At 46.7% G+C, this 57,671-nt stretch carries 54 protein-coding genes and 1 pseudogene (2 of these 55 cut by a window edge); 21 read left to right on the forward strand and 34 right to left on the reverse strand.

The window, feature by feature from the left end; translation table 11 throughout:
• The 4 genes in view from P253_RS05045 to P253_RS05060 are tightly spaced (at most 44 nt apart) and all read right to left on the reverse strand, a layout consistent with a single transcriptional unit that may run on beyond the window.
• Positions 1-17 carry the 5' portion of a septum formation initiator family protein gene (locus P253_RS05045; protein WP_075167982.1) on the reverse strand. 385 nt of this gene lie to the left of the window's left edge, so only the first 17 of its 402 coding nucleotides appear in the window; it begins with the start codon at positions 15-17; its stop codon lies off the left edge, out of view.
• Between the two features lie 7 nt (positions 18-24).
• On the reverse strand, positions 25-1,314 hold the full coding sequence (gene eno / locus P253_RS05050) for a phosphopyruvate hydratase (RefSeq protein ID WP_016659026.1): 1,290 nt from the start codon (positions 1,312-1,314) through the stop codon (positions 25-27).
• A 44-nt stretch (positions 1,315-1,358) separates the two neighbouring features.
• On the reverse strand, positions 1,359-2,216 hold the full coding sequence (gene kdsA / locus P253_RS05055; RefSeq protein WP_005178509.1) for a 3-deoxy-8-phosphooctulonate synthase: 858 nt from the start codon (positions 2,214-2,216) through the stop codon (positions 1,359-1,361).
• A gap of 30 nt (positions 2,217-2,246) precedes the next feature.
• On the reverse strand, positions 2,247-3,884 hold the full coding sequence (locus P253_RS05060) for a CTP synthase (RefSeq protein WP_005178510.1): 1,638 nt from the start codon (positions 3,882-3,884) through the stop codon (positions 2,247-2,249).
• Between the two features lie 225 nt (positions 3,885-4,109).
• Here P253_RS05060 and P253_RS05065 point away from each other — a divergent pair, with 225 nt between their 5' ends.
• The gene (locus P253_RS05065) at positions 4,110-4,526 is read left to right on the forward strand and encodes a hypothetical protein (protein ID WP_005178512.1); all 417 of its coding nucleotides are present in this window, start codon (positions 4,110-4,112) and stop codon (positions 4,524-4,526) included.
• Positions 4,527-4,609: 83 nt separating this feature from the next.
• Here P253_RS05065 and P253_RS05070 read toward each other — a convergent pair whose 3' ends face one another.
• The 3 genes from P253_RS05070 to P253_RS05080 all read right to left on the reverse strand — a co-directional run bounded on the left by P253_RS05070 (position 4,610) and on the right by P253_RS05080 (position 8,510).
• Positions 4,610-5,722, reverse strand: a complete 1,113-nt coding sequence (locus P253_RS05070) for a YheT family hydrolase (protein ID WP_016659027.1) — start codon at positions 5,720-5,722, stop codon at positions 4,610-4,612.
• A gap of 82 nt (positions 5,723-5,804) precedes the next feature.
• Positions 5,805-6,212 (reverse strand): nuclear transport factor 2 family protein, encoded by a 408-nt coding sequence (locus P253_RS05075; RefSeq protein ID WP_016659028.1) that lies wholly within the window; start codon positions 6,210-6,212, stop codon positions 5,805-5,807.
• A gap of 273 nt (positions 6,213-6,485) precedes the next feature.
• Positions 6,486-8,510, reverse strand: a complete 2,025-nt coding sequence (locus P253_RS05080) for an NADPH-dependent 2,4-dienoyl-CoA reductase (protein ID WP_005178520.1) — start codon at positions 8,508-8,510, stop codon at positions 6,486-6,488.
• A 134-nt stretch (positions 8,511-8,644) separates the two neighbouring features.
• Between P253_RS05080 and P253_RS05085 the strand changes: the two genes are divergently transcribed.
• The gene (locus P253_RS05085; RefSeq protein WP_016659029.1) at positions 8,645-9,190 is read left to right on the forward strand and encodes a PadR family transcriptional regulator; all 546 of its coding nucleotides are present in this window, start codon (positions 8,645-8,647) and stop codon (positions 9,188-9,190) included.
• Between the two features lie 21 nt (positions 9,191-9,211).
• A complete protein-coding gene (locus tag P253_RS05090; RefSeq protein WP_016659030.1) occupies positions 9,212-10,120 on the forward strand; it encodes an alpha/beta fold hydrolase in 909 nt (302 codons plus the stop codon).
• Between the two features lie 93 nt (positions 10,121-10,213).
• Here P253_RS05090 and P253_RS05095 read toward each other — a convergent pair.
• Positions 10,214-10,555: pseudogene (locus P253_RS05095) on the reverse strand (CoA transferase); the annotation flags it as partial.
• A complete protein-coding gene (locus P253_RS05100) occupies positions 10,521-11,744 on the reverse strand; it encodes an acyl-CoA dehydrogenase (RefSeq protein WP_016659032.1) in 1,224 nt (407 codons plus the stop codon). The gene P253_RS05100 and the pseudogene P253_RS05095, both read right to left, overlap by 35 nt.
• Before the next feature lie 247 nt (positions 11,745-11,991).
• On the opposite strand from P253_RS05100, the gene P253_RS05105 reads away from it, so the two are divergent.
• Both P253_RS05105 and P253_RS05110 read left to right on the forward strand, forming a co-directional pair.
• On the forward strand, positions 11,992-12,951 hold the full coding sequence (locus P253_RS05105) for a LysR substrate-binding domain-containing protein (protein ID WP_016659033.1): 960 nt from the start codon (positions 11,992-11,994) through the stop codon (positions 12,949-12,951).
• A complete protein-coding gene (locus tag P253_RS05110; protein WP_016659034.1) occupies positions 12,944-13,648 on the forward strand; it encodes an SIR2 family NAD-dependent protein deacylase in 705 nt (234 codons plus the stop codon). The genes P253_RS05105 and P253_RS05110 overlap by 8 nt, the downstream gene beginning before the upstream one ends.
• Positions 13,649-13,737: 89 nt before the next feature.
• Here P253_RS05110 and aspA read toward each other — a convergent pair whose 3' ends face one another.
• A complete protein-coding gene (gene aspA, locus P253_RS05115; protein WP_016659035.1) occupies positions 13,738-15,186 on the reverse strand; it encodes an aspartate ammonia-lyase in 1,449 nt (482 codons plus the stop codon).
• A gap of 424 nt (positions 15,187-15,610) precedes the next feature.
• Between aspA and putP the strand changes: the two genes are divergently transcribed.
• Complete coding sequence (gene putP / locus P253_RS05120) at positions 15,611-17,119, forward strand: sodium/proline symporter PutP (protein WP_016659036.1); 1,509 nt, start codon at positions 15,611-15,613, stop codon at positions 17,117-17,119.
• A gap of 93 nt (positions 17,120-17,212) precedes the next feature.
• On the opposite strand, the gene P253_RS05125 is transcribed toward putP, so the two are convergent.
• Positions 17,213-17,695 (reverse strand): Lrp/AsnC ligand binding domain-containing protein, encoded by a 483-nt coding sequence (locus P253_RS05125; protein ID WP_005178547.1) that lies wholly within the window; start codon positions 17,693-17,695, stop codon positions 17,213-17,215.
• 129 nt (positions 17,696-17,824) lie between these two features.
• Between P253_RS05125 and putA the strand changes: the two genes are divergently transcribed.
• The 3 genes from putA to P253_RS05140 all read left to right on the forward strand — a co-directional run bounded on the left by putA (position 17,825) and on the right by P253_RS05140 (position 23,380).
• Positions 17,825-21,577 carry a trifunctional transcriptional regulator/proline dehydrogenase/L-glutamate gamma-semialdehyde dehydrogenase gene (gene putA / locus P253_RS05130; RefSeq protein ID WP_016659037.1) on the forward strand — a complete coding sequence of 1,251 codons (3,753 nt, stop codon included), beginning with the start codon at positions 17,825-17,827 and terminating at the stop codon, positions 21,575-21,577.
• A gap of 252 nt (positions 21,578-21,829) precedes the next feature.
• On the forward strand, positions 21,830-22,912 hold the full coding sequence (gene trmA / locus P253_RS05135; protein ID WP_023274414.1) for a tRNA (uridine(54)-C5)-methyltransferase TrmA: 1,083 nt from the start codon (positions 21,830-21,832) through the stop codon (positions 22,910-22,912).
• Positions 22,913-23,155: 243 nt separating this feature from the next.
• On the forward strand, positions 23,156-23,380 hold the full coding sequence (locus tag P253_RS05140) for a hypothetical protein (protein ID WP_005178553.1): 225 nt from the start codon (positions 23,156-23,158) through the stop codon (positions 23,378-23,380).
• Positions 23,381-23,719: 339 nt separating this feature from the next.
• Here the strand turns inward: P253_RS05140 and P253_RS05145 are convergent, their stop codons facing one another.
• Positions 23,720-24,877: an RNA-guided endonuclease InsQ/TnpB family protein gene (locus tag P253_RS05145; RefSeq protein ID WP_016659040.1), complete on the reverse strand. Its 1,158-nt coding sequence runs from the start codon at positions 24,875-24,877 to the stop codon at positions 23,720-23,722.
• Entirely contained in the window at positions 24,874-25,488 is a 615-nt protein-coding gene (locus tag P253_RS05150) for an IS607 family transposase (RefSeq protein ID WP_016658675.1), read from the reverse strand. The genes P253_RS05145 and P253_RS05150 overlap by 4 nt, the downstream gene beginning before the upstream one ends.
• Before the next feature lie 90 nt (positions 25,489-25,578).
• Between P253_RS05150 and P253_RS05155 the strand changes: the two genes are divergently transcribed.
• Positions 25,579-25,764 (forward strand): hypothetical protein, encoded by a 186-nt coding sequence (locus P253_RS05155; RefSeq protein WP_016659041.1) that lies wholly within the window; start codon positions 25,579-25,581, stop codon positions 25,762-25,764.
• Here the strand turns inward: P253_RS05155 and P253_RS05160 are convergent.
• Positions 25,751-26,599 carry a phosphodiester glycosidase family protein gene (locus P253_RS05160; RefSeq protein WP_016659042.1) on the reverse strand — a complete coding sequence of 283 codons (849 nt, stop codon included), beginning with the start codon at positions 26,597-26,599 and terminating at the stop codon, positions 25,751-25,753. The genes P253_RS05155 and P253_RS05160 overlap by 14 nt on opposite strands.
• Positions 26,600-26,683: 84 nt before the next feature.
• On the opposite strand from P253_RS05160, the gene P253_RS05165 reads away from it, so the two are divergent.
• Positions 26,684-27,214 (forward strand): lecithin retinol acyltransferase family protein, encoded by a 531-nt coding sequence (locus P253_RS05165; protein WP_016659043.1) that lies wholly within the window; start codon positions 26,684-26,686, stop codon positions 27,212-27,214.
• A 73-nt stretch (positions 27,215-27,287) separates the two neighbouring features.
• Here P253_RS05165 and tnpC read toward each other — a convergent pair whose 3' ends face one another.
• The 4 genes from tnpC to P253_RS05185 form a co-directional block, all read right to left on the reverse strand.
• The gene (tnpC, locus tag P253_RS05170) at positions 27,288-28,913 is read right to left on the reverse strand and encodes an IS66 family transposase (RefSeq protein WP_016659044.1); all 1,626 of its coding nucleotides are present in this window, start codon (positions 28,911-28,913) and stop codon (positions 27,288-27,290) included.
• 74 nt (positions 28,914-28,987) lie between these two features.
• The gene (gene tnpB / locus P253_RS05175; protein ID WP_016659045.1) at positions 28,988-29,323 is read right to left on the reverse strand and encodes an IS66 family insertion sequence element accessory protein TnpB; all 336 of its coding nucleotides are present in this window, start codon (positions 29,321-29,323) and stop codon (positions 28,988-28,990) included.
• Positions 29,320-29,703 carry an IS66-like element accessory protein TnpA gene (gene tnpA / locus P253_RS05180; protein ID WP_016659046.1) on the reverse strand — a complete coding sequence of 128 codons (384 nt, stop codon included), beginning with the start codon at positions 29,701-29,703 and terminating at the stop codon, positions 29,320-29,322. Before tnpA ends, tnpB begins: the two co-directional genes overlap by 4 nt.
• A gap of 192 nt (positions 29,704-29,895) precedes the next feature.
• Positions 29,896-31,620 (reverse strand): glutamine--tRNA ligase/YqeY domain fusion protein, encoded by a 1,725-nt coding sequence (locus tag P253_RS05185; protein ID WP_016659047.1) that lies wholly within the window; start codon positions 31,618-31,620, stop codon positions 29,896-29,898.
• Between the two features lie 166 nt (positions 31,621-31,786).
• Here P253_RS05185 and P253_RS05190 point away from each other — a divergent pair, with 166 nt between their 5' ends.
• Both P253_RS05190 and P253_RS05195 read left to right on the forward strand, forming a co-directional pair.
• A complete protein-coding gene (locus P253_RS05190) occupies positions 31,787-32,296 on the forward strand; it encodes a peptidylprolyl isomerase (RefSeq protein WP_005178561.1) in 510 nt (169 codons plus the stop codon).
• Between the two features lie 57 nt (positions 32,297-32,353).
• Positions 32,354-33,073, forward strand: coding sequence for a UDP-2,3-diacylglucosamine diphosphatase (locus P253_RS05195; protein WP_016659048.1), 720 nt, complete (start codon positions 32,354-32,356; stop codon positions 33,071-33,073).
• A gap of 63 nt (positions 33,074-33,136) precedes the next feature.
• Here the strand turns inward: P253_RS05195 and hpaI are convergent, their stop codons facing one another.
• Positions 33,137-33,931, reverse strand: coding sequence for a 4-hydroxy-2-oxoheptanedioate aldolase (gene hpaI / locus P253_RS05200; RefSeq protein WP_016659049.1), 795 nt, complete (start codon positions 33,929-33,931; stop codon positions 33,137-33,139).
• Between the two features lie 248 nt (positions 33,932-34,179).
• On the opposite strand from hpaI, the gene nfsB reads away from it, so the two are divergent.
• Together nfsB and P253_RS05210 are read left to right on the forward strand one after the other, a co-directional pair.
• Complete coding sequence (nfsB, locus tag P253_RS05205) at positions 34,180-34,833, forward strand: oxygen-insensitive NAD(P)H nitroreductase (RefSeq protein WP_016659050.1); 654 nt, start codon at positions 34,180-34,182, stop codon at positions 34,831-34,833.
• 97 nt (positions 34,834-34,930) lie between these two features.
• Positions 34,931-35,164, forward strand: coding sequence for a hypothetical protein (locus P253_RS05210; protein WP_005178570.1), 234 nt, complete (start codon positions 34,931-34,933; stop codon positions 35,162-35,164).
• On the opposite strand, the gene P253_RS05215 is transcribed toward P253_RS05210, so the two are convergent.
• The 4 genes from P253_RS05215 to P253_RS05230 all read right to left on the reverse strand — a co-directional run bounded on the left by P253_RS05215 (position 35,127) and on the right by P253_RS05230 (position 38,864).
• Positions 35,127-35,981: a DMT family transporter gene (locus P253_RS05215; protein ID WP_016659051.1), complete on the reverse strand. Its 855-nt coding sequence runs from the start codon at positions 35,979-35,981 to the stop codon at positions 35,127-35,129. The two genes, P253_RS05210 and P253_RS05215, sit on opposite strands and share 38 nt — an antisense overlap.
• A 112-nt stretch (positions 35,982-36,093) precedes the next feature.
• Positions 36,094-37,131, reverse strand: coding sequence for a class II fructose-bisphosphate aldolase (gene fba / locus P253_RS05220; protein ID WP_005178575.1), 1,038 nt, complete (start codon positions 37,129-37,131; stop codon positions 36,094-36,096).
• A gap of 137 nt (positions 37,132-37,268) precedes the next feature.
• Complete coding sequence (locus P253_RS05225) at positions 37,269-37,544, reverse strand: hypothetical protein (RefSeq protein WP_005178577.1); 276 nt, start codon at positions 37,542-37,544, stop codon at positions 37,269-37,271.
• A gap of 132 nt (positions 37,545-37,676) precedes the next feature.
• A complete protein-coding gene (locus P253_RS05230; RefSeq protein ID WP_005178578.1) occupies positions 37,677-38,864 on the reverse strand; it encodes a phosphoglycerate kinase in 1,188 nt (395 codons plus the stop codon).
• A gap of 143 nt (positions 38,865-39,007) precedes the next feature.
• Between P253_RS05230 and P253_RS05235 the strand changes: the two genes are divergently transcribed.
• From P253_RS05235 to P253_RS05245, 3 genes are all read left to right on the forward strand, one after another.
• Positions 39,008-39,391, forward strand: a complete 384-nt coding sequence (locus P253_RS05235; RefSeq protein WP_034597805.1) for a DUF2237 family protein — start codon at positions 39,008-39,010, stop codon at positions 39,389-39,391.
• A complete protein-coding gene (locus tag P253_RS05240; RefSeq protein ID WP_016659052.1) occupies positions 39,391-39,981 on the forward strand; it encodes a Maf family protein in 591 nt (196 codons plus the stop codon). The genes P253_RS05235 and P253_RS05240 overlap by 1 nt, the downstream gene beginning before the upstream one ends.
• A gap of 169 nt (positions 39,982-40,150) precedes the next feature.
• Positions 40,151-41,338, forward strand: coding sequence for a ribosomal protein uL16 3-hydroxylase (locus P253_RS05245; protein WP_016659053.1), 1,188 nt, complete (start codon positions 40,151-40,153; stop codon positions 41,336-41,338).
• Between the two features lie 2 nt (positions 41,339-41,340).
• On the opposite strand, the gene P253_RS05250 is transcribed toward P253_RS05245, so the two are convergent.
• Positions 41,341-43,224 (reverse strand): sensor histidine kinase, encoded by a 1,884-nt coding sequence (locus P253_RS05250; RefSeq protein ID WP_042119355.1) that lies wholly within the window; start codon positions 43,222-43,224, stop codon positions 41,341-41,343.
• On the reverse strand, positions 43,221-43,907 hold the full coding sequence (locus P253_RS05255) for a response regulator (protein ID WP_016659055.1): 687 nt from the start codon (positions 43,905-43,907) through the stop codon (positions 43,221-43,223). Before P253_RS05255 ends, P253_RS05250 begins: the two co-directional genes overlap by 4 nt.
• 262 nt (positions 43,908-44,169) lie before the next feature.
• Here P253_RS05255 and P253_RS05260 point away from each other — a divergent pair, with 262 nt between their 5' ends.
• Entirely contained in the window at positions 44,170-45,840 is a 1,671-nt protein-coding gene (locus P253_RS05260) for an FMN-binding glutamate synthase family protein (RefSeq protein ID WP_005178590.1), read from the forward strand.
• A gap of 41 nt (positions 45,841-45,881) precedes the next feature.
• On the opposite strand, the gene P253_RS05265 is transcribed toward P253_RS05260, so the two are convergent.
• From P253_RS05265 to P253_RS05280, 4 genes are read right to left on the reverse strand one after another with little or no spacing between them, the layout of a single operon-like run.
• The gene (locus P253_RS05265) at positions 45,882-46,925 is read right to left on the reverse strand and encodes an alpha/beta hydrolase (RefSeq protein ID WP_005178596.1); all 1,044 of its coding nucleotides are present in this window, start codon (positions 46,923-46,925) and stop codon (positions 45,882-45,884) included.
• Complete coding sequence (locus P253_RS05270) at positions 46,925-48,052, reverse strand: YdcF family protein (protein ID WP_016659056.1); 1,128 nt, start codon at positions 48,050-48,052, stop codon at positions 46,925-46,927. Before P253_RS05270 ends, P253_RS05265 begins: the two co-directional genes overlap by 1 nt.
• A gap of 15 nt (positions 48,053-48,067) precedes the next feature.
• A complete protein-coding gene (gene murB / locus P253_RS05275; RefSeq protein ID WP_016659057.1) occupies positions 48,068-49,105 on the reverse strand; it encodes a UDP-N-acetylmuramate dehydrogenase in 1,038 nt (345 codons plus the stop codon).
• A gap of 15 nt (positions 49,106-49,120) precedes the next feature.
• Entirely contained in the window at positions 49,121-49,627 is a 507-nt protein-coding gene (locus tag P253_RS05280; protein WP_016659058.1) for a low molecular weight protein-tyrosine-phosphatase, read from the reverse strand.
• Positions 49,628-49,745: 118 nt separating this feature from the next.
• On the opposite strand from P253_RS05280, the gene P253_RS05285 reads away from it, so the two are divergent.
• Positions 49,746-50,906, forward strand: coding sequence for an iron-containing alcohol dehydrogenase (locus P253_RS05285; RefSeq protein ID WP_016659059.1), 1,161 nt, complete (start codon positions 49,746-49,748; stop codon positions 50,904-50,906).
• Positions 50,907-50,978: 72 nt separating this feature from the next.
• Positions 50,979-51,416, forward strand: coding sequence for an acyl-CoA thioesterase (locus tag P253_RS05290; protein ID WP_016659060.1), 438 nt, complete (start codon positions 50,979-50,981; stop codon positions 51,414-51,416).
• A 24-nt stretch (positions 51,417-51,440) separates the two neighbouring features.
• Here P253_RS05290 and dnaX read toward each other — a convergent pair whose 3' ends face one another.
• The 5 genes from dnaX to P253_RS05315 form a co-directional block, all read right to left on the reverse strand.
• Positions 51,441-53,552, reverse strand: coding sequence for a DNA polymerase III subunit gamma/tau (gene dnaX / locus P253_RS05295; protein WP_016659061.1), 2,112 nt, complete (start codon positions 53,550-53,552; stop codon positions 51,441-51,443).
• A 146-nt stretch (positions 53,553-53,698) separates the two neighbouring features.
• Positions 53,699-54,142: a copper resistance protein NlpE N-terminal domain-containing protein gene (locus P253_RS05300; protein ID WP_016659062.1), complete on the reverse strand. Its 444-nt coding sequence runs from the start codon at positions 54,140-54,142 to the stop codon at positions 53,699-53,701.
• Between the two features lie 71 nt (positions 54,143-54,213).
• A complete protein-coding gene (locus P253_RS05305; RefSeq protein WP_016659063.1) occupies positions 54,214-55,479 on the reverse strand; it encodes a serine hydrolase domain-containing protein in 1,266 nt (421 codons plus the stop codon).
• A 69-nt stretch (positions 55,480-55,548) separates the two neighbouring features.
• Positions 55,549-56,403, reverse strand: coding sequence for a MaoC family dehydratase (locus P253_RS05310; protein WP_005178615.1), 855 nt, complete (start codon positions 56,401-56,403; stop codon positions 55,549-55,551).
• 165 nt (positions 56,404-56,568) lie between these two features.
• Positions 56,569-57,671, reverse strand: partial view of a 3-oxoacyl-ACP reductase gene (locus P253_RS05315; protein ID WP_016659064.1) — the 3' portion only. The gene runs 289 nt beyond the window's last position; 1,103 of the gene's 1,392 nt are visible here — the last part of the coding sequence; the start codon falls outside the window, past its right edge; it ends in the stop codon at positions 56,569-56,571.

Consider the following 57,671-nt stretch of genomic DNA (forward strand, 5'->3'; position numbering starts at 1 on the left):
ACACTTAACATTGACATCTGTCGCTTAGTTTAAACCTTTAAACTCAGCTTTACCGCGATATGCAGCATTCGTCAATTCTTCAATACGAAGTAATTGGTTATATTTCGCTACACGGTCAGAACGGCATAGAGAACCAGTCTTGATTTGACCTGCTGCTGTACCTACTGCAAGATCGGCAATGGTCGAGTCTTCAGTTTCACCTGAACGGTGAGAAATAACAGTCGAGTAACCATTGGCTTTTGCAAGGTAGATGGCATCTAAAGTTTCAGTCAAGGTACCAATCTGGTTGTATTTAATCAGAATCGAGTTACCCACTTTTTCGTTGATACCGCGTTGCAGGATTTTAGGGTTAGTCACGAACAGGTCATCACCGACCAACTGGATCTTGTCGCCAAGAATTGACGTCAGGTAAGACCAGCCTTCCCAGTCAGATTCATCTAAACCATCTTCAATTGAGATAATTGGATATTGGTTTACCAAGCCAGCTAAATAGTCAGCAAACTGGTTGCTGGTGAATGCTTTGTTGCCTTCGCCTTCCAGTACGTATTGACCATTCTTGTAGAATTCAGAAGATGCACAGTCAAGCGCAAGCATCATGTCAGAACCTGCCTTGTAGCCAGTCTGTTCAATTGCTTCAAGAATTACGGTAATTGCTTCTTCGTTTGAACGTAAGTTCGGCGCGAAACCACCTTCATCACCTACAGCTGTGTTCAAACCTTTTTTCTTTAATACTGATTTTAACGCATGGAATACTTCAGCGCCTGAACGTAATGCTTCAGCGAATGAAGTGAAGCCTACTGGCTCAATCATGAACTCTTGGATGTCAACAGTGTTGTCTGCGTGCGCACCACCGTTCAGGATGTTCATCATTGGCACAGGCATAGTCAAAATGGTTTGACCACGTAAATCTGCGATGTATTGGAAAAGAGGAATTTTCTTTTCATCAGCAGCAGCGCGTGCAGCAGCCAAAGATACGGCTAGCGTTGCGTTTGCACCTAATTTTTCTTTGTTTTCAGTACCATCTAAAGCAATCATCGTATTGTCGATGTCTTTTTGCTCAAATACTGATTTACCCACCAGCGCATCACGGATTAGCGTGTTAACGTTGTTTACGGCAGTTTTCACACCTTTACCTAAGTAACGTGCTTTATCGCCATCACGAAGTTCTAAAGCTTCACGAGAACCAGTTGAAGCACCAGATGGTGCACATGCACGGCCAACTACGCCAGATGCTAAGATTACGTCTGCTTCGATGGTTGGGTTACCACGAGAGTCCAAAATTTCACGTGCACGAATGTCAACGATTTGGCTCATGAACAATTCCTCAGTTGATTGAATAATAGATGCTGTTGCGGGCATCAATGAGTATCTAACTTTTTGAATCCTTTAACTAAAGTATCCAATTCTTTTAATTGCGCCAAGAATGGCTCTAGCTGTGACAGACGCAGCGCACACGGGCCATCACATTTGGCCACATCCGGATCTGGATGCGCTTCCAGGAATAAACCTGCAAGCCCGGTCGCCATACCGGCACGCGCCAGTGTGGTGATTTGCGCACGGCGACCACCTGCTGAATCGGCACGGCCACCCGGCGTTTGCAGCGCATGGGTCACATCGAAGAATACCGGCACATTCATCTCTTTCATGATGTCAAAGCCCAGCATGTCAACAACCAGATTGTTGTAACCAAAGGCTGAGCCCCGTTCACAAAGAATCAGTTTGTCATTACCAGCTTCCAGACATTTATGCAGGATATGACGCATTTCATGCGGCGCAAGGAATTGGGCTTTTTTAATGTTGATGATGGCCTGTGTTTTGGCCATAGCTTCAACTAAATCGGTCTGACGGCTTAAAAAGGCAGGAAGCTGAATAATGTCAGCAACTTCAGCCACCGGCGCAGCCTGATACGGCTCATGCACGTCGGTGATAATCGGAACATTGAAGTGTTTTTTGATGTCTGCCAGCCACTCAATCCCTTTTTCCAGGCCTGGGCCCCGGAATGAGTTCAGGCTTGAACGGTTGGCTTTATCAAAGCTGGCCTTAAAAACGTAAGGAATATTCAAACGTGTGCAGATATCAATATAGGTTTCTGCAATTTCAAAGGCCAAATCTTTGGACTCAAGTACGTTCATGCCGCCGAATAGTACAAATGGCAAGTGGTTTGCCATTTGTATATCGCCTAAACGTACAACTTCTTGTGCTTTTAATTGTGACATTTAAACTTCCTGGTTTATTCCTTTTACCGCTTAGTGCTTGTTTTGGTACTGCTTTTTGGCAGCATCAATAAAGCTTGCAAACAGCGGATGTCCATCACGTGGCGAGCTGGTAAATTCTGGGTGGAATTGTACCGCAATAAACCAAGGATGTTGAGGGATTTCAACTGTTTCCACCAAGTGCTGTACTGGTGAATAACCTGAGATTTTCATGCCTTTTTCTTCAAGAACAGGAATATAACGGTTATTCATTTCATAGCGGTGGCGGTGACGTTCAATAATTTCTGCTGAACCGTACACTTCACAGGTTTTGGTGCCTTCAACCAGTTCTGATTTTTGTGCACCTAAACGCATGGTACCGCCGAGGTCAGAATCAACTGAACGCTGCTGTACTTCACCACGCTCATCTAACCATTCGGTAATCAGACCAATTAATGGAGATTTGGTTGAACGGTTAAATTCAGTTGAAGTCGCATCTGCAATACCGGCAACGTTACGTGCGTATTCGATCACGGCAAGCTGCATACCTAAACAGATGCCCAGGAATGGTACACCGTTTTCACGTGCATAACGGATGGCCGCCATTTTGCCTTCAGTACCGCGCTCACCAAAGCCACCTGGTACCAGAATTGCGTCAGCATCTTTCAGTACGGCTGCAACGTCCTGGCTTTCCAGGTCTTCTGCATTGACATAGTCAATCTGTACTTTGACACGGTTTTGAATACCAGCATGCAATAACGCTTCGTTCACCGATTTATAGGCATCTGGCAGTTCAACGTATTTACCAACCATCGCTACACGTACGGTGTATTCCGGATTCAGTAAGGCTTCAACCACGTTATCCCAGTCAGACAGGTCTGCTTCTGGCACATCAAAACCAAAACGTTCACAGATCAGATCATCAACATCCTGCTCATAGAAGGTACGTGGAATTTGATAAATGGTTTTGGCATCTTTGCACACCACAACTGCACGCGCTTCAACGTTGGTGAACAGTGCAATTTTGCGGGTAGTATCTGCGTCTACATCATGCTCAGTACGGCAGATCAGGATATCTGGCTGAATACCGATTGACAGTAATTCTTTAACCGAGTGCTGGGTTGGCTTGGTTTTTAACTCTGCTGCAGACTTGATGTATGGCAACAGGGTTAAATGCATCAGCATGGTACGTTTATGACCGAGCTCAACCATGAGCTGACGGACCGATTCCATGAATGGGAGAGATTCAATGTCACCGACCGTGCCGCCAATCTCAACAATGGCAACGTCATAACCTTCACCTGCGCGAAGGACACGCTCTTTAATATTATCTGTGATGTGTGGAATCACCTGAACGGTACCGCCCAGATAATCACCACGACGCTCTTTATTTAAGACGTCTTGGTACACGCGACCTGATGTGAAGTTGTTTAACTTCGTCATCTTCGCACGACGCAAGAAACGTTCGTAATAACCCAAGTCTAAGTCAGTTTCAGCACCATCCTCTGTGACAAAAACTTCACCATGTTGGAAAGGACTCATCGTCCCTGGATCGACATTGATGTATGGATCCATTTTGACCATGGTTACTTTCAAACCACGGGCTTCTAAAAGTGCAGCAACTGAAGCAGCTGAAATACCTTTACCTAGTGATGAAACAACACCACCAGTCACGAAAATAAAATGGGTCATTGGGTTTCTCGTACAATCGAGCCTAAACTGGCCTGCAATGTTGCGCAATTTTACTTTACTCTGCACCTATAAAGCAAAGTCATTCCGCATCAATTCATAGAACAATAAACAATTGGCTATTCTATCAGCATTTCCGATAAAAAATTAGATTTTATTCATAGGATTTTCATCTGATTTTTTGCTGTTATAATACGCGCATCTCGTTGAACCCTCCTTTTTTAGATTATGAACAAAAAATTTTTGATTTGTGGTGCAATTGCAACCAGTTTATTCCTGAGTGCCTGTGTTAAAAAAGAAGCACCTCAGGAAGAAGAACAGGTTGAAGTTGAGGTTCAGCAAACTGAGCAGATCACTGAGCCAGCCCAGTTCGAGCCACTTGAAGCAGAAACGCCAGAAGTGTCTGAAACTGAAGCGCCAGTGGAATACGAAGTTGAACGTACTGAAACTGAAAACACCACAACCGAAATTCGTCGTGAAGTGACGCCACGTGAACCTGCGCCAGCCCCTCAGCCAGCTCAGGCCGCTCCTGCTGAAGACAAACCGGTAGAAGCCCGTCCAGCCAACCCGGACCCAGACAGCCAGTCACAAGATGACGCTGTTGCCGCAGCCATTGCCGCAGCAACCCCAGCGCTTGAAAACTGATTTCAGCCTTCAAGCACTGTTGCATAAAAAAACCCAGTCCATGTACTGGGTTTTTTATTGGCCTTTTTATGAAGCTGTTCCATTCAGGAATAAGAACGTTCACCCTGTTGATGCTGGTTCTTTAAATAATCAGCCATTAAACGTGTGGCCCAGGACTGTGGCGCACCTAAACCTTCATAAAAACCGCAATGACTGCCCTTTTTGGTGGTCACCACCATAATATTCGGCATTTTCTGAATACTTTCTTTATACGGTTCCAGATTTTTAATATGACAAACCGGATCATCTTCGGCGTTTAAAATCATCAGGGGAATTTTGACATTCTGAAACACATAAATCGGGTTAATGGCTTTGCTATAACTTTCATAATCATGATAGCCGGCCATCTCAAAATAGGCCTGTTCAAATTCGGCCAGGTTTTGCGCGGTAATGACTTTGGCCAGCGATTTGGTTTTCTGCCAGCTACTCCGATAAGGATCAATAAAGGCCTGAATCACCTTTTTGGTCATGACCTTACTATAAAACGGATGAACATGGTTAAAGCCGATTTCGGTGTCATACCCCGGGCACAGTGCAAAAGCAGCTTTTAGCGGCGTTTTGTCGCCTTCTTCACCTAAATAACGCACCAGCAAACCGGTACCGGCCGATGAACCTACCCCATATAGGGCAGAAACCGGGAATTTTTTCTGAATAAACTGGATCTGTTCCCGTAAATCTTCGGTGGAACCAAACAGGCAGATTTTCGGAACCGGCATAGGCAAGTTGGCATGACCACGGCGTAAACATAAGGCAATACGCCAGCCGGTCTGCTGATGTAAATCCCGCACCAGCTCGCTCATGCTCTCGGCAGTTCCGACAATGGTGTGCATTACAATAATGGTTGGGGTGCGTGGTGGCAGATGCAGACCGTACCAGGCAATAGCCGTTACGCCACCATCGGACATGTTCAGCTGCTCAATGGCATCGTAATGCAGGCGGATGGTTTTTTTCTTGATTAAGTCAAAATAAAGCAGATGCGCATGGGTATTGGACAGCCACGGGGTTGGCCGGTATTTCTGTTTCAGTTGCGGTAAAACATCTATACAGCGCCGGATTTGACCTTCGGGATTAAAATATAAGGTCGGTTCTGCGGCGCCGGTCCATTCATCAATCAAGCGCTGGGTGAGCTGGGCCATTTTCTGGATCACAAATTTCATGTTTTGTTCCCCCCTTTTATGGTTTGGCTTATATCATGCTAGTTCTCTCATGTTATGAAGTCAGTTGAGTTCAGGGCTTAGATCAGGTGGGCATAAATTGTGTCATCCGTTGTCCCATCTCGGCAGCCAAAGCTTCGAGGCCGCTTTTAGGACGAATCATCACTTCAAAATCAATGATCTGACCTTGATCATTGAAGCGGATCATATCAATACCCTTGAGTTTTTTATCTCCCACCTGGGCAGAAAACTCAAGCACAACATTGTTACCGTCTGCAGCATAAAATTCACGGTGATAGCTAAAGTTCTCAAAGGCCTGAATTACATTGGTCAGAATAAAAAACACCACCTGCTTGCCGGCATAAGGCTGATAGGCCACCGGAGAACGAAACACCACATCATCGGCCAGCAGTTCATTCAGGATGGCCATATCACGCTGTTCAAGCATCTGGTGCCAACGGGCAATCGCGGTTTTGGTGATGTGTAAGGTCATTTTGGGGTCCTTTTTTGTTTTGATATTTCATTGCTATATAAACTCCCCCTGAGCAAGTTTTAAAGCATTGCTTTACAACGAAGTGCAAGAAAGGGGGATTTAGGGGAATTTTTCTACAAAAATCCCTCCCCCCCTTTTTCAAAGGAAGGAGTTGATTCTATTCAGCGAATTCCCTCTGCGTCCAGAAGATGAGCAACCCTGCTGCACAGGGCAGAGGCGGTTATTCACCCTCTCCCCAGCGCTCTTCCATAGGGAGAGGGTGAAGGAATTGCATTAAATTTTCGCCGCCAACTCTGCGCCCTGACGGATTGCGCGTTTGGCATCTAACTCACCGGCTTCCTTGGCACCGCCAATCAGATGCACATTTTTACCCGCAGCTTGCAGCTGATCGTACATAGCAGTATAAGATTCTTGTCCGGCACAGATCACCACGTTTTCAACTTCCAGCAGCATCGGCTGGTCATTGACCGTAATATGCAGCCCCTGATCATCAATTTTCTGGTAGCTTACGCCGGCCATCATTTTAACATCGCGGTTTTTTAAGCCGGTACGATGAATCCAGCCGGTGGTTTTGCCCAGGCCTGCTCCCACCGAAGATGCTTTACGCTGCAATAAATAGATTTCATGATTGGAGGCTTCTACCTGTGCCGGTTTCAGGCCACCGACATGCTCATATTCGGTATCAATCCCCCATTCATCATAGAATTTTTCCGGATTCAGACTGCCACTTTCACCGGCATGACTTAAGTATTCTGCGGTATCAAAACCAATTCCACCAGCACCAATAATCGCAACCCGTTTCGCCACCGGTCGACGCTCTTTCAGCACATCCAGATAGCTCAGAACTTTAGGATGATCAATTCCTTCAATCTCCAGCTGACGTGGAGTCACCCCGGTTGCCACCACAATTTCGTCAAAACTGCTTTTGCTCAGCTCATCAAAGCTGGCCGTATGGTTCAGTTTTAGCTGAATGCGTGGCTGCAACTCAATTTGACGTTTGAAATAACGCAAGGTTTCATAAAACTCTTCTTTGCCCGGAATGGTCTTGGCAATATTAAACTGCCCGCCAATCTGGTTAGAGGCTTCAAAAATCGTCACTTCATGACCACGGTCTGCCGCATAAATTGCAAAGCTTAAACCGGCTGGACCCGCTCCAATCACCGCAATGTTTTTCGGCTGGCTGGCTTCTTTAAAGATCAGTTCGGTTTCATGACAGGCACGCGGATTGACCAGACAGGAGGCAATTTTCATGGAGAAAATATGGTCCAGACAGGCCTGGTTACAGGCAATACAGGTATTAATTTCATCGCTACGGCCCTGCTCGGCTTTTACTACAAAATCGGCATCTGCCAAAAATGGACGCGCCATCGACACCATATCGGCCTGACCGGTCGCCAGTACATGCTCTGCCATTTCTGGGGTGTTAATCCGGTTGGAGGTGATTAAAGGAATTTTGACTTCACTTTTGAGCTTTTCTGTGACCCAGCTAAAAGCCGCACGCGGCACTTTGGTGGCAATGGTCGGAATACGTGCTTCATGCCAGCCAATACCGGTATTAATAATGGTCGCACCCGCTTTTTCAATTTCTTTGGCCAGCTGCACCACTTCTTCAAAACTTGATCCGCCTTCGACCAGATCCAGCATTGACAGACGATAGATAATAATAAAGTTTTCACCCACTTCAGCACGGGTACGTTTCACGATTTCAATCGGAAAGCGAATCCGGTTTTCATAGCTGCCGCCCCATTCATCATCACGATGATTGGTACGCTTGGCAATAAACTCGTTAATCAAGTAGCCTTCCGAACCCATAATTTCAACACCGTCATAACCGGCATATTTGGCCAGCTTGGCACAGTTGGCAAAATCGGCAATGGTCTGCTGTACTTCGGCCGAGGTGAGTGCATGCGGTTTAGACGGGTTAATAGGCGCCTGAATCGCGGATGGCGCCACAATATCCGGCTGATAGGAATAACGTCCAGTATGCAAAATCTGCAAGGCGATTTTACCGCCCGCTTCATGTACAGCTTGGGTGACCACTTTATGTTTTTCAGCTTCGGCCAAGGTGTCAAGTTTATTGCCACCTGCAAAGGTTAAGCCGGCATCATTTGGAGAAATCCCGCCGGTCACAATCAGGCCCACGCCGCCTTTGGCACGCTCTGCATAGAATGCTGCCATCCGTGCATAACCATTTGGTGCTTCTTCAAGACCCACGTGCATAGAACCCATAAGTACGCGGTTTTTTAAGGTGGTAAAGCCTAAATCAAGCGGGGCTAACAGATGCGGATAATTCGACATATTCTCTCCTTGGCTGGCCAAAAGCGGGCTATTTTTATGTTAATGCAACTTGTTGCATAAATTTATATGCGAATTTTGACTTTTATGCAACATGTTGCATAATATTTTAGATTCATACTTGCATGATCTCGTCTATGTCTTTAGCCCATGTGTTACTCACCAGCCTGATTGAAAAACCCAGCACAGGCATTGAACTGGCCCGGCGCTTTGATCGCTCGATGGGCTTTTTCTGGAATGCCACCCATCAGCAGATTTATCGTGAATTAAACAGCATGCTCAGCAAAGGCTGGATTTCCACTTTGGCTGAAGAAGATGCCCAAGGCCGTAAAAAAACCTATCAGGTTGAGGGCGCAGGCCGGGTCGAACTGGCCGACTGGATAGTCAAGCAAAGTCCTCCGGCGCAGCTCCGTGAAGAACTGATGGTGCGTTTACGGGCCGAAGCACAACTCGGCGGTAATGAGGTTTTGCCCGAGCTAGAGCGGCATTTACAGTTGCATCAGGAAAAATTGCAGCTGTATCAGGCGATTTATGCCAAAGACTTTGCCCAGCAGACCGACGAAAATCGTACCTTATATATTCATAAAATGATTTTACAGCTGGGTATCGAGCAGGAAATCGGCTGGATTCGCTGGCTGGACGCGGTGATTCCTGCGCTAAAAGCTTTTGATCAACAACAATAAAATTTCAAGGAATGAAATCTCATGCCGTATTATGTCATGCCCGATGGCGAAGGTTTATTTGTACGTGAATTTGGTCAGGGCCAACCGGTGCTGGTGCTGTCCGGTTTGGGCATGCACAGCTGGCAATGGCTGCCGTTTTTGTGGCCGCTACGCAAACAGTTCCGTTTTATTATTCCCGACTGGCGCGGCTTTGGCGGTTCGAAACAGTGCCGGATTCCGGAGCTGGATGCCATTTCCAGCCACTGGCAGGATGTGCAATCCTTAATTCAGCAAATGCAGCTGCAACAGTTTATAATCATTGCCTATTCGATGGGCGCGACCACCGCCATGCATGGCATGCAATATGGACAGCTGGCAACGCAGTTAAAAGCCTATCTGCATATTGATCAGACCCCAAAAATCCTGGTAGATGAACACTGGGCTTATGGCCTGTTTGGTCAGCAGCACAGCCACTTTAAACAGATTTTATCTGAACTGTCCGCGCTATTTACGGAACACGCACATCTTCAGTGGATTCACGATTTAAATAACACAGCCAAAGATCAACTGTTTGCTTTATGGATGCAGTTTATTGAGCTGCAAAATAACAACCCTCGCCAGCGAGCCATCTTTTGTAAAATCCTGCAACAGCCACGTTTGCAACATCTGCTGTTACCCTCATCTCGACTGGACTATATGACTTGGTATATCCGCAACTATTTAGAACATGCCGAAGATTATCGTGAAGCCTTAAGCCAGCTGAACTGTCCTACGGTGTTTTTTAGCGGGGTGCAATCGGTGCTCTATCCGGTACAGGGACAAACCCTGATTGCCCAAAGTGTGGCACAGGCACAGCAGGTGTTGTTTGAAAAATCAGGGCATACTCCGCTACTGACTGAGCCGCTGAAATTTACCCGCGAACTTAAACGCTTTTTATTGCAGCATCAGTAAATATCTACATCAATATTTATAGCTGAATAAAAAAAGCCGAACGGTGTAAGGTTCGGCAAAAAGCAAGTGAAGACTAACAATCAAGGCAAAGCACTAGGCAATTTTCCCATCAATAATGCCCTGCTGTTTTAAAGCCTGCAGTTCTTCAGCAGATTTAAAGCGGGACAGAATATAGGCCGTATGTTCACCCAGTTGCGGTGGTGCCTGCCGGTATTCGACCGGTGTATCTGACAGCTTGATCGGTGATGCAATCATTTTAAATTGCGCATTTAAACTGTGCGGCAAATTTACCAGCATCTGCCGATGCTGAATTTGCGGCTCAGCCAAGGCATCTTCAATCGAGTTAATTACACCGACCGGTACTTTGACCGCATGAATCCGGCGTACCCATTCCTCTACATTAATTACAAAATGCAGCAATTCCGGTCTGTGCTCGGCCCAGAATTAAGGCATGTACGTCATGCGTGCCTTCATAGGTATTCACCACTTCCAGATTCACCAGATGACGCGCTACACCAAACTCATCCGAAATGCCGTTACCACCCATCATGTCACGAGCCAAACGGGCAATATCCAGTGCCTTGCCACAGTTATTGCGCTTGATTAAAGATGTTCCTTCAATCGAGGCAATACCTTCATCTTTCATGCGGCCAAAACGTAATGCGGCCTGTAAACCTAAGGCAATTTCAGTTTGCATATCGGCCAGTTTTTTCTGGATTAACTGATTGGCAGCCAAAGGACGACCAAACTGTTTACGGTCCATGGTGTACTGATGTGCGGTATGCCAGCAGAACTCCGCCGCACCCATCGCACCCCAGGCAATGCCGTAACGGGCACTGTTCAGACAGGTAAATGGACCTTTTAAGCCACGAACTTCCGGGAAAGCATTTTCTTCTGGGACAAATACGTTATCCATCACAATTTCACCGGTGATGGAAGCACGTAAACCGACCTTACCGTGAATCGCCGGGGCAGACAGCCCTTCCCAGCCTTTTTCCAGAATAAAGCCGCGAATGTCACCGACATTGCCTTCAGGTGAAACCTCTTTGGCCCAAACCACAAAGACATCGGCAATTGGACTGTTGGTAATCCACATTTTTGCGCCTGTTAAACGATAACCGCCATCGACTTTTTTGGCACGGGTAATCATGCTGCCCGGGTCAGAACCATGATCCGGTTCGGTCAGACCAAAGCAGCCAATATATTCACCCGTAGCTAATTTTGGTAAATACTTCTGTTTTTGTTCTTCCGAGCCAAATTCATTAATCGGTACCATCACCAGCGAACTTTGTACACTGGCCATAGAACGGTAACCTGAATCGACGCGTTCGACTTCACGGGCAATCAGACCATAGCTGACATAATTTAAACCGGCACCGCCGTATTGCTCAGGAATGGTCGGGCCCAGCAAACCGAGCTCGCCCATTTCACGGAAAATGGTCGGATCGGTTTTTTCATGACGGAACTGTTCTAATACACGTGGCATCAGCTTGTCTTGACAATAGGCCGCAGCAGTATCACGGATCATGCGTTCTTCTGCAGTCAGCTGCTGCTCCAGCAGGAATGGGTCTTGCCAGTCAAAATGTACTTTACGGCCTGAATGTGAATTTACCATTTGATTCATAGCTTCCTCTGCCTGAATGATGTTCTCGTTGTTTGTGTTGATACTATGTGTGAAAAATAATATTTTCAAACGAGATTTTTTAATGCAGATATGCATTCTCCGCATATCTTAAATAAGCGTATTTATACTGGAGCGGCGCATCATGCTAAAACCCGTGAAGAAACAATAAAAAATAACCAAATTGGCGATCATAGCGCCTTCATCTATGCTATTTTCAAATACCTGTGCAGATAAAGGATGATCTGAAATGCGGCGTAATATTCCCTCTTTACAGGCCTTTCTCTGCTTTGAGTCGGCAGCCAAACATTGCAGTTATACCCATGCCTCGCAAGAGCTGTTTATTACCCAGAGTGCGGTTTCCCGGCAAATCCAGCAGCTGGAAGAATTTCTTAGCTTAAGCCTGTTTATCCGGACCCGGCATGGGGTCGAGCTGACGCCTGCAGGACAGCATTATTATAAAAGTATCAAACCCTATTTACTGGGGCTGGAGCAAAGCACGCTCGATGTGATGTCGCATAAAGGATTAGGCGGCACCTTAAAGCTGGGCGTAGTACCGACCTTTGCCACGCGCTGGCTAGTGCCGAAGCTGCACCGTTTTAACCAGCGCTATCCGGAAATTACTATTCATTTGGAAACCAGCACCAAACCGTTTTTATTTAATGAAAATATTTTTGATGCGGCCATTTATGCCGGTACGCAGCAGCAGATTGATCATTGGCCCGGAATCCACACCCATTTTTTAATGAAGGAAGATGTGGTGCCAGTGTGCTCACCGCAGCTGATTGCCCGGCATTTTCCTGCGGCACAAAAAAGCCATCGCTATGGTTATAACCTGGCTGCCGAACAATTACAGCAACTGCCTTTATTACAGCAAACCACACGACCGACCATCTGGCAGGAATGGTTCCAGACCCAGCAGATTGAGCATGCCCATCCGTATGATGGACAGCGTCATGAACTGTTTTCGATGCTGGCTGTGGCCGCCAGTCATGGCATGGGCATGGCACTCATCCCGCAAATGTTGATTCAGCAGGAATTAACCAGCGGTGAACTGGTACTGGCCTCAGATCAGCAGCTCAGCGGCCGGCGCTCCTATTATCTGGTACATTCCAGTCAGGAAAATTCAGTTTTAATTCAGAAATTTGTAGAATGGATGCAACAGGAAGTCACGCACAGTATCGCCACACAGGAATCTGCCTATGCCTAAACTGATTGTTTTCTCCGGTGCCGGAATGAGCGCCGAAAGCGGGATCAATACCTTCCGTGATAGTGATGGATTGTGGGAACAGCATCGGGTGGAAGATGTGGCCACGCCGGAAGCCTGGGCCAAAAATCCGGCGCTGGTGCAGCGTTTTTATAATGAACGGCGCAAAAATATTCTGAATGCCCAGCCCAACGCGGCACATCAATTGATTGCCGAACTGGAACAGTATTTTGATGTGGCTGTTATTACCCAGAATATTGATGATCTGCATGAACGTGCCGGTAGCCAGCAGGTATTACATTTGCATGGCAATATCCGGCTGGCTAAAACCTCCGGTCCCGATGCACAAACCACTACCCGCTTTTACCCGATTGAAGGTGCCGAGCTGGATTTGGAACGTGATGTCTGTGATGCGGGTTATCCGCTACGGCCACACGTGGTCTGGTTTGGTGAAGCGGTACCGGCGTATGCACAAGCGATTGAATGGGTGCAGGATGCCGACATTTTTATTGTGATTGGCAGCAGTCTGGCGGTCTACCCGGTGGCCGGTCTGGTTCATGAAATTCCGGCCAGCTGTCAGGCCTTTTATATTGATCCGAAAGCCAATCAGCAGCATTTACCAGCACAATATGAATGTATTGCCGCCACTGCAACCCAAGGTTTGGCACAGTTAAAGCCGCGGCTGCTGGCGGCCCTGTAAGTTGAATCAAAACCATCGGTCAAACACAAAAGGCTCAAAACCAATATATGACCTTGAGCCTTTGCTGTTTTACTGAAGCAGTCAGTGTCTTAGCTGACTTGGGCAAAAACTGCTTCCGGTGGTGTTACCTCACTGACCAGATTATGCAGGGCAAAAATTTCATCCAGCTGTTCCTGAGTCAGTAATTCCTGCTCCAGTACCACCTGCTGAATGGTTTTGTTTTCAGCAATACACAGTTTCCCGATTTCATCACATTTGGCATGACCTAGAATCGGATCAAGCAAAGTGACAATACCGACGCTACGCATCACCGCATCATGGCAAGCCTGTTCATTGGCCTGAATGCCCTGAATACATTTCTCATCCAGACTTTTCATGGCTTGAGTCAATAACTGGATGGATTCATGAATCGACACGGCAATCACCGGTTCCATCACGTTTAACTGCAACTGCCCGGCTTCGGCCGCCATGGTCACGGTCAGGTCATTGCCAATCACTTTAAAAGCAATCTGGTTCACCACTTCCGGAATGACCGGATTGACCTTGGCCGGCATAATCGAAGAACCGGCCTGCAACTCCGGTAACCGGATTTCCCCCAGACCGGTACGCGGGCCAGAACTTAATAAACGCAGGTCATTACAGATTTTCGATAACTTCACCGCCAGACGTTTCAGTGTGCTGGATAAAATGATGAAAACCCCACAGTCGCTGGTGGCTTCGACATAATCTTCTGCGCCAATTAATGGCAAGCCGCTAATCTCTTTTAAAGCCTGCACCGCTTCCTGGGCATAGCCTTTGGGAGTATTTACACCCGTACCAATCGCGGTAGCGCCGAGGTTAATTTCCAGTAACAACTGACGGGTCCGGTCAATCAGTTTTAAATCTTCTTTTAACAAGGTGGCAAAGGCACGGAACTCCTGCCCCAAGGTCATCGGCACGGCATCTTGCAGCTGGGTCCGGCCCATTTTTAATACATACTGAAATTCAGCTACTTTCTTGTAGAAACTGTCAATCAGGTTACGCATCTGCACGAACAGATCATCCAGACTGTAATAAGTCGCTAAACGCAAGGCTGTTGGATAGACATCATTGGTCGATTGCGACTTATTAACATGATCATTTGGATGAATAGAAAAATAACTGCCTTTTTCCAGACCCAGATGTTCTAAGGCAATATTGGCAATGACCTCATTGCTGTTCATGTTAATCGACGTTCCGGCACCGCCCTGATAAACATCTAAAGGGAAATGCGCACGCCATGCAGCAGGCTGTTCAATCAGCTGGTCACAGGCATACTGAATCGCCTCAGCCACCTGCGGGGAGATTTTTTCAAACTGTAAATTGGTTTGTGCAGATGCTTTTTTCACTTGCGCCAAAGCACGAATGAAATGCAGGTTTTCACCGACCTGCTGATTGGAGATCTGGAAGTTCTCCAAGGCACGCAAGGTATGAATACCATAATAACTGTCTGCCGGCACTTCTTTAGCACCCAGCAAATCATGCTCTATTCTTGTTTTCTCTGTCTGAACCGTAATCACACTGTTTACTCACTATTTCGCACCAATATTGTGCATAAGAAAATCTTAAACCTGTGCCAGCCTGAAACTACACAAGATTGATACGCTTTTTGAAATATTTAATTACACATTCTTTCTGAATGTACTGGATGTAACATAATGTAAATTTACTCCATTTTTAAGCCAGATTTAACAGATTCTCTCCATATTTGCAAAAATAAAAATATTCACCGCCTTATTCAAAATTTTGACTTAATAATTTTCCACTCATTGCAGCCATTTTTGCAATTGTATCTAAAGCTACAAACTGCAACACAAGACCGCTATAAATCCCGTCGAAATGTTACAGAACGTAATTTTAATTCCATGCTTGAATCAGCTCCTTGAAAAAATGCGCAAAAAATCATCTCGGATGGATGAACGCTTACAGACAAAGGATGGGCATATGAGTCAACTGAATCCCACATTAATTACCTTTATATTTTATATCGTGGCCATGATCGGTATCGGGCTGTATGCCTACAAGGCCACCACAGATTTCTCGGATTATATTCTTGGGGGCCGCAGTCTGGGCAGCGTGGTGACTGCGCTTTCTGCCGGCGCATCGGATATGAGCGGCTGGCTGCTGATGGGTTTACCCGGTGCAATCTATCTGGCCGGATTATCTGAAGCCTGGATCGCCATCGGCCTGATTATTGGTGCATGGTTAAACTGGCTTCTGGTCGCCGGGCGTTTGCGGGTTCATACCGAAGTACAAAACAATGCCCTGACCCTGCCGGATTATTTCACCAGCCGTTTTGGCGACCGCAAGAAAATCCTGCGCGTCAGTTCAGCACTGGTGATTCTGGTATTTTTCGCGATTTACTGTGCATCCGGCATGGTGGCCGGTGCGCGTTTATTTGAAAGCCTGTTTGGCTGGTCCTATACCACGGCGCTGTGGATTGGCGCGATTGCCACCATCAGCTATGTCTGTATTGGCGGCTTCCTGGCAATTAGCTGGACCGATACCTTCCAGGCCGGGCTAATGATTTTTGCCCTGCTGATTACTCCCATCATGACCTATCTGGCACTGGGTGATCATAGCCAGCAGATTGGTCTGTTACTGGAAACTGCGCGCCCACATGCCACGCAGATGCTGTCCGGTTTAAGTTTTATTGCTATTTTATCTTCTTTGGCATGGGGCTTAGGCTATTTTGGACAACCGCATATTCTGGTTTGCTTTATGGCAGCCGATTCGGTCAAAACCATTCCGGCGGCGCGTAAAATTGGTATGAGCTGGATGATTCTCTGTCTGGGCGGCGCGGTGGGTGCCGGTTTCATTGCCATTGCCTATTTCCAGCAATTTCCAGAACTGGCGACTGTGGTGAATCAGAACCCTGAAACCGTGTTTATGGAGCTGACCAAAATCCTGTTTAATCCGTGGATTGCCGGGATTATTCTGGCCGCCATTTTAGCCGCGGTCATGAGTACACTCAGCTGCCAGTTACTGGTCTGCTCCAGTACCTTAACTGAAGATTTGTACAAAGCCTTTTTACGCAAAAATGCCTCACAAAAAGAGCTGGTCTGGGTCGGCCGTTTTATGGTGCTGTTGATTGCAATGCTGGCAATCTGGCTGGCCAGCAATCCATCGAGTAAAGTCCTGGGGCTGGTGGCCTATGCCTGGGCCGGATTTGGCGCGGCTTTTGGTCCTCTCATTATTCTGTCGCTGTTCTGGAAACGCATGACCCTGAAAGGCGCGATTGCCGGGATGCTAGTCGGTGCGATGACCGTGATTGTCTGGAAAAATGTCATGGCCGATACCGGACTCTATGAGATTATTCCCGGCTTTATTCTGGCCAGCCTGAGTATTGTAATAGTCAGTCTGCTCGACCGGACACCAAGTACAGAGGTGATTGAACGCTTTGAACAGTCAGATGCCGAGTACAAAAAAGCCATGCAGGAAATGAACAGCTAGCACAGCAATCTACCGAATTGATTGATCATCCATAAAAAAAGGAGCTTCGGCTCCTTTTGGGTTTTAACGGAAAATACAGACAAAGATGACGGTTTATTTGGCCTTGTGCTGATATTTCAGTTTCAATTGCGAGCTTTCCTTAATCACTTCCATCACCGGATAACTGCGGGTTTCTTTCACCCCCGGCAACTGCCATAAAATTTGCCCGGAAATCTTACGGAATTCTTCCATATTGGCGCAGCGGATTTTGACTACAAAATCGAAACCACCACTAATCATGTGACATTCCACAATTTCCGGATGCTGCAAAATCGCATCTGAAAATTCTTCCAGTACATTCGGTGTGGTTTTATCCAGCAGAATTTCCACAAATACCACAAAACTGCTATTCAGCAACTCCGGATTCAGCTTGGCTTCATAGCCCAGAATAAAACCATCTTTACTCAGTTTCTGCACCCGTGCCAGCGCAGCAGTTGGCGATAAATTGACGGCTTCGGCCAGTTTAATATTTGAAATCCGGCCATCTTTTTGCAGAATATCCAGAATTTTAATGTCAGTGCGATCCAGGCTCATCATTCCATTCATAATCCGTATTTATCTCTAAAAATAACAAAAATTATAGTGAGTTATTCGGCATATTTTCTGTGATCATAAATTATATAAGGTACACCGTTCAACTAAAATATATCGTCACAGGATGTTGGCATGAACATGATGGATAGCGAAACCCATTTCGACGACGCAAAACCGCATTTGGATTACATCACTGAATTCAAAGAAAAAAATGAGGCAGAAATTGCCATCAATACCGCATGGCGTCGCCCTGAAAGTGAATGTGTCAGCCATTTACTCGAGCACAGTGAAATTCCTGATGCACTCAACAGCCAAATTTATGAGCTGGCTTTTCAGCTGGCCCACTCCCTGCGTGAACGTAAAAATTCCAGCGGTAAAGCCGGTCTGGTGCAAGGCCTGTTGCAAGAGTTCTCCCTCTCTTCACAAGAAGGCATCGCCCTGATGTGTCTGGCCGAAGCGCTATTACGTATTCCTGATACCGCAACCCGTGATCTGCTGATCCGTGACAAGATCAATCAAGGCAACTGGAAAGAGCATTTAGGCCAAAGTAACCTGATGTTTGTGAATGCAGCGGCCTGGGGCTTAATGCTGACCGGCAAGCTGATGCAAACCCCGAAACAGAACAGCTTAAGCGGTATTCTGACTGGCCTGCTGGCGCGCAGTGGTCGTGGCATTATCCGTAAAGCGGTAGATGTGGCGATGCGGATGATGGGTGAGCAGTTCGTGACTGGTGAAACCATTAGCGAAGCCCTGCAACATGCCGAACCGTTAGAAGAAAAAGGTTTCCGTTATTCTTATGACATGCTCGGTGAAGCGGCCCTGACCGAACACGATGCAGAGCGTTATTTTGATGACTATCAAAATGCCATCCATGCCATTGGCCAGGCCTCTAAAGATAAAGATGTTTATACCGGTCCGGGGATTTCGATCAAGCTCTCTGCCCTGCATCCACGTTATCAGCGTGCTCAAATTGACCGCGTGCATACCGAACTGTATGACAAGGTGCTGCAACTGGCGGTGCTGGCCAAAGACTATAATATTGGCCTGAATATTGATGCCGAAGAATCTGAACGACTGGAAATGTCTTTAGAGTTGCTGGAGCGTCTGTGTTTTGAACCGGCACTGGATAACTGGAAAGGCATTGGCTTTGTGATTCAGGCCTACCAGAAACGCTGCTTCTATGTGGTAGATTATGTGGTCGATCTGGCCAAACGCAGCCAGAAACGCCTGATGATCCGTCTGGTGAAAGGCGCCTATTGGGACAGCGAAATCAAGAAAGCGCAAATTGATGGCATGTCGGATTATCCAGTGTTTACCCGTAAAGTGCATACCGATCTGTCCTATATTGCCTGTGCAAAAAAATTACTGGCGGCACCGGAACAGATTTATCCGCAGTTTGCGACTCACAATGCCCAGACGCTGGCCACGATTTATCATCTGGCCGATCCGGCGCGTTACTACGCTGGCCAATACGAATTCCAATGCCTGCATGGCATGGGCGAGCCATTATATGAAAATGTGGTCGGCTCGAAACAGCAGCAGAAACTCGGTGTGCCGTGCCGTATTTATGCGCCGGTCGGTAACCATGAAACCCTGCTAGCCTATCTGGTGCGTCGTTTGCTGGAAAATGGTGCCAACACCTCTTTCGTCAACCGTATTGCCGATAAGACCCTGAACATTGAAGATCTGATCGAAAATCCACATCAGACTATTTTAGCCACGGCTCAACAGGAACAGAAAGTCGGCCAGAAACATCCGGCGATTCCCTTACCGCATGAGTTATATGGCGAGCAGCGCGACAACTCTGCCGGCCTGGACTTAGCCAATGATCAGGACTTGGCGGCATTAAATACAACCGCGCAGAGTTTGCATCAGCATCAATGGACTGCCCTGCCCATGGGTGAAGGCTTAACCACCGAAGACAGTGCCGATGTACACGCGATTTTAAACCCGGCTCAGCATCAGGATATTGTTGGTCATGTACAGGAAGCCACAGCAGCACAGGTCAATCAGGCCCTAGAAAATGCGGTACAGGCACAAGCCGTCTGGGCCAATATTTCCAAACATGAACGCGCACAATGTCTGGAACGTGCTGCCGATTTAATGCAGGCACGCCTGCAACCGCTCATGCTGCTCCTCTGCCGCGAAAGTGGCAAGACCTATGCCAATGCCATTGCCGAAGTGCGTGAAGCAATTGATTTCCTGCGCTACTATGCCGCGCAAATGCGTGATCTGGACATCAATACCCAGATCATTCCGCTAGGGCCGGTGCTGTGTATCAGCCCATGGAATTTCCCGCTGGCGATTTTTAGCGGCCAGATTGCCGCAGCGCTGGTGGCTGGCAATACCGTTCTGACCAAACCGGCCGAGCAGACCCCACTGATTGCAGCACAAGCGGTGCAGATTTTATGGGATGCTGGCATTCCGCAAAATGTACTGCAACTGCTGCCTGGACGCGGTGAAACGGTCGGTGCGCAGCTGAGTCAGGATGAACGGATTCAGGGCATTATGTTTACCGGCTCGACCGAAGTCGCCAAAATCCTGAATCAGACCGTGGCCAAACGTTTAAGCCAGACCGGTAGTGCTATTCCACTGATTGCGGAAACTGGCGGACAAAACGCCATGATTGTTGATTCTTCAGCCCTGACCGAACAGGTGATTCTGGATGCGGTCAGCTCTGCTTACGACAGTGCCGGACAACGCTGCTCTGCCCTGCGAATTTTATGTGTGCAGGAAGATAATGCCGACACGGTACTGACTATGCTCAAAGGTGCCATGCAGCAGTTGCGCGTCGGTAATCCTTATTTGCTGAAAACCGACATTGGTCCGGTGATTGACCTGGAAGCGCAGAACAATATTGAGCGTCATATTGAAAAAATGCGCATTAAGGGCTATCCGGTGCATCAGTTGATGTGGAATAAGCAAAGCGATGCAAGCTTGCAACACGGCACTTTTGTACCACCAACGCTGATTGAACTGCCGCATCTGGATGATCTGGAGCGCGAAGTGTTTGGCCCGGTACTGCATGTGATTCGCTACCGTTATGGACAGCTTGATCAACTGCTGGCGCAAATCAATGCCAAAGGTTATGGCCTGACCATGGGCTTGCATACCCGTATTGATGAAACCATTCATAGCGTGATTGCCCAAGCCGAGGTCGGCAACCTGTATATCAACCGTAATATTGTCGGTGCTGTGGTCGGGGTGCAACCTTTTGGCGGCGAAGGCCTGTCCGGGACTGGACCTAAGGCCGGTGGACCACTGTATCTCTACCGCTTAATGCAATACTGCTCGCAGAAAAAGCTGGCTCAACCATTTGCGGCGCAGGCTCAGCATCCAGCAGCAATGCCTGCCCTGTATAACCAATTGGTGGACTGGGTACAGGCCGAGTTCCCGCAGCAGCTGATTCAACTACCGGAGAAAATTGCCACGGGTCAGAGTTTTAACCTGACTGGTCCAACCGGTGAAAGTAACCAGTATACGATTTTGCCACGTCATGCCGTGCTATCCCTGGCTGAACAGGAGCTGGATCAGATTCATCAGTTACTGGCAATTTTTGCAGTCGGCAGTCAGCCGGTGGTTCTGGCAGAAAACCGCTTCATGCTGAAATATCTGCCGAAAATGCCGCCAGAGATTGCCCAGCGGATTCGCGTGATCCCAGACCTGCTGCATGGCGATTACGATGCAGTGCTGCATCATGGTAGTTCGGTACAATTGCTGGAATTACAGCAAACGGTAGCGCAGCGTGCCGGGGCAATTGTCGGCATCAGCCATCTCAAACCGAATGATCCGAAAATTCCGCTGGAACGTCTGGTGATTGAACGGGCCATCAGCATTAATACTGCTGCGGCCGGAGGGAACGCCAGCCTGATGACGCTGGATTAAAGCCGCTCCTTTTCATGGTGTTATTCCTCTTTGCCAAACCAACTCTCCCTGGTCTCTGTTGGTTTGGCTTTTTTTATCTTTGCTCTCGCAAGTGATGTATTTCCCGGCTTTAATCTGCCGATCTGTTGAGCTGAAGCTCGATTTCTTCCCTCACGCTACCGCAATTTAAGGTTTGCACAGAATATCTTTAGGCATCTGCCTGAAACTTTGTTACCATCCCCTGTCTCAATGGGTTTGTGATTTTTACTGCATATGACTTCATCTTATCAGCAACAACTTGATGCCAAAGTTGCACGTATTTCTGCACAGTTTGCCGAATTTAATCCTCCAGCACTGGAGGTGTTTGCCTCGCCTGAACAGCATTTCCGTATGCGTGCAGAATTCCGGATTTGGCATACCGAAGATGACCTGTTTTATGCCATGTTTGAACGCGATGAGCAGCAGAACAAAAAAGTCATTCGAATTGATGAATTTCCAATTGCCGATGCCAGCATCAACCAGTTAATGCCGGTACTGCTGAATGCCTTAAAAGCAGAACCGCTGTTATCCAATCGCCTGTTTGAAGTGCATTTTCTGGCGACCTTAAAAGGTGAAATGCTGGTTTCACTGATTTATCGCTGTCCATTAACTGCAGAGTGGGAAGCGCTGGCCAAACAGCTGGCCGAGCAACTGCAGATTAAAATTATTGGCCGGAGCCGTGGCCAGAAACTGGTACTGAGCGATGAGTTTGTGGTGGAAGAACTGCAGGTCTTTGAACGCCAGTATCAATACAAACAGATTGAAAGCAGCTTTACCCAACCGAATGCGCGCGTTTGCCAGCACATGCTGGAATGGGCCTGTACGGCTGCCGGACACTCTAATCAGGACCTGTTAGAGCTGTACTGTGGTAATGGTAACTTTACCCTGCCACTGTCGACCCGTTTTAATCGCGTCTTAGCCACAGAACTGGCCAAATCTTCAGTCTATGCGGCGCAGTGGAATATTGAGCAGAACCAGATTGACAATATTCAGGTGGCGCGTTTATCTGCCGAAGAATTTACCCAGGCCTACAACGGCGAGCGTGAATTCCGCCGTTTGCAGGAAGCCGGCATTGAGATGTCCAGCTATCAGTTTGATACCGTGTTTGTAGACCCACCACGTGCCGGTATTGATGCCGAAACCTTAAAACTGCTACAACGTTTTGAGCGGATTATTTATATCTCCTGTAATCCGGATACGCTGCATGACAATTTGCAGACTTTGGCCAGCACCCACAAGATCACCCAATTTGCCCTGTTTGACCAATTCCCTTATACCCATCATGTGGAATCTGGTGTCTTACTGGAAAAGATCTAAAACAATTTGTTTCAAATTATATTATTCAGTCCGAAAAGGAAGATTTTTTAATCTTCCTTTTTTCTTATAAAAACAAGCAACTTAGTTATAATCAAGGCTTATAGCCATCATAATTACGTTTAAACTGTTACAAGCTATCGAAATTTCTAGAGTCTGTTTGCTGCTTTTATCACTTTAGTCGACTTGCATTAATTTTTAAATTGGCTATATTTCGAGCTATGTTAGGTTGCAAATGAAGGCTCTATGAGTTTTTGGCAAAAGCTGTTCGCTCAGGAACAGCAAAACGAGCATAAGAATCAGATTGCTTGTGTTGAAAATGATTGCTCTTGTAAGACAAATGAACAGCTTCTTGAAGCTTTAGCAAAAGCGACAGATGAAGATGTGATTATTGGTATTAAAAAGGTTCTCGCTTCGCGCGGCTATAGCCGTAAAGAGTTGAATGAACTTCAACATTTACCCCTGCAATAGCAGAGTCTGACCACAGAAAAAGGCATTTAGAATTTCTAGGTGCCTTTTTTATTGGTCTGATTTTAATCAGATTTCTTAGTTTTGACATTTTTTTCATGTATGCTCAAGGGCTTAGATCAGTCTTGATCGTATTTTTAATTCAATACATAACAATAAGGACACCATGATGAACAACAAAATGATCGGCGCTCTTACCGTTATTTAAAACCTACTCAAACCTACTCAATGTGGGTTTGATGTTTAATTCCTACTTCACCATCAAGAACCTAAAGCATTTGCTTTAGGGATTACCTCAATTCCATAGGCTGTCACGGTGTAACTCACCGCCTTAATCACCACTTATGCAGTGATTAAATCTTTATCCGCATATCGCAGGATATTAATTGATGCATTAACATCACGATTTTGGATGGTTTGGCAAACTAAGCACTTCCACTCTCGCGCAGAAAGTGTGAGAGATTGATTTAATTCACCACAGCACGAACACATTTTACTACTTGGGAAGAATCGACCAACCGAAAGTACCGATTTTCCATGCTGTTTGGCTTTATAAATCAACTGCCTTTTAAACTCATAAAAACCCATATCGGATATAGCTCTTGCGAGTTTACGATTCCTCAACATGCCTTTAACATTCAAATCTTCAATTGCAATCACATCAAAACGTGTTACCAAATCCGTTGTGACTTGATGAAGATTATTCTTGCGTAGACAGACAATTTTATAGTGCAGGCGAGATAGCTTGGCTTTTGCTTTTTCTCGATTCTGACTACCTTTTTTCTTACGACTAAAAGACTTGTTGAGTCGTCTTAGTTTTGCAAGCTGTCTTTTAAGTGGTGCGTTAGAAGGAATAACCTCACCATTTGAAAGGGTGGCAAGATTAGAGACACCCAAATCAACACCGATACTTAAACCTGTTTTCGGTTTAAGCTTTTCGATCTGGGTGAGTTCGACAGCGATTGATACAAACCACTTACCACCTTGTTTAAATATTTTGGCCGAGAGAATTTTACCCTTATAGCGCAGATTCTCAGTCATTTTCACCCAACCCAAATTAGGGATTTTAATAGACCGACCCTTGACGCTAAATTGATCATTTGATAATGAAAAACGGTCATCCTTGCCTTTTTTTCTTGGCTTGGGGTATCCTGATTTGCCGTTAAAAAATCTATCAAAAGCACTACCCAACTGCTTAATCGCCAACTGTGGTGCGCACTTAGTCACTTTCTTCATGAAAGGATATTTTTCAAATTTAAAAGTGTTTAGGTGTTTTCTTAATTTACTCTCTTTAGGTCTATTAAGAAGCATTTCATTCACCGCAACATCATAATACTCACACTGATCTCGATATTCCTTATCAGCCTTGTATTGTCGCTGCCACTCTCTTAAAGCCCAATTATACGACAAACGAGCAACACCACTTGCCTGAGCAAAATGGCTTGCTTGTTTATTATTGGGCATCAATTCAATGATATGCCCTCGTATAAATCGACTCATAGTGCTTCTTTGACCGCCTGTATTAACTTTTGGTTCTTTTTACTTCGGCTTCCATATAATCGTGCTGAAAATACAGTGATAATTTCCAGGACATCTTGAGCCAGTTCATCCTCAAAACTCAAATTTTCACCCTGATTAATAATTACAATTTCAACATTCCGAGCTTCACATAAAGCAAAAACCAATTCAGCACCAAAACGTAATAATCGATCTTTGTGGGTTAAAACCAATCGACCAATTTCATTATTAATAATTCCATCCAAAAGAGCCTTAAGCCCTTTTTTGTGATAATTCATCCCTGAGCCTAAATCACTAATAATCTCAAATGTCCATCCCTGCTTGGCACAGTACATTTCCAAAACTTGTTTTTCTCGCTCAAGATCAGCCTTTTGATCGTGACTAGATACTCTTGCATAAGCAATAGTTTTTCGGCTGTTCTGGATTGATAGATCATGGATAAGTTCAGGTGTGATCTTGCTTAGATCGTAACGTCTGTGATTTTTTGGGGTTCTATCTGCGACTAAAGTGCCTTCCTCATCCCATCTTCTTAGGGTTTGGATGGAAACACCCAGTGTTTTAGCTGCAACACCAATACTAACATATCTACTCATTTGTATATAATAATATAGAAATAAGTAGATTTCAATTAGCAGTTATTAACCCTTCCACTGCTCTGCCTGGCCCTCACAGGCTGCGACCGTATGCCGGCAGAATGTGAAGAAGCCTGGGACAAGATGGACAGCTTGAGCACAAAAATGGGGCTTTCGGAAGAACAACGTCAATTCCAGAAAAAACAGTTTGAGGCCGGAATCAAAGAAATGTCGACTGAAGATGCCAAACGCCTCTGCAGCCAGCAAACCCAGACCTTAGGCATTATTGGCCAGTAGATTTTTCTGGCTCAGTCGCGCAGGCTGAATCATCAATATACGCCAGCATCGGGCCAACTGCGCGGTACTGGCGATGGCGTTTTAAGGCCGCAATATACACAGAAGATACTGAACCATCCAAGTACAGCGCATTCGGTGTCTTAAGCTGCTGCTGAAACAGCCGGGCAAAGTCATAAAAATTTATTGGCTGCTGGCTGATCACAAAATACAGGGTAGCGTCTTTCAGCCCAACGCCATTGCGGATTTTTCTGGAATCGGAATCCGGAATAAAGTTTGGGTTAATTTTTCCGTCAATCACCAGCATCGGGCCAGATTGGGTGGCATATTTCGGTTGCACATTGGCCTGCTGATACTGCTGGGTGGTCATCAACAGTGGCTGCTTGTCCCAGGCCAGTACCCCATTCGGCTGAATCAGAAAATTGCCCCAGCCTTGGGTCTGGGTATTTAACTGGCTTACCCTCTTGCCCTCTTCAATATACAGCCCGACGGGTGCATAATCGGCATGGAACATCCCGGCATTCATGGCAAATTCCAGCTGCTGGCACGGTTGCAGATCATCCTGGAGCGCAGTGAAATAACGATAGGGCTGCTGTGCTGTATTCTTTAATACCAGCTTCAGCTGCGCCATTGATCGGATTTCCGTGACATCAAAATCACCCAGCCTATGTTTCAGCTGCCAGCTGTAGATTTGCGCCTGTGCCTGTGCCCAGTTTGCACTGCAAGCACCCAGCAGAATCAGCAGTTTTAACAGCGGTTTGGCAGTAACTCGTGCAAAGTACTGTCCTAACTTTTTCATTGCATCTGTTCCCTGTTCATCGTTGTATAATTCAGCCATTCTTGTCGCCACCCTGTCGATTCTTGTGCCAAGAAGCAGTACACTAGAGCTTTAAAATACACCTGTCACTTTACTAATGTCACAATGCTCAAGCAGAACACACGGTTCCCTTTAGGGGCGCATCTGATTGTCAAACATTTCGGCTACACCCACCACGGGATTTATGCCGGACGTGGTCGTGTTATTCATTATTCCGGTTTTGCGCATTTATTTAAAAAACATCCCATCGAAATCACCAGCCTAGACAAGTTCAGTCATGGCAAACCGGTGCATGTGCAGCATTATGATCAACCCAAATATAAAGGCCGTAAAGTGGTGCGCCGGATGCGTTCACGGATGCATGAAAATAATTATCACCTGATTATCAACAACTGCGAACATTTATGCACCTGGGCCATTACCGGCGTGGAAAGCAGTCCGCAAGTCTTCCGGATGATGAACCGCTTAACCACCATTGGTTATGTCAGCTCCTTAATGAGCTATATGAACAGCATGATGCTGACCCTGACCACCACCTGTTTTGCCCTGGTGCTGTATATTAAAAAGAAATTGCGCGACAAAGCCAAAATGCAGATGCCGACCCATCTGTTTTATAAACACGATGAAAAGAAATAACACACCGGATCATCTGTAAATCAAATTTTTTTTAATTTAACGGTAAGCGTCCGCTGAACCCCATGCCTATTTTTTAATTTGAGTTGGATTTCCAGCGATGTGGCAGTAATTCTTCTATTTGGGTCGCTTTATGCGTCGGCAGCCTTTTCAGCGCATCACTTAAATAGGCATACGGATCCAAGCCATTCAGCTTTGCTGACTGGATTAAAGTCATGATATTCGCCGCTCGCTGGCCGCTGCGCAGCGAGCCAGCAAACAGCCAGTTCTTGCGCCCTAAGGCCCAAGGTCGCATTTGATTCTCTACCCAATTGTTGCATATCGGTAGATTGCCATCATCCAGATAACGGCTTAAGGCTGGCCAACGCTTCAGAGTGTAATTGATAGCCTTGGCGGTAGGAGAACTCGATGGCACTGTCAGATGATGTTGGTTGAGCCATTCATATAGTTGTTGCATCACTGGTTGACTATACTGTTGTCGGTATTCGCGGCGGTCTTCCGCTGTACCATCGGTCTTTTTCCTGAGTTCTGCTTCTATCGCATACAGTTTCTGAATCAGCACTAATGCCTGTTCAGCGACCTGACTTTTCCCAGTTACATGCAGTTCATGGAATTTACGACGTGCATGGGCCATGCAGCCCACCTCAATGACCTGGCCTGATTTAAAGCGTGCTTTATAACCACTGTAATCATCACAGACTAGATAACCCTGCCAGCCTTTCAAGAACTCTGCAGCATGCTGGCCTGAACGACTATCCTGAAAGTCATAGATCACCGCCTGAACTGGATTGTACTGTGTAGTGGCATAGGCCCAGACATAACCTTTCTTCGGTTTTTTATCATTCTCACCCATCCGCATGATGGTGACCGGTGTTTCATCTGCATGCAGCACCTGCTGTTGTAGTACCACCTCTTTTAAGGCATTGGCCAGAGGTTCCAGTTCTACACCGCAGCGACCTATCCAGTCAGATAAAGTTGATCTAGAAAGTTCGATTCCCGCCCGCTGATAGATCAGACGTTGACGGTACAGCGGCAAATGATCGGCATATTTCGATACCAAAACATGGCTGAGCAGTTCAGGTGAAGCAATGCCTTTATCAATCACATAGGCGGGCATCGCTTGCTGAGTCAGAGTGTCACACTGATCACAGACCCATTTACCACGCACATGCTGTTCCTTATAGAACTGTGCCGGTCTGAAATGCAGTTTTTCACTGACATCTTCGCCGATACGACGGAGTTGGCAGCCACAAGCACATTGGGTTGATGCAGGTTCATGCTCAATACGGATGGTGTGTAGATGATCTGGCAGTGGTCGACGTTTAGGTTTATTGGTTTTGGCTTTCTGTGTCACTGCATCGGTTTTATCTGCATTTAGCCGTTCCAGTTCTAGATCAACCGCGGCAATATCTTCTTCAACCGCTTCATCCCACAGGTGGATTTGTTTTGCAGTGAGATGTTCGTTTTTACTGCCGAATTTGTGCTGTTTAAATAGTGCGAGTTCATGCTCGTATTTTTGATTGAGAATAGAAAGATGTTGAACTTTAGAATCTAATTGCTGATTGGTGACTTCAAGATGTTGAACTCTGGCATCTAATTGCTGGTTTGATTGTGCTAGAGACTGATGCTGCAGTGCCAACTGTCTGGTGAATTCCAGCAGTTGTTCATGGGTCAGTTGGCTTAAGTCAGGCAGCGTATTCATGACCGCAGTATGCCTGAGGTCATGAGAAGAATGAAATAGAACGTTTGGAGAATAGCAGAATGGAACAGCCTGGTTTAAAGCATCGTCACCACCTGCTGTCGTCCAATGCGCTGCCAGGGCAAACCTTGGATCAGTGCCTGTAACTGTTCCGGGCTGAGGGCCACGGTTTCACCTTGGTGAACTTGAGCCCAGTGAAATTTGCCCTGTTCCAGCCGCCGGGCACACAGCCAGATGCCCAGTCCATCATGTACCAACACTTTCATGCGATGGCCACGTTTATTACAGAACAGGTAAGCACAATGCGGTTTAATGTAGCCAAAGGCTCTCACCACCTGAGCCATGACAGTATCCATTCCTGCTCGCATATCCATGGGCTGGGTAGAGAGCCAGATCTCATCAATGCGGATCATGTTGCAAGTGCCTTGAGTAATTCTGCTAAAGCAGATATTTCTGATACTTGCCATTTCAAGCCAATTTCTGCTTTTGAGTGGGGTAAAGTAATTTTAACTTTTAACATGTCAGTAGGAGTAGGATCTAATGGTGCAGAGCAAGATAAGGCAATAAATGCAGGTTTATTCGGTAGTGGTGAGCGATCATTCCCTGGCTTAGCATCAATTAAGCGAATCCATTTGGATACAAGATTTGTATTCAATCCATGTTGCAAAGCGACTGAAGCAATTGAAACGTCCGGTGCTTTACAAGCCTGAACGATCTGCTGTTTAAATTCAGCACTGTATGTTCTTCGTTTTTTCGCAAGAGATGCGATGGATGTCTGATTATTTGTAGTCATAAATTTAAGTCCCCACTTGTTTCTAAGTGGGGACTAAATTAAGGCTTATAGGATGAATTCAGAAGGTGTGTTCAGCGGACGCTTACATTTAACGTGCTACTTCCTTTCAACGTTTACTTTCCATTTTCAACACCGCATAAAAAAGCCCGCTGAGTCCAGCAGGCTTTTTCAATCATCTAGCAAAATGCGCTTTTATTTGCCCGGTTTGAAGCTGTCTTTTAAGTCCAGAATACGGTTAAACACTGGTGTTTCGCTGGAATGATCATACTGATCTGCCACGAAATAACCTTCACGTTCAAACTGGAAACGATCTTCTGCTTGCGCTTGCGCTAAAGCCGGCTCAATAACCGCTTGTACCACTTTCAATGAGTCCGGATTCAGATTCGCCAGGAAGTCATCGCCGACTTCTGGGTCAGATTCGGTGAACAGACGGTCGTAAATACGCACTTCAGCTTTCACGCCTTTAGTGGCAGATACCCAGTGAATCACGCCTTTTACTTTACGGCCTTCCGGATTCTTACCTAAAGTTTCAGGGTCGATTGAACATTTCAGCTCAATAATTTCACCCTTGTCATCTTTAATGATTTCGTCGCACTTGATCACATAAGCATGACGTAAACGCACTTCACCGCCCGGAATCAGACGTTTAAAGCCTTTTGGTGGCTCTTCTTCGAAATCTTTACGGTCAATATAGATTTCAGAGGTGAGCGGAATGACACGCTCGCCCATATCTACGTTTGGATGGCGCGAATGAGTCAGATCCATTTCTGCTGGCAGATTGGTTAACGTCACTTTTAATGGATTCAGCACGGCCATACCACGCGCTGCGGTATTTTCTAGCGACTGACGGATGCAGTATTCCAGCATTGCCACATCGACAATCCCGTCAGACTTCGACACACCAACGCGCTTACAGAAATCACGCAAGCCTTCCGGAGTAAAGCCACGACGACGCATACCCACTACAGTTGGCATACGCGGGTCGTCCCAACCCTTAACAAAACCACCTTCCACCAGACGGCGCAGCTTACGCTTTGAGGTAATGGTGTAATCGACGTTTAAACGGCTGGATTCATACTGACGTGGTACCGCCGCTGATTTTACCTTTTCCACCACCCAGTCATAGAACGGACGGTGATCCTGGAATTCAAGCGTACACAGTGAATGAGTAATGCCTTCAATCGCATCGGATAATGGATGCGCATAGTCGTACATTGGGTACATTTTCCATTTGTCACCGGTCTGGTGATGCTCGGAATGTAGCACACGGTACAAAATTGGGTCACGCATATGTACGTTTGGCGATGCCATATCAATTTTGGCACGCAATACCGCCTGACCTTCGCCCAGCGCACCATTACGCATCTGTTCAAAACGCGCCAGGTTGTCTTCTACAGACGCATCACGGTATGGTGAGTTTTTACCCGGCTCGACAAATGAACCACGATTCAGCTTGATTTCTTCAGGAGTTTGCAAATCGACATAGGCATCACCCTGTTCAATTAACTGCACCGCCCAGCTATACAGCTGGTCAAAATAGCTTGATGCATAGCGTGGCTCGCCATTCCAGTTAAAGCCCAACCATTTCACGTCATTGGCAATACCATCTACATATTCTTGTTCTTCGGCATCCGGGTTGGTATCGTCAAAACGTAAGTTACATAAACCGTTAAATTCTTCGGCAATCCCGAAATTCAGGCAAATTGCTTTCACGTGACCAATATGTAAGTAACCGTTCGGTTCTGGTGGAAAACGTGTGATCACTTTTTCAGTACGGCCTGCTGCCAGATCATCGGTAATGACCTGACGCACAAAATCTAAGCCCGGCTGTTGTTCTTGCTGCGCAGCATCGACAGAGGCATGGTTACTTGGTGTCGGGGTGTTAGGCAGAGATGAAACAGCATCATTCGGCTTCATAGTTAATAAATCACTTCTAGATAAAAATTTAGGATAATTAAAACGCTATTCCCACTTTTTAACAAAGAAAATAACGTTTTTACTTGCCTTGTAGTTTACAGTTTGCTTATGCTTCTCTCAACCAAAAAACCCATGGCTTTTTTGTCCATGATTAGGAGATAACACAATGAGTTTTCCTCAAGTCGAATTAAACACCAACAAAGGTCGTATTGTTCTTGAGCTTAACACTGAAAAAGCACCTAAAACTGCTGAGAACTTCCTTCAATACGTTCGTGACGGTTTCTATGATGGCGTAATTTTCCACCGTGTCATCGATGGTTTCATGATTCAAGGCGGCGGCTTTGATGAAAACTTCAAAGAAAAAGCAACCCGTGATTCAATCGAAAACGAAGCAGACAACGGTCTGAGCAATGACGAAGGGACCATTGCAATGGCGCGTACCCAGGCTCCGCACTCTGCATCTGCTCAATTCTTCATTAACGTGAAAAACAACTCCTTCCTGAACCACACGGGCAAAACTGCACAAGGTTGGGGTTATGCCGTATTTGGTAAAGTAGTTGAAGGTATGGATGTAGTTGCTGAAATCAAAGGCGTACGTACAGGCAACCGTGGTTACCACGCTGATGTTCCACTAGAAAATGTGGTGATTGAATCTGCCAAGATCATTTCTGAATAAGAATCCCTCTCAACCTCCCTTTATTTAAGAGCGTTGGGAGATTCCAAGGAAAAGATTGTGACCTATCTGTTTATTTCAGATTTACATTTGTCACCTGATCACCCTCGACTCGTTCGGGGGTTTTTAGATTTATTACGTGCTTATCAGGATCAAAACACCCAGCTGTATATTTTAGGCGACTGGTTCAATGCCTGGATTGGCGATGACTACACCGCCCCTTGGCTGGATGAAATTGTCAGCGCTTTAAAACAGTTTAATGCCGCAGGCAATCAGCTGTATTTTCAGGTCGGCAACCGCGATTTCGCACTGCATGAGGTTTTTTTACAGCAGTTTAACGGGCAATTATTACCTGAAATTGACACCCTCACTATTGGCCAGACCCGCTATCGTCTGGAACATGGCGATGCCTTGTGCACCGATGATGTATCCTATCAGCGCTTTAAAAAAGTTATCCGTCATCCGCTCGTGCTGCGTCTGTTAAGAAAAACTCCGCTGTCCTTTCGCAGCAAACTGGCCAACGGTTTTCGCAAACAAAGCCGCGCTTCTAAAGAAGTTAAATCGTATGAAGTGATGGATGTGAATCCGGCTGCGGTAACGCAGGCTTTGGCCGAGGTGGATGTACTGATTCATGGTCATACCCATCGACCAGCCATCCATGAGCTGAATGGCAAAAAGCGGATTGTGCTGGGGGACTGGCGTGCGCATGAGGCACTAATTCTGGAAATTGATCCCGAACAGCCTACCACTCACCTGCAACTGAAACGCTGGACCTATTAAGCAGCAGGTGGATGACTATAAATCCCCACCTCCTGCATCATCTGTCAGGTTAATAATGACCGCTTAATACCCCCCTTCAGGTTTTACCCAGCTCGCTCCGGTTTTATATTTGGCCAGCAGCTCACGCAAGGAATTCATTAATACGCTGATATCGACACCGACAGCGACAAATTCGGTACCCAGTTCAATATATTTTTGCGTCACGTCATGTTGAGTCGATAAAATCCCGGCCGCTTTACCCGATGCGCGAATTCGTTGAATTGCATCAACCACTGCGTTTTGCACGTCAGGATGGTTCGGATTGCCTTCATAACCCATAGTGGCAGATAAATCTACTGCGCCAATAAATACCCCATCAATGCCCTCGACTTTTAAGATGTTATCCAGATTTTCCAGCCCTGTAACTGACTCAATCTGAATCAGCAAACAGTTATTTTCATGTGCAGTGGCATAATAATCCGGAATACTGTTCCAGCGTGTGGCACGTGCCAAAGCCGCACCTACACCGCGAATCCCTTCCGGTGGATAACGCACTGCTTTAACCATCAGTTCGGCCTGCTCCACGGTTTCCACCATCGGAATCAATAAGGTTTGTGCGCCAATATCCAGCAACTGTTTAATAAGCTGCACACTGCCAATTGGCGGACGGACCACCGCCTGTGACGGATAGGCCGCAATACTTTGCAGCTGGGCCAGTGTGGTTCTTAAATCACTGGGCGCATGTTCCCCATCAATCAGCAACCAGTCATAACCGGCATTGGCCGCAATTTCAGTGCCATAGGCATCGGCCAGACCGACCCATAAACCAATCTGCTGCTGGGTTTTTAATTTATGTTTAAAGTGATTACGATAGTCCATCGACAGGCTCGCTATAGTCCACACCTACTTCCATTAAATGCCGATTTTTAAAAATTGCCAATATTCAAAACCACTGTTGTGATTTGATTTAACACTTAATCGGGCAATAACTGAAAATACGATGAGCATATTTTAAGGTTAATTTTGACAATAAAATTGCAGCGAATATGCCATCAAAGCCATCAAAATGGCGTATGATGCTGAAGGTTCAGCCTTTCTCAATTTATCCTTATTGCTGGAGTATCTTTATGGATTTGCTCGACGTCGTACGCAGCCGCTATACCACCAAAGCCTATGATCCTGCAAAAAAAATTCCTCAAGAGCAGTTTGAACGCTTTCTCGAAATTCTCCGTTTTACCCCCTCTTCTATTAATATCCAGCCTTGGCATTTCTTTATTGCCGAGCATGATGCAGCCAAGCAGCACATTGCCAAAGCCCTAGTCGGGAAATATGCCTACAATGCGCCTAAAGTCTTAGATTCTTCTCACACCATTTTGTTCTGTACCAAAGCCGATATTAGCGATGAACATCTGGACAATTTGTTGCAGCAAGATGATGTCAGCGGCCGTTTTAAAGATGCCAGCGCCAAGCAGGGCCAGAAAGACAGCCGTAGCGGATATGTGGATTATTACCGCAATGAAAAAGGTGATATTCAGCGCTGGGCCGAAAACCAGACCTTTATTGCCTTGGGTCAGATGTTGCTGGCTGCCGGTATTGAAGGTGTAGATGCCACCCCGATTGGCGGCTTTAATGAACAGATTCTGACAGAAGAACTAGAATTACAGGACAAGGGTTTAATTCCATCGGTGCTGCTGACCTTGGGCTATCGCAGTGAGCAGGACTTTAATGCTAAACTACCCAAGTCACGCCTGAATAAAGATGAAATTTTCACCAAATTGTAAGAACTACATTACATAATACAGGGACGAAAGTCCCTGATTTCGGCTTGATTTTTGCTTTCCCTTTCACAACACAATAATAATAGACCGGAGAAGAAAGATGTCTATCCTTGCCCAGCTCCCAATGAAGTTTGAATGTCGTCAATGCAATAAACTGTATTTACATCAATATCAGCAGGAAAAACGCCATTATCCTCATTGTCCGAGCTGCCAGAAAGCCGGTCTGTTACTGGGCATTGCCGAACTTCAGGACCTGATCAAACATCCGCTGATTTTTGCTGCCAGCTTCATCAAATTCAAGCCGTCATCGCATAAGCTAAACACATCACACTGATGATACCCAGACCCAGCCCGATGGCGGTGCTGGGTTTTAATTTTTCTTTAAAGAACAGCAAACCGCTGATTACCCCTAAAATCACCACCAGAATATTCATGCCGGCAAATACAACCGCCGGTGAATCTTTTAAAGCCATATGTGCTTTGACATAAAACGCGATATTGGCAAAATTCAGCATCCCCAAAATTAAGCCTGCCACTATATTTTTGCCACTGCCCCAGCTTTTGTGCTGAATCAGAATATACCCCAACGATAAAATAAAAGCGCAGATGAACATTAGGTTCAATACCAGCGCAAACTGCAGGCCTAAACCGGTGGTGTATTTCAGCAACACATCAATCAGCGCATAACCGACCCAGACCAAAGCCAAATACAGCATACCCGCCTGGGCGGACGATGAACCGCCACGATGCGAATATAAAATACACAGTACCGCTGCAATCCCCAGCGCAATCCCGACAATTTTCAGGCTATTAAACTGTTCCTGGAAAATAAAATAGGCCGCAGTTAAAGACAGCACCACCGACAGCCGCTGGGCAATTTCGGTTTTTAAAATTCCGGCAGTTTGTAATGCTTTGGCTAAAAACAGGAATACGCTTGGCAATAATACCCCTAAAGCCAGAATCAGCAGCCACGGCGTGTCGGTGAGGGACAGCTGTTGTACATTAGGCTGAAACCACCAAAAACACAGCACACTGGCCGAGGCATAATTCCAGCTGATCATCTGCAAAGGTGAATAGCCGCGGTTCTTTGCGACTTTCAAGAGAATCGACACCACCACACTACAAATGGCCGCTGCTAAAATCAGTTCCATGATCTACTCTTATTTATATGCATTATGTGATCTGCTCTGCTGCACTATAGCGGTTCAGATACAGAAAAGCCCACGCAATGTGGGCTTTTTTTTATAAATACTTCACCAGGAATTATTTATAACGATCTACCATTTTCTCTAAAGAAATTGGACGGATCTTGTCGGCATTGCCCGCAGTACCAAACGCTTCGTAACGTGCAACACAAATATCTTTCATTGCATCGACCGTTTTAGCGAAGAATTTACGTGGGTCAAACTCGCTTGGTTTTTCAGCCATGAAGCGACGCATTGCACCGGTAGAGGCCAGACGCAAGTCGGTGTCGATGTTAATTTTACGTACACCGTGCTTGATCGCTTCAACCAGCTGCTCAACAGGTACACCATAAGTTTCCTTGATGTCACCGCCGTACTGGTTGATCACTGCCAGCCATTCTTGTGGCACAGAACTTGAACCGTGCATCACCAGATGCGTATTTGGCAGTGCCGCATGAATTTCTTTAATACGGTCAATCGCCAGAATATCGCCTGTAGGTGGACGGGTGAATTTGTATGCACCGTGTGAAGTACCCACTGCAATTGCCAGTGCGTCTACATTGGTGTCTGCTACGAAAGAACGTGCTTCTTCAACTGAAGTCAGCAATTGAGAGTGATCCAGTACACCTTCTGCACCGACACCATCTTCTTCGCCGGCCATACCTGTTTCAAGGCTGCCCAGACAACCGATTTCACCTTCAACAGAAACGCCACATGCGTGCGCCATTTGTACCACACGACGGGTCACATCTACGTTGTATTCATATGAGGTTGGGGTTTTACCATCTTCACCCAGTGAACCATCCATCATGACTGATGAGAAGCCCAGCTGGATAGAACGTTGACAGACGTCAGGACTGGTACCGTGATCCTGGTGCATCACCACCGGAATGTGTGGCCATTCTTCAATTGCAGCCAAAATAAGATGACGTAAGAATGGTGCGCCTGCGTACTTACGGGCACCTGCAGATGCCTGTACGATTACAGGTGAATTCGTCGCATCTGCGGCCAACATGATTGCGCGCATTTGTTCTAAGTTGTTTACGTTAAACGCTGGTACGCCGTATCCGTGTTCACCGGCGTGATCCAATAGCTGGCGCATTGAAATAAGAGCCATAATATCCTCCCAGGTAATGCTGCATATTCTACATGGGGATTTGTTTCAATTCAGCAACAAAACGTCGTATTTAAAAAAAATCCCTGCCAATGCAGGGACTTTTATACAAATTACTACAATTTGTGGGACTTTTAGAATTATTGTGCTTCAGATGCTGGTGCTGCTGCGCTGTCTGGGGTTGCGGCATCTGCTGGTGCATTGGCCACTTCTTCAGGCACATCGGTATTGTTTTCATCCAGTACTGGCTGATCAATTGCATCAATCGCCGCTTGCTGTTCTGCAGAAATTTGCTCTGACGCTACAGCTGCTGATGCATCTGCAGTGGTCGCTGTTGCATTGTCGTCTTTTTTAGCACATGCAGTGAAAGCTAAAGATGCAGCAAGTAACGCGGCAAGAGTTAATTTTTGGTTCATCAGAATATCCTACAACCCGGTGATTTTTGATCATAATATTTCAGAAACATGACAGTTTTATGACTAAAAAATGAAGTGCATAAAAAAGGCTGACCGAGGTCAACCTTTTGTCATCTTGCAAGCGTGTGCCAATTAAGCACGTTCTAGCAATACGGCAACTGCTGGTAAGGTCTTGCCTTCTACAAACTCAAGGAAAGCACCGCCACCAGTTGAGATATAACCGATTTTGTCTGCAACCTCATATTTGTCGATGGCAGCCAAGGTGTCACCGCCACCTGCAATTGAGAAGCCTTCTGATTCGGCAATCGCTAAAGACAGGGCTTTGGTGCCTTCACCGAACTGATCCACTTCGAATACGCCAACTGGGCCATTCCAGAGAATGGTTTTAGAAGTTTTCAAGATCTCAGCAAATGCTTTTGCCGTTTCTGGACCAACATCCAGAATCATGTCGTTGTCAGCCACATCTTCTACTTTTTTCACGGTTGCTTTGGCAGCCGCCAGTGAACCCAAGAAGTCATCAAAGTTGATTTCAGATGCATCTGCAACTACCACATCCGTTGGAAGTGGTACAGATACTTTGGCAGCAATGGCTTTGGCTGTGTCGATCAAATCATTTTCACAGAGTGATTTACCCACGTTGTAACCCGCAGCTGCCAGGAAAGTATTGGCAATACCACCACCCACAATCAACTGGTCGCAAATGTCAGACAGTGACGTTAATACATCCAGCTTGGTGGATACTTTAGAGCCGGCAACAATGGCCACCATTGGTTTTTCTGGTGTTTGCAGTGCACGGCCCAAGGCATCCAGTTCAGCAGCCAGTAAAGGACCTGCTGCGGCAACTTTGGCAAGACGCGCAACACCTTCAGTTGAGGCTTCTGCACGGTGCGCAGTACCAAATGCATCCATTACGAATACATCACACAGCGCTGCATATTTTGCTGCCAGCTCAGGATTGTTTTTCTTTTCACCCACGTTAAAGCGGCAGTTTTCAAGTAACACCACTTGACCTGCTTCTACCTCTACACCATCCAGGTAGTCAGTCAATAATTTGACTTCCTGGCCCAGTGCTTCGGTCAGGTAAGCTGCGACAGGCGCAAGTGATTGTTCAGCTTTAGGTTCACCTTCAACAGGACGACCCAGGTGAGAATACACCATTACGGCTGCGCCTTTTTCCAAAGCCGCTTTAATTGTCGGTAAGGCAGCACGTAAACGCGCATCGCTGGTAATCACACCATTTTTCACCGGCACGTTTAAGTCTTCGCGGATCAGAACACGCTTTTGTGCCAGGTCGAGGTCAGTCATACGCTGAAAATTCATGTATAGCTCACTTTTTAGATATTAAAATCGCCAAGATTCTAAATGATTATGCAGAAAAAGGTTAGCTTCTTTTGCAGAAAAGCTAACGATTGCCAAAGTTTTGTTATGATAGGAAAAAAACAGACCTGATAACTCTTATGCCTATGTCTATACATCCAGATCCAACCCTGAACCGTTTAAATGTTTTAGGCGAGCCTTTGGCCAGCTGCTGTTTTGACCCGATTACCGGCTATTTTCGTAATGGCTTTTGCCATACGGCGCCCACGGATCTGGGCCAGCACACGGTCTGTGCACAAATGACCTCGGAATTTCTGAACTTTTCCCAGAAAATTGGCAATGACCTGATCACACCGTTGCCTGAAGTCGAATTTCCGGGCTTAAAACCGGGTGATTTCTGGTGTATTTGTGTGACCCGCTGGGTTGAAGCCTATCAGGCCGGTAAAGCACCACCCGTAAAAATTCAGGCCTGCCATCAGGCGGTACTGTCTTACGTTCCCTTAGATATTTTGATGGAATATGCTGTCTAATGAAGCGTCCGATTATTCTGGCGTCCAGCAGCCAGACCCGTAAAGAACTGATGGACCGTTTAAAGCTCGACTATCAGTGTATGACACCCTACATCGACGAATCACCGCAAGGTGAAAGCCATGCTGATGATCTGGCCAAACGGCTGGCTTTTGAAAAAGCCCAGAGTATTGCCGAGCAATATCCTGAAGCCATTGTGATTGGTTCCGATCAGGTGGCGTGGCGTGAAGGTGCGCCCGATATTTTTATTGGCAAGCCCTTAAGCCCGGAAAAAGCCATTCGCCAGCTGCAGGCCAACTCGGACAAAATTGTCTACTTTAGTACCGCATTAAGCGTACAGCAAAAATCCAGCGGCTTTGAACAGACCCTGGTTGAACACTATAAGGTCAAATTCCGTAAACTGAGCCTGGATGAAATCGAGCGCTATGTGGCACTGGAACAGCCGCTGCATTGTGCCGGCAGTTTTAAATGCGAAAGTCTGGGGATTAGCCTGTTTGAACAGATGATTGGCCAGGACCAGACCACCTTGATGGGTATGCCAATGATTCAGCTGTGCCAGATTCTCCGCCAGCTTAATCTGCAGATTCCCTAAACACTGTAATGCAATACCCAAAATGATCAGGTGCCTGTCCTGATCATTTTTTTCGCCATCTTTTCCCTTCTGCCACTTTTCTAAATTTCCTTAAGATGAAGTTCATCACTTGCACCACCGCACAACTCAAGGGACAATAACAGCTAAATTTATGTTGTAGTTATTTGACATGTCTCAACCTTTAGACGTTTTAGGCGGAATCACCGCTGAACAATTCCTTGCCGAATATTGGCAAAAAAAACCGCTGCTGGTGCGTAATGCTCTGCCTGAAATTGCCAATATTCTTGAGCCGAGTGATGTCATGGAGCTGGCACTGGACGAAAATATCAGCGCCCGCTTAATCAAGCAGAAAGATCGTGATCCGAACCAGTGGTCCGTAAAATCTTCACCGCTATTAAAAGCCGATTTCCAGAAAATGCCAAAGCTGTGGACGCTGCTGGTCCAAGCGGTAGATCACTACTCTTTTGATCTGGCGGAACTGTGGAAAAAATTCCCGTTTATTCCGCAGTGGCGCCGTGATGACATTATGGTGTCGTACGCACCAAAAGGCGGTTCGGTCGGCAAACACTTCGACTTCTATGATGTATTTCTGGTGCAGGGCTATGGTCATCGCCGCTGGCAACTGGGCCAGATGTGTGATGCCGAAACCGAATTTGTTCCAGGCCAGCCGCTGAAATTACTGCCAGAAATGGACGTCAATTTTGATGAAGTGCTGGCACCAGGTGACCTGCTTTACGTACCACCAGGTTTATCGCACTATGGCGTGGCCGAAGATGACTGCCTGACCTTCTCTTTCGGTTTCCGTATGCCAAACATCAGCGACATGATGGATCGCGTCAGTGACAAGTTTTCTGACAACCAGTTGCTAAAAAATCCGTTGCAAGATCTGATCCGCGACCAGATCAGCCCGATTGGACAAATTACCCAGCCGGAACTGGAATATTTAAAAGCCGAATTGCTGGCACAACTGCACAACTCGACCGTGTTGGAAGATGCCATCATGAGCCTGATGTCAGAGCCAAAATATCCAGACAATATTCCAGAAGCAGAAGAAATTGGTACTGGCGATCTGGAAGATGCGCTGGATCAGGGCTATCAACTGATTTTAGAACCGGCTTCACGCCTGCTCTATACCGAAGAAGATGGCGAGTTACTGTTCTGGGCCAACGGTGAAGGTCTGTATATTTCGGATGAGTTTGCGCCTTTACTGAAGCAGATTGCTGATGGTGAACTCGTCGAGCTGAATGAAGACCTGTACCATGAAGTCATTTTGGAAGATGTAGCCCAGTTACTCAATGATTCTGTACTGATGCTGCTGCCTGCCGAAGATGCAGAAGATGAAGCCGAAAAGACTTAATCCTAAGGTGATACCACTAAAATCGCCTTGATTAAGGTATAACCGGGTGTAGAGTTCACCTTTAACTCTGCACCTATCCGCGCCAGACGCAGCTTCATACTGCGTACGCCAATACTCATCCCATGATCGAGCACTCCATGGGTATCAAATCCAATTCCATCATCCTGAATACTTAAACATAAAGTCTGTTCATCGGGAAAATCCAGTGTCACTTGCACATGCTTGGCCTGACTGTGCTTCACCACATTGGTCAGACTTTCTTCCAGCACCCGCATCAGGTTCAGACATTGCAGCGGTGTCGGTTGCACTACCCATTCACTGGCAATGTTCCAGGTGGCCCGCATCTCAACTTCATCCATGAGCTGGCTAAAACGATGACGCACCGGCGCAATCCATAACACCGGCGTTTCCGGCACTTTGGCGCCAATTGAGGAGCCACTGTCAATAATTTGCCGCAAATCATCACGCAGTAATTTCAAAATCGACAGAAACTGGCGGTTACTCATGGGCTGCTCGCTCTGATCAACCATAATCATTGAACGCACCAGCGAAGCACCCAGGCCATCATGCAAATCATGAGAGAGATGAATCCGCTCCTGCAAGCGCACATTTTCCAGTTCCAGATAATGCTTTTCCGACATGCTCTGTTTTAAGTCTTCACGAACCTCAAACACCCGGTATTCCAGTTGCTGGTTAAACTGCTCAATTTTCTGCATGCTTTTGGTGGTGCGAATCCCGAGAATTAATGCAATAAACAGCGTCACCACCGGTGAGGTATACGGCGATAAGGGCTTTAAATCGGTATCAAACGGCGCAGCCAACAGTGCAATATCTAAAGCGGCAAAGATAATAATCAGGCTTAAACAAATCACCAGCAGGATATTTTCTACCCGCGGCACGCGGAAGGTTAAACGCAGCAGATACAGGAAAACCCCGAAAAATAGCAGGCTATAGCCTAAAAATACCAACCCGAAAACGGTTTGTGCATAATCGAGTGGCGTTACGAAAATGCCCAGAATCACCGCCACCGAACAGATAAAAGCGGTTTCTTCCAGTATCGGAAATTTTTTATCAACAAAACGTAGCAAATAGACAATGAACGACAGAATATACAGTACAAAAAAGGCGATATTGGCCTGTGCCGCCATCACGGTATTCGGGAAGGGATAAGTTTCTGTACTAATAATATTGGAGACGAATAACAGCCACAGCAAACAGCTTAAGGCAAACCAGCCATAACTAACTTCTTTACGCCGAAACAGCCAGATTACCAGACACAACACACCCAAGGTCGCCGATAAAATTGCATTAATCACAAATAAGGTACGGCGATCCCAGATCTGTTGCTGATATTCCGTATAACTGTTATAGACATTCTGGAAGGAAACATCACCGAGACCGGCAGATTGAAAAGCATAGCCCCGCACATAAACTAAAATTTCATTCTGGTCATGACGCAGGCCGCTAATCGGTAAAATCCAGTAGCGTGGCATATTCCAGCTTTTGGAGAGTGGTTCTTCCAGATGCCGGTTTGACCAGATTAAATCGCGGTTTAAAAACACCGCACCCGCACTATTTAAATAATTAATAGAAAATACAATCGACTGATCCAGCACGGCCGGTTCCTGACAGGACCAGTTCCAGACAATTTTGTACCACACCCCGCCGTTATAATCCGGCCAGCGCTCGTTCCAGCGATCAGGCAAAGTCACAGGTTGCCATCCTGTATGTGGATGGCTATGAATATCCGGTGTCTGTACGGTGCTGACCGACTGAATATTAACCTGACAATACGGGTCTATGGCATAGCTTTGCTCTGCATACGCACTCGATAGACAAAGATAAAGACAACAGCCGCACCAAAACTGGAGCAATCTGTAGATCATAAAATGCCTAATGAGCGCGCTGTACTGACTGCCTTGGTGCGTTTACTCACCGAGAGCTTGCGATAAATATGCTTGATATGACTTTCCACGGTATAGCGCGACACAAACAGCTGCTCGGCAATTTCCCGGTTACTCAGGCCCTGCGCGACCAGATTTAGAATTTCATGTTCACGGTTGGTCAGTTGTTCAATATCTTCATCGGGCTGTTTAAACGGCTTGGCAATTTCCTGTGGTTTCTGTACTGAAATCTGCGACAGTATTTCCCGGGCAATAAAGGGATCAATCGGTGCGCCGCCTCTTAAAATACTGCGAATGGCCATGATCACTTCAGTATCGTCGCGTTCTTTTAACACATAACCGGTAGCGCCCGCCTGAATGGCCGAAAACAGGCTGTTTTGCGTACTCCAGGCCGAAATCACCAAAATTAGTACACTGCTGTCTTTGGCCCGAAGCTGTTCAATCAGTTCAATTCCATTGCCATCTGGCAACCCCAAATCGACCAGCGCCAAAGACACCGGCTGTTCTTCAATTTTCTGTAATGCTGCTTTTAAATGGCTAACAAAAATCAGCATGTCATTGCTGTAGCCCATTTCAAGGAGGATATGTCTGAGGCGTGACTGAATCATGGGTTCATCTTCCACAATCAGCACAGGGGCCGGTAATATTGATTCTGTAATGTCCACTGTCTTCCCCGATCTTTTAACTTTCAATATAGCGATATTATTAAACGGTTCTCTATCCCTAGAATTAAGGAATTTCAGAGTGTTAGCACTGTTATTTTTATGATTTCAGCATAGCAGCTATTTTTTAATTTTTATAGATTTTATTGCTCATTTTTAAGCTGTGCTAAAGCCCTTGCCAAATTTCACAAATCATTACTTGTATGCCCTATTCAGAATCTGCACAGTAATACTAGATTGAATTCGCAATGGAAAAATCATAATAATGCCAAGTCCAGCCCAAGCCATTCGCCATAAACTTTTAAATACTTTTTTCTCCCGTCACTCGGTCTGGTTTGCCTGTATTTTAATTGCGCTGGGCATTACATGGCTTAGGCTATTTTATGAGCCACATTATATTTATTATTTTCTGTCCGATGGCGTAATTAACTCGCTCTGGCTGATCACCACGCTGCTGAGTCTGGTCGGTCTGTATGATGTCATTCAGACCAAGCATTCCATTCTGAAAAACTACCCGATTATGGGGCATTTCCGGTTTATTTTTGAAGATTTCCGCCCCGAAATTCGCCAGTATTTTATTGAGGCCGATCAGGATGCCCAGCCTTTTTCCCGCATGCAGCGCAGTCTGGTCTATCAACGTGCCAAAAATGAAAATGCCGATAAACCTTTTGGTTCGATTTTGGATGTGTACGAAGCCGACTACCGTTTTATTGTGCATTCCTTGCGCCCCTGCCCACCGGCTGATCCGAAAACCTTTCGGATTCATATTGGCAATGAACAATGCAGCCAGCCTTATAGCGCGTCGATTTTAAATATTTCTGCCATGAGTTTTGGCAGCCTGAGTGCCAATGCCATCCGTGCCTTAAATAAAGGTGCCAAACTCGGTGGCTTTTATCATGACACCGGTGAAGGCAGCCTTAGCCCGTATCATCTGGAATATGGCGGCGATATTGTCTGGCAAATTGCCAGTGGCTACTTTGGTTGCCGCACCGCAGAAGGTTTATTTGATCCGGAAAAATTTGCCCGTCAGGCCGGTAATCCGAATATCAAGATGATTGAACTCAAGCTTTCCCAAGGTGCCAAGCCGGGCCATGGCGGTATTTTACCGAAACATAAAATTTCAGAAGAAATCTCGCAGATTCGTGGCGTGCCGCGTGACCGCGATTGTGTGTCACCTTCACGCCATCCTAGTTTTAGCACCCCAATTGAAATGCTGCAATTTTTACAGCAGTTACGCGATTTATCGGGCGGTAAACCGGTGGGTTTTAAACTATGTATTGGTCAGCCCTGGCAATTTATGAGTATCGTCAAAGCCATGCTGGTGACCAAAATTGTGCCTGACTTTATTGTGGTGGATGGCTCGGAAGGCGGTACCGGAGCCTCCCCGATTGAGTTTAGTGACTATATTGGTACGCCGCTGCGTGAAGGCTTACTATTTGTGCATAACACTTTGGTTGGCGCCGGCCTGCGCAGTAAAATCAAGCTCGGGGCGAGTGGTAAAATTATCAGTGCCTTTGATATTGCCAGTACCTTTGCCTTAGGCGCAGACTGGGTCAATTCCGCTCGCGGTTTTATGTTTGCTGTCGGCTGTATTCAGGCACAAAGCTGCCATACCAACCAATGTCCGGTCGGTGTCGCCACCCAGGATAAAGACCGTCAAAAAGCGCTGCATGTGCCCTCCAAAGCAGAACGGGTCTATAACTTCCATAAAAATACCATGCATGCCCTGTCGGAAATGATTGCGGCAGCCGGTTTAAAACACCCGGCCGATATTCGTGCCCATCATCTGGCGCAGCGAATTAACGACCGGGAAATTAAAAACTATGCCCAGCTGCATTTCTGGCTCAAAGAAGGCGAATTACTGAGCTGTGAAAATAAAGATGAAGAAAACTTTTATTTTCGCATGTGGAATTTGGCCAAAGCGGAAGAATTTTAAAAAAGAGGCACCCGCCTCTTTTTTATGAAATGGAGGAAAGCTTAATAATAAGTCTTGGAATTCGAAGCATGCAAAAAGGCTGGAATCAAACCGGTTAAGGCCGCACGAATATCCGGGCGCTCATTAATCAGTTGATGTGACCCTTCTTCCAGCATCAGCAAGGTTTGCAGGCGGAATTTACGCCGGATAAACTCGATGTTATAGCGCCAGTCCACAGTCTGATCCTGCGCGCCCTGGGCCAGCCACACCGGAATCCGGCACGCTGGTCGCTGCTCCATTTCCAGCATCCATTTGGACATGGCCAGAATCCAGTCCATGCCCATCATGCGTGGTTGTAACGGATCTTTTAAGCGCACAAAACGCAAAAATTCCGGGTTATGGTTATTGCGTCTGAAATGGCGTGGCACTTCGCGTTTAATCCGGCGGATAATCCCAAGGCCCACTGAATTATGCCACCAGGCACTTTTGGCCGGACGGATGAGAGGTGACAGTAACAGCACCCGCTCAACAAACGGATTCTCCCGGCGCTCGGCAAATTCCAGTAAATGATGCATCCAGATCGCACCACCGGTACTTTGCCCTACCCCTAGCCAAGGCTTAGGCAATTGATCGGCATTGCGCACATATTGGTAAATGGCGTGTAGCACCTGCTGGTAATGATCAAAATTCTGGATACTGGCGGGCGAGCCATTACTTAAACCATGGCCGGGCAAATCATAAGTCAAGACACTAAAGCCCTGCTCCAGAATTTCTTTGACAATCGGCTGATAAATGCCGCTGTGCTCCAGATAGCCATGCAGTAAAAACACCGTACCTTTGCTTTTTTCCAGCTTGCCCGCTTCAAGTTTAGGCTGAAATACCTGCACATGCAGTTTAAACAGTGGCATTTGCACATAACCCTGCCAATGCTCGCACTCTAAGCTGTCAAAACCGTAAAGCTGACGATAGGCCTGAATATCTACCGTGGGCGCATAAGGCCGGTTCAGGTTTAAAGGCTCCAGCACCTGCGGCGTGGTATCGCGGCTAGGAACCGGTAAATCCAGCTGTTTCAGCACACTCGGATTTAAAAACGGGATATTCGGCATTATGGCACCTCCCGGCAGTCGCTCGAACCAAACAGCATATCGCGGATGGTGGCCAGCATTTCATAATTGGCACGGCGGCTATGATCATAGTTCTGCTCACTAGGCTGCCATTGGGTTAACTCGGTTGGAATTGGCGCGACCACCGGCACGGTTTCAATGCCGTTTAAGGCAAACAAACGGCGTGTGCGCGGCATGTGATATTGATCGGTGATTAAAATCACCGTTGGTGCGCCGCCTTTTTTCTGTAGCAGCAAGGAACTAAAACGCGAGTTTTCACAGGTGTTCATACTGCGATCTTCCAGCAAGTTGGCTTCAACCCCGCGTTCTGCCAGCCATTTCTGCATATAAGGTGCTTCAACACCGCTCAGCACAATGGGTAATTTATACTGTTTTTCAATTTCTAAGGTTTTTTCTAAACGTAGTCGTGTGTAGTTATTCACAATAATATCTTTTTGATTTTCATGTAAGGTCAGACCGCCGCCCAGAACCACAATTGCATACGGCTGGGAAGTTATTTGCGGCTTCTGGCTATTTTGTTGTTGAATCAGTGCGATATCCTGAAAAATTTCTTCATCAACCGGTACGGTTTCAACCGCTGCCACTTCATGGGTTCTTAAAAATTTCAGATACTGTTCCATTAGGGCCTGATTTTCAGAGCTGTCTAACTCCAATAAATCCTGTAACTGCTGTGAAGGCTGTGCAAGTTGCGCCTCAGATGCGGAAACATCGGCCAGCAATGGAATTTGCGGTGTGCTGTCCTGCTCTTGTTCCTGCTGACTGCGCTGCTCATCCTGAATTAAAGCCTGCAAGGCTTTATAGCGTGCCTGAATGATGGTGAGATTCTGTGAATTTTTGGCCTGAATCTCTTCTTCCATCACTTTTAAATAAGCTTGCCGGGCAATCCACAAATTCGAGCCAGGTTCCAGATTTTCCTGATCGGTCAGTGCCCCCATCTGCTGGCTTTGTGCAGCCACTTCATTGACCTCCACCGGCACAATGGTATTCAGCACTTTAATCACAAACTTGGAATAAAACGGCGAATAAATAAAAACCACCAGACAGCCCATCAGCACAAATAGCACAGCCGCCATTTGTACGATACGCACCATCCAGTGAGTTCTATTCATAAATGTCTAACCTGATTAAAAGGTATTGTGGGGAATAATCAGCCCGGCGTCATTAAACAGCACCGGTTCTGGTTCTAAGTGTATCCCAAATTTTTGGTACACGTCCTGCTGTACTGCCTGATATGTTGCCTGAACATCGGCCAGGGTCGCATTGGCATAATTGACAAGCACCAGTGCCTGCTTGTGAAACATACCGACCATGCCCAGCTGCTTCCCTTTCCAGCCAGCCTGATCAATAAGCCAGCCAGCTGCAATTTTGACCTGACCTTCGGGTTGCGGATAATGCGGCATGTTCGGGAACTGAATCGCCAGCTGTTCATAGACCGCGGCAGTCACCACCGGATTTTTAAAGAAGCTGCCGACATTTGGAAATTGCTGCGGATCTGGCAGTTTACTTTGACGGATCTGGATCACTTGGCGTTGCAGGTTTTCAGCGGTTTGCTCATCACCCACAGCGGTTTTTAAATCGCCATAATTCAGTTTCAAGTCCGGTTGTTTCCGTAGCTTGAATGTGACATGGGTGATGATATAGCGGTTCGGATTTTCTTTGAAAATACTGTGGCGATAGGCAAAATGGCAGTCACTGGCCAGAATTGAATTAAACTGGCCGTTATAACGGTCATAAACCTGTACCGATTCAATAAATTCACCAACCTCAACCCCATAAGCGCCAATATTCTGTACCGGTGATGCACCGACCAGACCGGGAATTAAAGCCAGATTTTGCAGGCCAAATAACTGCTGCGTGGTGGTCCAGAGCACAAAATCATGCCAGACCTGCCCCGCACCGACGCGAATGGTGCTGAAATTGTCATCTTCATTCAGGAATTCAATGCCCTGAATATCCATATGTAACACCAGCGCCTGAATCTGCTCTGGCAGCAGCATATTACTGCCGCCCGATAAAATCAGCACATTCAGCTGCTGCAACTTGGCATAATTTAAGGCCGCAATTAAATCATCGGTGGAATGCACCTTAATATAATGAGACGCATTTGCAGCCAGATTTAAGGTATTAAAAGGCTTAAGCTGGACCTGATGTTGAATGTTCATATTCTTAAACCTGATTTAAGCCAATTCTGTTTTTAAAATATTGATCCAGGCCTGTGCGCTGGACTCACACTGATCCAGCACGCGTTCAAAGCCATCGGCTTCGCCATAATAAGGATCAGGCACTTCATGACGTGGATATTGTGGATCATGTTCGCTCATTAGCGCCACTTTTGCACGTAGCAGTTCTGCACCATATTCTTCGGCCGCATGATGCTTTAAATGCTGAATATTTTGCAGGTTTTCCTGATCCATCGCCAGAATCAGATCAAAATCCAGAAAATCGCGCGTGGTTAACTGACGGGCACGCAAGGCAGATAAATCATAGCCACGCTGCAAGGCATGTTGCTGGCTGCGCGCATCGGGCGCTTTGCCCGGATGATAATTACTGGTGCCGGCAGAATCGACCCAGATATTCAGTTGCTGTGCATCACAATAATGTCTGAACACCACTTCCGCGGTAGGTGAACGGCAGATATTGCCCAAACAGACACATAACACCTTGTATGGCGTTCTGGATGACATAACAACCTCAAAACTGCTTTCTTTTAAAGTGTCTTATGTTAAGTTATTTGCAGGATGAATCCTATATTGTCACTATAGATAAATGTTGATTTAAGTATAAAAATTAAGGATAAAGCGTATGAGCCCATTTCAATTCCAGACTGTGCCCAACATTATTGCCGGACTGGGCAGCATCCAACAGCTCAAAGCCCTCCTGACTGAACAGAACAATCAACGTGTGCTGCTGGTGACCGATCCGGGAATGGTGCAATTACAATTGCATGCACCTGTTTTGGAAACTCTCGAAGCTGCCGAATGTGATTACCGCATTTATGCCAGCGTACAGGCCGATCCACCGGAACATATTGTGCTGGAAGCCGCCGAATTCGCCCGGCAAAACCAGATAGATACAGTCATTGGTTTTGGGGGTGGCAGCTCGCTGGATGTGGCCAAAATTATTGCCCTGCTGGCCCATCCTGAACAAAAACAGCAATTGCATGAGATGTATGGCGTCAATCAGGCGCAAAAACCGCGTTTGCCTCTTATTCTAATTCCAACCACGGCCGGCACCGGCTCGGAAGTCACGCCCATTTCCATTGTCACCACCGGCGAAACCACCAAAACCGGCATTGTATCTGCTGCCCTATATGCCGATGTCACCATTTTAGATGCCAACTTTACCCAAAACCTGCCGGCGCACATTACGGCCGCCACCGGTATTGATGCAATGGTACATGCCATTGAAGCCTATACCTCCAAACACAAAAAGAACTTTTATGCCGATATGCTGGCGATTCAGGCACTTAAACTGCTGAACCAGAATCTGCATCTGGTGCTAAAAGATGGTAACAACATGGAAGCCCGTCAGAATATGCTGGTCGGCTCGATGCTGGCCGGACAGGCCTTTGCCAATGCACCGGTGGCAGCAGTCCATGCACTGGCCTATCCGCTGGGTGGACATTTTCATTTGTCGCATGGGCACAGCAATGCGCTGGTCTTAACCGAAGTGCTGAAATTTAATGCACCAGCCGCCAAGCAGCAGTATGCCGAATTGATGACCTTGCTCGACCCATCCAGCAAAGGCTGTGTAGATGGCTTGTGTGATCTGTTTATTGACCACATGCAAAACTATCTGGACCGCAGTGGTCTGACCTTAAAACTGAATGCCCTGAATGTACCTGAAAACATGCTGGAACAGCTGGCCGAGGATGCCATGTTACAAACCCGCCTGCTGCAAAATAATCCACGCGACATGGAAAAACAGGATGCGCTGGCCATCTATCAGGCGATTTATCAATAAGGCTGAAGCTATTTAAAGTTGTGGTAAATCAAAAATATAAATTTTCGATCTATTCAGGGATGACGTCTTTTTATGAAACCGGTAGCCAAAACCCGCGATCAATATACCTTCTTTTTACCGATTCAAACCCGCTGGTCAGACAACGACATGTATGGTCATGTCAATAATGTCATGTATTACAGCTACTTCGATACCGCTGCCAATGCGCTGCTGATTGAGAAAGCCGGACTGAATATTCATCAGGCCGAGATTATGGGGCTGGTGGTAGACTCTGGCTGCAGCTTTTTAGCCGAGCTGAGTTATCCGGAAGTGATTGAGGTCGGTGTGGCGATTGCAGCGCTGGGCAACAGTTCACTAAAATATGATCTGGCGATTTTCAAGCAGCATCAGCAGCAGGCTTCAGCTCAAGGACATATGGTGCATGTTTTTGTCGATGCGCAGCAACGTAAAAGCACCCCGATTCCAAGCGAAATGCGGGATGCCCTGTTACCTTATCTGCGTTCTCAGTAAACGGTTGAAATGGTCTGACGGTGGTTATTTCAGCTGGATATTCTGCAATTCGCCATCAAAACTTTCGAGCAGCGATTTAACCTTCGGCTCCTGATGCAGCAGCTCACTGGCGCGTTGATAGGCACGTACTTTACGTTCCTGCTGCAAGCTATACGGCGTCACCTCTGTGACCTGTCCATATTGCACTTTCAGGAAGCTGTTTGGCCACTGCTGTTTCAGCGCTGCTTCTAAATGCTGTAACTGCGAATTTAACAATTGCTGATACTGCTCCGGAATATGGAAAACCGACTCAGCTTCAATCTGTCCGGTCATCAGGCCGTGTTGGGCCAGTTCCTGAACCGCCGGTGATAAATCACTATTACGGAACCAGTATTCCCATTTTTCCACACTCCATTCGCCCTCTAAGGACTGTACCGGCAGTTGCAGAATATCTTGCGGCATCAGGCGTTGATCAGCACGTGGAATAGCGGTATTGTCTACAGCAGCAACGACAGGCTGATTGGTGGATGGCATCGGCGCTGGCTCCGCAAATAAACTGTCTTGCGGACTGGAGTCCTGCGGATGCGTCAGCTCAGGCTGTGCGACAGACGAAACCGGTGCTGCAAGTTCAGCAGGCTGTTGAGTTGGCTGCGCAACGGCCGTTTCCGGTAAAGGTGCAATTTCATCAAACAGGAAATCATCACTGCTGGCCTCCTCCTGCGTTGCCGGCTGATCAGCGCGATCATCTTCATCTAAATCAAACAGCACTTCATCTGCCGCCGGATCAAAAATCATCTGCGCAGATGCCGCTTCTGCCGGTGTAGTCACCGGATGGTCTGGTTCGGATGGAGATGCAACTTCAGCAACCTCTAACGCTTCATCCTGCAGAAAATCATCTGATGATGGTTCAGCAACGGGTGGGTTTATAGCAGCAGTTTCAGCTTCTAATTCATCCTCAGCTGAAACAACGGGATGCACCGGTTCAGGCTGCGCGGTAGCTGACTCAGCGGCCGGTGCTACAGCAACTGCGTTGCTTTGTGCGCTGACCTGCGTCAAGGGCACTTCATTTGGCTGTAAGGGACGGAAAGCCAGCAGACGCAGCACGCACATCTCAAAGCCCTGCTCCTGGGTAACTGCCAGCTGTAAATCTGCGCGACCTTTGCTGGCAATCTGGTAATACAGCTGTAAATCCTGAGCCGAAATGCGCTGCGACAGCTGGGTAATTTTCTGGTTAATTTCGGCGCTATATTTCAGGCTTAAATCCGGCAGATATTGCAATAAGGCCAGCTCATGCAAAGTCGAAATCAGCTGATCCAGCACCAGTGATACATCCAGTGCCTGCTGACGGAACTGCATTAACAGTGCGCTCACGCGCGCAGTCTGGTTCTGATGAATCGCCAGAATCAGGTCATAAATAATGGTGCGGTCAATCAGCCCCAGCATGTCTTTGACATCCTGATGATGAATTTCACCCTGACCATAGGCAATGGCCTGATCGGTTAAGGACAAGGCATCACGTAATGAACCTTGCGCCGATTCAGCAATTTGCCAGATTGCATCCTGCTCGGCCTGAATCTGCTCTTTGCTGAGAATTGAAGATAGGTGCTCGGTAATTTCATCTACTGCCAAAGGACGCAAGGTAAATTGCAGACAACGTGAAATGACCGTAATCGGGAGCTTTTGAGGATCGGTGGTGGCAAACAGGAATTTAACATGCTCTGGCGGTTCTTCCAGCGTTTTTAGCAAGGCATTGAAAGAGTGCGTCGAGAGCATATGCACTTCGTCAATCAGGTAGACTTTAAAGCGGCCTTGCGTTGGTGCATACGGCACATTATCGAGCAGTTCGCGGGTATCTTCCACTTTGGTACGTGATGCCGCATCAATCTCGATTAAATCAATAAAACGGCCTTCATTGACCGCTTTACAGGTCGGACAAACTTCACACGGCGTAGAGGTCACACCCGTTTCACAGTTCAGGCATTTGGCCAAAATACGCGCAATAGTGGTTTTCCCGACCCCACGAGTCCCGGTAAACAGATAGGCATGGTGTAAACGGCCACGCTCTAAGGCACTGGTCAGTGCACGAGAAACATGATTTTGTCCCACCAGCTCATTAAAATTACGTGGACGATATTTACGCGCAAGTACCTGATACATGTATGCTCCTTTTTACAGGTCTAAGCATACTGTTTTTTTAGTAAATAGTGAAATAAATGACGGGCGCATCCAAAGAAAAATCCCTTGTTCGCGCCAGCAAAAAAGGGATTAAAAATCAGTATATTTAGCAGATGATTAGCCAGTATTTAAACAGACTTGGCCAGAATAAAATCACTTTGCATTTGATAGCGTTTGCCTGTTTGATCTACACGAATCTCGAGCAATTGTTTTTCAAGATCGATATACAGCAAATTTCGGGTGTTGACTTGCAGCAGTTCAAGCTGCTGACGCGATGCATCTGCAAAGCGAATCCGCCCTTGAATCACTTCCGGTGCATTGTGCCGGCTCATACTTTCACGCACCAAGGTATAGGTTTCATCCTGATGAAGTTCTAAAGACACCGCCATTCCCGGGCAATCATCACAGCGCGATAAACAGCCCATACAAGGCGTAGTGCCTTTGAACTCACCAACCCACGCAGGAATTGCGCTCTTAGATTCCACCACCGTCTGTGACTGGCTTGAGTTTTGATCCTGAAATCCGAGTAGAACTGAACTGGCCACCAGCGGAATCAAAATGACTTTTTTCATCTTTGCACAACATCAAATTGACTAGTGCCAGAACATAGCACAAGGCTGGACCAAAAATCATCTCAAACTGTTTAAAACCAGCCCTTACGGCCTTTTAACACACCATCGGCACAGCGTAAGGTTTCCTGGGTTAATCCCCACAAGCGATAATCGCCGGTGATGGAACCGGTCGGAAAATTATGGGTATAAGCAAAACTTAAATTCCGCTCTGGATCACACCAGGCACCCGAACCATTAAAACCAATATGACCAAAGCCCGAAGATGCCGACTTGCCCAGGCTCAGAATGCGGTGATAGCCCAAACGCCAATGCATCGGCAGCGGCATCACCCGGTCACGGGCGGTATATTGCACCTGACTTAAGGCCTGAAACACCTGTGGTGAAATCAGTCGTTGCCCCTGCCATTGGCCACCCTGCGCTAGCATGGCATAGATTTTGGCCAGACTTTGCGCGGTAAATACCCCGGAGGCTGCCGGCACAATCGCCTGTAAACCGGCATCACTAAAGAATGAAAATTTCTTCATGCCTTTGGGAATCATGGCATCCTGAAAATCTTGCGGATGTTGTCCACTGAAGGCCATCAGCTTTTCTAAAGGCGATGCGGTACGTGCAGGTTTAGCAGCAGCCTGTTTTTTGGGAGGCTGGGCAGATTGGGCGGGCTGAGATGTGGCAAACGGTTGCGCCACCCGCGCTAATTCCTCTACCGGCACGCCAAAATAAGCTCCGTTTAATTCCAATGGCTCGCTTAAATGACGCTGCATCAATACAGCCAAGCTTTCATTACAGGCTTTTTCCAAGACACCACCGACCTGCCAGCCAAAGGTCAGGGGCTGATAGGCTGCATCACTGTTCGGCAGAAAACGCGGTTTGGCCGCGGCAATGACCTCCAGCATATGCGACCAGTCGGCCATTTCCGAGGCATCGGCAATCAGGTTACGGATATCGTATAAACCACTGCGATGGCACAGCATCTCTCTTAAAGTCAGCTGCTGTTTGCCCTGCGCTGCAAATTCTGGCCAATATTCAGCCACCGGCACATCATAATCCAGCCGCCCCTGACTCACCAGAATATGTGCCAGCGTGGCCAGCACGCCTTTTCCGGTAGAATAGCAGACCGACAGACTATCCGGCTGCCAGGCCTCATTGGCAGATTTTTGACCGGTATAAATATCAACGACTTTATGACCCTGAAAATAAACCACCAGCGCAGCGCCGCCTTGCGTTGAGCGGGCATCCTGAAAACGGCTAAACAGATGGGCTAAATCTTTAAATGGTTCTTCCACTGAACCACGATAATTCTGAATATCTGCACGCAGATAATCTTTTATGCTGTTCATACATCCTTTCCAGCAACAAGATGAACAATGAAAAAAGCCTAAATCCGGTTTGGACTTAGGCGCTATGACTTAAAGTGCGCGAATGCTACCGCTGACATGCGGCTTCTGATTCTTTTTGCTGCGAATCAGGAAGTCAGTATTTTGTGCCTGCTGTGCCGTCAAGAATTCCACCTGAGATGGCAGATACATTGGCAACTTAAACCAGACATCAGCTTCATACGCATCTGGCAACTGGATATTGGCCAGCGCTTTGGCTTTACTCCACATACCATGTGCAATGGCCTGTTTAAAACCAAAGGCTTTGGCGGTTAACGCATGAATATGGATCAGGTTAAAATCTCCCGATGTCAGCGCATAACGACGACCGGTATTTTCCGACACATCCCATTGTCCTGCCGGTACATAATCCGGTACGGCACTTTCTGCTGCTTTGGCCGCGGGCTTGTTGCCACTTTTCTGACGTGACAAATAGGTGGTTAAACCTTCCATCACCACTTCATTACCAACTTTAGCAGTGGTGATAAAATCAAACTGTACGCCTTTGTCATGTGGCTGCAATTCACCAAACTTGCAGGATAAAGTCAGCTGCTCATTCACGCCAACTTTACGGTATTGCTTGAGCTGATTGCGGATATGCACCAGACCTAAAATCGGAAATGGGAAAGCTTCCGCAGTCATCATGTGCATTTGCAGGCTTTGCGATAACACCGCCAGATAAATGGCCGGAATATAGCCGTTATTTTTAAAACCACAGACTTCGTTATAGGCTTTCAGATGTTTCTGGTCGACCTTGAATGAATCCACCACATATTCAACTTGCGGCAGAACTTTTTCACCCTTCGGCTTTTTAAAAATTAAGCCCTGAATCACTTTTGGATAGGCTAAATACGGCTTGGGAAGTTGACTAAAATGGCGAGTATTCATACTAAACCTTTGAAATATTTATCTTTTAAATCACCCTTTCTTTAATAAGAATTGGGTTTTCTATTTTAATTCCCTCAAATCCCTCCCGACCTCCCTTCAAAAAGGGAGAAGAAGTCCCCCTTTATTAAAGAGGGATTTTAGGGGGGATTCCGAGTGAGGGATATATTAAGCCCCTAACAGACTCTGACCACAAACACGCACCACGTTACCATTTAAACCGGTAGATGCAGTTGAGGCAAAGAAGGCAATGGTTTCTGCGACATCAACCGGTAAACCGCCCTGACTCATCGAGTTCATACGGCGGCCCGCTTCACGAATGGCAAACGGAATGGCCGCAGTCATTTGGGTTTCAATAAAGCCCGGAGCCACAGCGTTAATAGTCACACCATTTTTCAGCACCGGTGCCGTATATTTCACCACTCCAATCACGCCTGCTTTTGATGCTGCATAGTTGGTTTGGCCCAGGTTACCGGCAATCCCTGAAATCGAGGATACGCAGATAATACGGCCATTGGCATTCAGACCGTCATTTTCCAGCAGATAGTCGTTCACGCGTTCAATAGCAGCTAGGTTAATGTTTATCACCAGATCCCACAGTTCAGGCTTCATATTGGCCAGTGTCTTGTCACGGGTAATACCGGCATTGTGCACGATAATATCCAGACCGCCCTGTGCAGCAGCTGCCGCTTTAATCTGCTCGCCCGCATCAGCGGCGGTAATATCAATTGCCAAGGTTGAACCCCCAATTTCAGAGGCAACACGGTCCAAGTCAGCTTGTTGCTGTGGTACGTCCAGACAAATCACATGCGCGCCATCACGTGCCAATACATGCGCAATCGCTTCACCAATACCACGGCTGGCACCAGTCACAACCGCGGTTTTACCTGCCAGTGGTTTAGCCCAATCCACATCGACCGTGTCTGCTTTAGAAACACGAATCACCTGACCCGATACATAAGCCGAACGCGGTGACAAGGCAAAACGTAAGCTCGATTCCAGGTTCGCTTCAGCGCCGTCATCAACATAAATCAGATTGGCGGCAATGCCTTTTTTAAACTCCTTCCCGACCGATTTAACAAAGCCTTCCAGCGCACGCTGTGCAATTGCATGTTTTACCGTTTTGGCGGTTTCCGGTGTGGTGCCGATCACCACTACACGGCCAGAGGCCTGAATCTGGCGCGCCACCGGATTAAAGAAGTTATAGAGCGCATTTAACTGTTCAGAGTTCTGAATGCCTGAGGCATCAAAGACCACCGCTTTAAATTTAG

Origin of the sequence: Acinetobacter indicus CIP 110367, from assembly GCF_000488255.1 — a bacterium.
GTDB classification, from domain to species: domain Bacteria; phylum Pseudomonadota; class Gammaproteobacteria; order Pseudomonadales; family Moraxellaceae; genus Acinetobacter; species Acinetobacter indicus.

Coding starts and splice junctions, on each gene's coding strand:
- eno (WP_016659026.1), bottom strand. CDS start 1,314: ATGAGCCAAATCGTTGACATTCGTGCACGTGAAATTTTGGACTCTCGT.
- kdsA (WP_005178509.1), bottom strand. CDS start 2,216: ATGTCACAATTAAAAGCACAAGAAGTTGTACGTTTAGGCGATATACAA.
- P253_RS05060 (WP_005178510.1), bottom strand. CDS start 3,884: ATGACCCATTTTATTTTCGTGACTGGTGGTGTTGTTTCATCACTAGGT.
- P253_RS05065 (WP_005178512.1), top strand. CDS start 4,110: ATGAACAAAAAATTTTTGATTTGTGGTGCAATTGCAACCAGTTTATTC.
- P253_RS05070 (WP_016659027.1), bottom strand. CDS start 5,722: ATGAAATTTGTGATCCAGAAAATGGCCCAGCTCACCCAGCGCTTGATT.
- P253_RS05075 (WP_016659028.1), bottom strand. CDS start 6,212: ATGACCTTACACATCACCAAAACCGCGATTGCCCGTTGGCACCAGATG.
- P253_RS05080 (WP_005178520.1), bottom strand. CDS start 8,510: ATGTCGAATTATCCGCATCTGTTAGCCCCGCTTGATTTAGGCTTTACC.
- P253_RS05085 (WP_016659029.1), top strand. CDS start 8,645: ATGTCTTTAGCCCATGTGTTACTCACCAGCCTGATTGAAAAACCCAGC.
- P253_RS05090 (WP_016659030.1), top strand. CDS start 9,212: ATGCCGTATTATGTCATGCCCGATGGCGAAGGTTTATTTGTACGTGAA.
- P253_RS05100 (WP_016659032.1), bottom strand. CDS start 11,744: ATGAATCAAATGGTAAATTCACATTCAGGCCGTAAAGTACATTTTGAC.
- P253_RS05105 (WP_016659033.1), top strand. CDS start 11,992: ATGCGGCGTAATATTCCCTCTTTACAGGCCTTTCTCTGCTTTGAGTCG.
- P253_RS05110 (WP_016659034.1), top strand. CDS start 12,944: ATGCCTAAACTGATTGTTTTCTCCGGTGCCGGAATGAGCGCCGAAAGC.
- putP (WP_016659036.1), top strand. CDS start 15,611: ATGAGTCAACTGAATCCCACATTAATTACCTTTATATTTTATATCGTG.
- P253_RS05125 (WP_005178547.1), bottom strand. CDS start 17,695: ATGATGAGCCTGGATCGCACTGACATTAAAATTCTGGATATTCTGCAA.
- putA (WP_016659037.1), top strand. CDS start 17,825: ATGAACATGATGGATAGCGAAACCCATTTCGACGACGCAAAACCGCAT.
- trmA (WP_023274414.1), top strand. CDS start 21,830: ATGACTTCATCTTATCAGCAACAACTTGATGCCAAAGTTGCACGTATT.
- P253_RS05140 (WP_005178553.1), top strand. CDS start 23,156: ATGAGTTTTTGGCAAAAGCTGTTCGCTCAGGAACAGCAAAACGAGCAT.
- P253_RS05145 (WP_016659040.1), bottom strand. CDS start 24,877: ATGAGTCGATTTATACGAGGGCATATCATTGAATTGATGCCCAATAAT.
- P253_RS05150 (WP_016658675.1), bottom strand. CDS start 25,488: ATGAGTAGATATGTTAGTATTGGTGTTGCAGCTAAAACACTGGGTGTT.
- P253_RS05155 (WP_016659041.1), top strand. CDS start 25,579: ATGCCGGCAGAATGTGAAGAAGCCTGGGACAAGATGGACAGCTTGAGC.
- P253_RS05160 (WP_016659042.1), bottom strand. CDS start 26,599: ATGGCTGAATTATACAACGATGAACAGGGAACAGATGCAATGAAAAAG.
- P253_RS05165 (WP_016659043.1), top strand. CDS start 26,684: ATGCTCAAGCAGAACACACGGTTCCCTTTAGGGGCGCATCTGATTGTC.
- tnpC (WP_016659044.1), bottom strand. CDS start 28,913: ATGAATACGCTGCCTGACTTAAGCCAACTGACCCATGAACAACTGCTG.
- tnpB (WP_016659045.1), bottom strand. CDS start 29,323: ATGATCCGCATTGATGAGATCTGGCTCTCTACCCAGCCCATGGATATG.
- tnpA (WP_016659046.1), bottom strand. CDS start 29,703: ATGACTACAAATAATCAGACATCCATCGCATCTCTTGCGAAAAAACGA.
- P253_RS05185 (WP_016659047.1), bottom strand. CDS start 31,620: ATGAAGCCGAATGATGCTGTTTCATCTCTGCCTAACACCCCGACACCA.
- P253_RS05190 (WP_005178561.1), top strand. CDS start 31,787: ATGAGTTTTCCTCAAGTCGAATTAAACACCAACAAAGGTCGTATTGTT.
- hpaI (WP_016659049.1), bottom strand. CDS start 33,931: ATGGACTATCGTAATCACTTTAAACATAAATTAAAAACCCAGCAGCAG.
- nfsB (WP_016659050.1), top strand. CDS start 34,180: ATGGATTTGCTCGACGTCGTACGCAGCCGCTATACCACCAAAGCCTAT.
- P253_RS05210 (WP_005178570.1), top strand. CDS start 34,931: ATGTCTATCCTTGCCCAGCTCCCAATGAAGTTTGAATGTCGTCAATGC.
- P253_RS05215 (WP_016659051.1), bottom strand. CDS start 35,981: ATGGAACTGATTTTAGCAGCGGCCATTTGTAGTGTGGTGGTGTCGATT.
- fba (WP_005178575.1), bottom strand. CDS start 37,131: ATGGCTCTTATTTCAATGCGCCAGCTATTGGATCACGCCGGTGAACAC.
- P253_RS05225 (WP_005178577.1), bottom strand. CDS start 37,544: ATGAACCAAAAATTAACTCTTGCCGCGTTACTTGCTGCATCTTTAGCT.
- P253_RS05230 (WP_005178578.1), bottom strand. CDS start 38,864: ATGAATTTTCAGCGTATGACTGACCTCGACCTGGCACAAAAGCGTGTT.
- P253_RS05235 (WP_034597805.1), top strand. CDS start 39,008: ATGTCTATACATCCAGATCCAACCCTGAACCGTTTAAATGTTTTAGGC.
- P253_RS05240 (WP_016659052.1), top strand. CDS start 39,391: ATGAAGCGTCCGATTATTCTGGCGTCCAGCAGCCAGACCCGTAAAGAA.
- P253_RS05245 (WP_016659053.1), top strand. CDS start 40,151: ATGTCTCAACCTTTAGACGTTTTAGGCGGAATCACCGCTGAACAATTC.
- P253_RS05250 (WP_042119355.1), bottom strand. CDS start 43,224: ATGATCTACAGATTGCTCCAGTTTTGGTGCGGCTGTTGTCTTTATCTT.
- P253_RS05260 (WP_005178590.1), top strand. CDS start 44,170: ATGCCAAGTCCAGCCCAAGCCATTCGCCATAAACTTTTAAATACTTTT.
- P253_RS05265 (WP_005178596.1), bottom strand. CDS start 46,925: ATGCCGAATATCCCGTTTTTAAATCCGAGTGTGCTGAAACAGCTGGAT.
- P253_RS05270 (WP_016659056.1), bottom strand. CDS start 48,052: ATGAATAGAACTCACTGGATGGTGCGTATCGTACAAATGGCGGCTGTG.
- murB (WP_016659057.1), bottom strand. CDS start 49,105: ATGAACATTCAACATCAGGTCCAGCTTAAGCCTTTTAATACCTTAAAT.
- P253_RS05280 (WP_016659058.1), bottom strand. CDS start 49,627: ATGTCATCCAGAACGCCATACAAGGTGTTATGTGTCTGTTTGGGCAAT.
- P253_RS05285 (WP_016659059.1), top strand. CDS start 49,746: ATGAGCCCATTTCAATTCCAGACTGTGCCCAACATTATTGCCGGACTG.
- P253_RS05290 (WP_016659060.1), top strand. CDS start 50,979: ATGAAACCGGTAGCCAAAACCCGCGATCAATATACCTTCTTTTTACCG.
- dnaX (WP_016659061.1), bottom strand. CDS start 53,552: ATGTATCAGGTACTTGCGCGTAAATATCGTCCACGTAATTTTAATGAG.
- P253_RS05300 (WP_016659062.1), bottom strand. CDS start 54,142: ATGAAAAAAGTCATTTTGATTCCGCTGGTGGCCAGTTCAGTTCTACTC.
- P253_RS05305 (WP_016659063.1), bottom strand. CDS start 55,479: ATGAACAGCATAAAAGATTATCTGCGTGCAGATATTCAGAATTATCGT.
- P253_RS05310 (WP_005178615.1), bottom strand. CDS start 56,403: ATGAATACTCGCCATTTTAGTCAACTTCCCAAGCCGTATTTAGCCTAT.